The 50,689-nt window shown below is 75.0% G+C and carries 46 protein-coding genes; 34 read left to right on the top strand and 12 right to left on the bottom strand.

Translation table 11 applies throughout. The features are described 5' to 3' along the window. The coding region (locus tag DMH08_RS14855) for a BTAD domain-containing putative transcriptional regulator (RefSeq protein ID WP_199747799.1) at window positions 1-1,316 on the bottom strand (1,316 nt) is incomplete at its 3' end. 56 nt (window positions 1,317-1,372) lie between these two features. On the opposite strand from DMH08_RS14855, the gene DMH08_RS14850 reads away from it, so the two are divergent. Further along, window positions 1,373-2,245: an alpha/beta fold hydrolase gene (locus DMH08_RS14850; RefSeq protein ID WP_026401631.1), complete on the top strand. Its 873-nt coding sequence runs from the start codon at window positions 1,373-1,375 to the stop codon at window positions 2,243-2,245. A gap of 52 nt (window positions 2,246-2,297) precedes the next feature. Here DMH08_RS14850 and DMH08_RS14845 read toward each other — a convergent pair whose 3' ends face one another. Further along, window positions 2,298-4,007 carry a BCCT family transporter gene (locus DMH08_RS14845; protein WP_199747798.1) on the bottom strand — a complete coding sequence of 570 codons (1,710 nt, stop codon included), beginning with the start codon at window positions 4,005-4,007 and terminating at the stop codon, window positions 2,298-2,300. A gap of 255 nt (window positions 4,008-4,262) precedes the next feature. Between DMH08_RS14845 and DMH08_RS14840 the strand changes: the two genes are divergently transcribed. The 5 genes from DMH08_RS14840 to DMH08_RS14820 all read left to right on the top strand — a co-directional run bounded on the left by DMH08_RS14840 (window position 4,263) and on the right by DMH08_RS14820 (window position 10,091). Beyond that, a complete protein-coding gene (locus DMH08_RS14840; protein ID WP_125614769.1) occupies window positions 4,263-5,252 on the top strand; it encodes an SMI1/KNR4 family protein in 990 nt (329 codons plus the stop codon). 62 nt (window positions 5,253-5,314) lie between these two features. Next, a complete protein-coding gene (locus tag DMH08_RS14835; RefSeq protein ID WP_125614766.1) occupies window positions 5,315-5,971 on the top strand; it encodes an HAD family hydrolase in 657 nt (218 codons plus the stop codon). 9 nt (window positions 5,972-5,980) lie between these two features. Next, window positions 5,981-6,289: a hypothetical protein gene (locus tag DMH08_RS14830; RefSeq protein ID WP_125614764.1), complete on the top strand. Its 309-nt coding sequence runs from the start codon at window positions 5,981-5,983 to the stop codon at window positions 6,287-6,289. Window positions 6,290-6,348: 59 nt separating this feature from the next. Continuing rightward, window positions 6,349-9,141, top strand: a complete 2,793-nt coding sequence (locus DMH08_RS40135) for a hypothetical protein (RefSeq protein ID WP_158642308.1) — start codon at window positions 6,349-6,351, stop codon at window positions 9,139-9,141. Between the two features lie 29 nt (window positions 9,142-9,170). Beyond that, a complete protein-coding gene (locus tag DMH08_RS14820; RefSeq protein WP_026401634.1) occupies window positions 9,171-10,091 on the top strand; it encodes an NADP-dependent oxidoreductase in 921 nt (306 codons plus the stop codon). 25 nt (window positions 10,092-10,116) lie between these two features. Here the strand turns inward: DMH08_RS14820 and DMH08_RS14815 are convergent, their stop codons facing one another. Both DMH08_RS14815 and DMH08_RS14810 read right to left on the bottom strand, forming a co-directional pair. Then, complete coding sequence (locus DMH08_RS14815; RefSeq protein WP_199747797.1) at window positions 10,117-11,175, bottom strand: PP2C family protein-serine/threonine phosphatase; 1,059 nt, start codon at window positions 11,173-11,175, stop codon at window positions 10,117-10,119. A gap of 74 nt (window positions 11,176-11,249) precedes the next feature. Then, window positions 11,250-11,930, bottom strand: coding sequence for a TetR/AcrR family transcriptional regulator (locus tag DMH08_RS14810; protein ID WP_125614761.1), 681 nt, complete (start codon window positions 11,928-11,930; stop codon window positions 11,250-11,252). Window positions 11,931-12,034: 104 nt separating this feature from the next. Between DMH08_RS14810 and DMH08_RS14805 the strand changes: the two genes are divergently transcribed. The 13 genes from DMH08_RS14805 to DMH08_RS14745 all read left to right on the top strand — a co-directional run bounded on the left by DMH08_RS14805 (window position 12,035) and on the right by DMH08_RS14745 (window position 25,650). Further along, entirely contained in the window at window positions 12,035-13,207 is a 1,173-nt protein-coding gene (locus tag DMH08_RS14805) for an acyl-CoA dehydrogenase (RefSeq protein WP_026401637.1), read from the top strand. Beyond that, a complete protein-coding gene (locus tag DMH08_RS14800) occupies window positions 13,204-14,124 on the top strand; it encodes a VOC family protein (RefSeq protein WP_199747796.1) in 921 nt (306 codons plus the stop codon). The genes DMH08_RS14805 and DMH08_RS14800 overlap by 4 nt, the downstream gene beginning before the upstream one ends. Then, window positions 14,124-14,975, top strand: coding sequence for an alpha/beta fold hydrolase (locus DMH08_RS14795; protein ID WP_034517064.1), 852 nt, complete (start codon window positions 14,124-14,126; stop codon window positions 14,973-14,975). The genes DMH08_RS14800 and DMH08_RS14795 overlap by 1 nt, the downstream gene beginning before the upstream one ends. 58 nt (window positions 14,976-15,033) lie before the next feature. Next, a complete protein-coding gene (locus tag DMH08_RS14790) occupies window positions 15,034-15,660 on the top strand; it encodes a flavin reductase family protein (RefSeq protein ID WP_233617599.1) in 627 nt (208 codons plus the stop codon). Between the two features lie 133 nt (window positions 15,661-15,793). Further along, complete coding sequence (locus DMH08_RS14785) at window positions 15,794-16,966, top strand: acyl-CoA dehydrogenase (RefSeq protein ID WP_125614757.1); 1,173 nt, start codon at window positions 15,794-15,796, stop codon at window positions 16,964-16,966. 67 nt (window positions 16,967-17,033) lie between these two features. Further along, window positions 17,034-17,933 carry an isocitrate lyase/PEP mutase family protein gene (locus tag DMH08_RS14780; RefSeq protein ID WP_125614754.1) on the top strand — a complete coding sequence of 300 codons (900 nt, stop codon included), beginning with the start codon at window positions 17,034-17,036 and terminating at the stop codon, window positions 17,931-17,933. Next, window positions 17,930-19,300 carry an FAD-dependent oxidoreductase gene (locus tag DMH08_RS14775; RefSeq protein ID WP_125614751.1) on the top strand — a complete coding sequence of 457 codons (1,371 nt, stop codon included), beginning with the start codon at window positions 17,930-17,932 and terminating at the stop codon, window positions 19,298-19,300. The genes DMH08_RS14780 and DMH08_RS14775 overlap by 4 nt, the downstream gene beginning before the upstream one ends. Further along, on the top strand, window positions 19,297-20,076 hold the full coding sequence (locus tag DMH08_RS14770; RefSeq protein ID WP_026401643.1) for an SDR family oxidoreductase: 780 nt from the start codon (window positions 19,297-19,299) through the stop codon (window positions 20,074-20,076). The genes DMH08_RS14775 and DMH08_RS14770 overlap by 4 nt, the downstream gene beginning before the upstream one ends. Window positions 20,077-20,101: 25 nt before the next feature. Then, window positions 20,102-20,692 (top strand): cysteine hydrolase family protein, encoded by a 591-nt coding sequence (locus DMH08_RS14765; protein ID WP_125614748.1) that lies wholly within the window; start codon window positions 20,102-20,104, stop codon window positions 20,690-20,692. A 68-nt stretch (window positions 20,693-20,760) separates the two neighbouring features. After that, window positions 20,761-22,194 (top strand): FAD-dependent tricarballylate dehydrogenase TcuA, encoded by a 1,434-nt coding sequence (tcuA, locus tag DMH08_RS14760; protein WP_026401645.1) that lies wholly within the window; start codon window positions 20,761-20,763, stop codon window positions 22,192-22,194. Further along, entirely contained in the window at window positions 22,191-22,988 is a 798-nt protein-coding gene (locus tag DMH08_RS14755) for an aspartate/glutamate racemase family protein (RefSeq protein ID WP_125614743.1), read from the top strand. Before tcuA ends, DMH08_RS14755 begins: the two co-directional genes overlap by 4 nt. Continuing rightward, a complete protein-coding gene (locus tag DMH08_RS14750; protein ID WP_125614739.1) occupies window positions 22,985-24,409 on the top strand; it encodes an FAD-dependent oxidoreductase in 1,425 nt (474 codons plus the stop codon). The genes DMH08_RS14755 and DMH08_RS14750 overlap by 4 nt, the downstream gene beginning before the upstream one ends. Before the next feature lie 56 nt (window positions 24,410-24,465). Then, the gene (locus DMH08_RS14745) at window positions 24,466-25,650 is read left to right on the top strand and encodes an MBL fold metallo-hydrolase (RefSeq protein ID WP_125614736.1); all 1,185 of its coding nucleotides are present in this window, start codon (window positions 24,466-24,468) and stop codon (window positions 25,648-25,650) included. Between the two features lie 65 nt (window positions 25,651-25,715). On the opposite strand, the gene dmpG is transcribed toward DMH08_RS14745, so the two are convergent. From dmpG to DMH08_RS14730, 3 genes are read right to left on the bottom strand one after another with little or no spacing between them, the layout of a single operon-like run. Beyond that, on the bottom strand, window positions 25,716-26,768 hold the full coding sequence (dmpG, locus tag DMH08_RS14740; protein ID WP_125614734.1) for a 4-hydroxy-2-oxovalerate aldolase: 1,053 nt from the start codon (window positions 26,766-26,768) through the stop codon (window positions 25,716-25,718). Beyond that, window positions 26,765-27,661, bottom strand: a complete 897-nt coding sequence (locus tag DMH08_RS14735) for an acetaldehyde dehydrogenase (acetylating) (RefSeq protein WP_125614731.1) — start codon at window positions 27,659-27,661, stop codon at window positions 26,765-26,767. The genes dmpG and DMH08_RS14735 overlap by 4 nt, the downstream gene beginning before the upstream one ends. Next, entirely contained in the window at window positions 27,658-28,452 is a 795-nt protein-coding gene (locus DMH08_RS14730) for a 2-keto-4-pentenoate hydratase (protein ID WP_125614728.1), read from the bottom strand. The genes DMH08_RS14735 and DMH08_RS14730 overlap by 4 nt, the downstream gene beginning before the upstream one ends. A gap of 104 nt (window positions 28,453-28,556) precedes the next feature. Between DMH08_RS14730 and DMH08_RS14725 the strand changes: the two genes are divergently transcribed. Then, window positions 28,557-29,309, top strand: coding sequence for an IclR family transcriptional regulator (locus tag DMH08_RS14725; protein ID WP_125614725.1), 753 nt, complete (start codon window positions 28,557-28,559; stop codon window positions 29,307-29,309). A gap of 48 nt (window positions 29,310-29,357) precedes the next feature. Here the strand turns inward: DMH08_RS14725 and DMH08_RS14720 are convergent, their stop codons facing one another. From DMH08_RS14720 to DMH08_RS14710, 3 genes are all read right to left on the bottom strand, one after another. Next, a complete protein-coding gene (locus tag DMH08_RS14720; RefSeq protein WP_233617600.1) occupies window positions 29,358-32,138 on the bottom strand; it encodes an FAD-binding and (Fe-S)-binding domain-containing protein in 2,781 nt (926 codons plus the stop codon). Between the two features lie 294 nt (window positions 32,139-32,432). Continuing rightward, the gene (locus DMH08_RS14715; protein WP_325052924.1) at window positions 32,433-33,635 is read right to left on the bottom strand and encodes a globin domain-containing protein; all 1,203 of its coding nucleotides are present in this window, start codon (window positions 33,633-33,635) and stop codon (window positions 32,433-32,435) included. Beyond that, the gene (locus tag DMH08_RS14710; RefSeq protein ID WP_026401654.1) at window positions 33,635-34,105 is read right to left on the bottom strand and encodes an RrF2 family transcriptional regulator; all 471 of its coding nucleotides are present in this window, start codon (window positions 34,103-34,105) and stop codon (window positions 33,635-33,637) included. Before DMH08_RS14710 ends, DMH08_RS14715 begins: the two co-directional genes overlap by 1 nt. Window positions 34,106-34,282: 177 nt before the next feature. Between DMH08_RS14710 and DMH08_RS14705 the strand changes: the two genes are divergently transcribed. The 14 genes from DMH08_RS14705 (at window position 34,283) to DMH08_RS14645 (ending at window position 48,801) form a co-directional block, all read left to right on the top strand. Beyond that, entirely contained in the window at window positions 34,283-34,672 is a 390-nt protein-coding gene (locus DMH08_RS14705; protein WP_026401655.1) for a hypothetical protein, read from the top strand. 104 nt (window positions 34,673-34,776) lie between these two features. Continuing rightward, entirely contained in the window at window positions 34,777-35,565 is a 789-nt protein-coding gene (locus tag DMH08_RS14700) for a DeoR/GlpR family DNA-binding transcription regulator (RefSeq protein ID WP_125614719.1), read from the top strand. A 270-nt stretch (window positions 35,566-35,835) separates the two neighbouring features. After that, on the top strand, window positions 35,836-36,909 hold the full coding sequence (locus tag DMH08_RS14695) for a substrate-binding domain-containing protein (protein WP_034517069.1): 1,074 nt from the start codon (window positions 35,836-35,838) through the stop codon (window positions 36,907-36,909). Between the two features lie 27 nt (window positions 36,910-36,936). Further along, window positions 36,937-37,812 (top strand): ATP-binding cassette domain-containing protein, encoded by an 876-nt coding sequence (locus DMH08_RS14690; protein ID WP_125614716.1) that lies wholly within the window; start codon window positions 36,937-36,939, stop codon window positions 37,810-37,812. Continuing rightward, on the top strand, window positions 37,805-39,064 hold the full coding sequence (locus DMH08_RS14685; RefSeq protein ID WP_026401658.1) for a sugar ABC transporter permease: 1,260 nt from the start codon (window positions 37,805-37,807) through the stop codon (window positions 39,062-39,064). Before DMH08_RS14690 ends, DMH08_RS14685 begins: the two co-directional genes overlap by 8 nt. A 12-nt stretch (window positions 39,065-39,076) precedes the next feature. Continuing rightward, window positions 39,077-40,582 carry an FGGY-family carbohydrate kinase gene (locus DMH08_RS40985; RefSeq protein WP_199747795.1) on the top strand — a complete coding sequence of 502 codons (1,506 nt, stop codon included), beginning with the start codon at window positions 39,077-39,079 and terminating at the stop codon, window positions 40,580-40,582. Beyond that, complete coding sequence (locus DMH08_RS40980; protein ID WP_199747794.1) at window positions 40,579-42,075, top strand: FGGY-family carbohydrate kinase; 1,497 nt, start codon at window positions 40,579-40,581, stop codon at window positions 42,073-42,075. Before DMH08_RS40985 ends, DMH08_RS40980 begins: the two co-directional genes overlap by 4 nt. Beyond that, entirely contained in the window at window positions 42,072-42,704 is a 633-nt protein-coding gene (locus DMH08_RS14675; protein ID WP_026401660.1) for a histidine phosphatase family protein, read from the top strand. Before DMH08_RS40980 ends, DMH08_RS14675 begins: the two co-directional genes overlap by 4 nt. Beyond that, window positions 42,701-43,777 carry a 2-hydroxyacid dehydrogenase gene (locus tag DMH08_RS14670; RefSeq protein ID WP_026401661.1) on the top strand — a complete coding sequence of 359 codons (1,077 nt, stop codon included), beginning with the start codon at window positions 42,701-42,703 and terminating at the stop codon, window positions 43,775-43,777. Before DMH08_RS14675 ends, DMH08_RS14670 begins: the two co-directional genes overlap by 4 nt. A gap of 270 nt (window positions 43,778-44,047) precedes the next feature. Further along, a complete protein-coding gene (locus DMH08_RS14665; RefSeq protein ID WP_125614713.1) occupies window positions 44,048-44,749 on the top strand; it encodes a hypothetical protein in 702 nt (233 codons plus the stop codon). 257 nt (window positions 44,750-45,006) lie between these two features. Next, complete coding sequence (locus tag DMH08_RS14660; RefSeq protein ID WP_125614710.1) at window positions 45,007-45,498, top strand: metallophosphoesterase family protein; 492 nt, start codon at window positions 45,007-45,009, stop codon at window positions 45,496-45,498. A 23-nt stretch (window positions 45,499-45,521) separates the two neighbouring features. Further along, the gene (locus tag DMH08_RS14655; protein WP_125614706.1) at window positions 45,522-46,451 is read left to right on the top strand and encodes an aminoglycoside phosphotransferase family protein; all 930 of its coding nucleotides are present in this window, start codon (window positions 45,522-45,524) and stop codon (window positions 46,449-46,451) included. Between the two features lie 34 nt (window positions 46,452-46,485). Continuing rightward, window positions 46,486-47,301, top strand: a complete 816-nt coding sequence (locus tag DMH08_RS14650) for a crotonase/enoyl-CoA hydratase family protein (RefSeq protein ID WP_026401664.1) — start codon at window positions 46,486-46,488, stop codon at window positions 47,299-47,301. Between the two features lie 141 nt (window positions 47,302-47,442). Then, window positions 47,443-48,801 carry a nucleobase:cation symporter-2 family protein gene (locus tag DMH08_RS14645; protein ID WP_051300433.1) on the top strand — a complete coding sequence of 453 codons (1,359 nt, stop codon included), beginning with the start codon at window positions 47,443-47,445 and terminating at the stop codon, window positions 48,799-48,801. Between the two features lie 394 nt (window positions 48,802-49,195). Here the strand turns inward: DMH08_RS14645 and DMH08_RS14640 are convergent, their stop codons facing one another. Next, window positions 49,196-49,675 (bottom strand): DUF2752 domain-containing protein, encoded by a 480-nt coding sequence (locus tag DMH08_RS14640; RefSeq protein WP_051300434.1) that lies wholly within the window; start codon window positions 49,673-49,675, stop codon window positions 49,196-49,198. 3 nt (window positions 49,676-49,678) lie between these two features. Further along, window positions 49,679-49,987 carry a CD225/dispanin family protein gene (locus DMH08_RS14635; RefSeq protein WP_034517076.1) on the bottom strand — a complete coding sequence of 103 codons (309 nt, stop codon included), beginning with the start codon at window positions 49,985-49,987 and terminating at the stop codon, window positions 49,679-49,681. Between the last annotated feature and the right edge of the window lie 702 nt (window positions 49,988-50,689).

The raw sequence follows: 50,689 nt of genomic DNA, 5'->3' as shown, positions 1-50,689 counted from the left end.
GCACGTCCACGGCTCGCCCTCGCTCGGCCAGGTGAAGGACGTCGCGGCCGGGCTGCGCTAGCACCGCCGGCCGGACCCGACCCGAAGACCGGCGGGCGGGCCCCGGCGCCCCCCCCCCCCCCCCCGCCCCCCCCCCCCCCCCGCCCCCCCCCCCCCCCCCCCCCCCCGCCCCCCCCCCGCCGCTCGAGCCCGACCGTCGCCAGCAGCCGCGCCCGCGTCGCGTCCCGCCCGCCCGGCAGCGCCGCCAGGGTGCGCTCGGCGGCCGCGACGACCCGGGCGGCCTGGGCCGGATCGTCCACGCGCGTCCAGATCGCCGGGACGTCGTAGAGGCCGATCACCCGCGCGGTCAGCTCGGGATCGCCCAGCTCCTCCGCCGCGCGGACCGCGTCCACCCGATGCCGCCGCGCCGCGAGCAGCCCCTCCCCGCCGGTCACGGCGAGGTCCCGCAGCAGCCCCACCGTGGACTCCAGCCGCGCCCGCGCGGTGACCGTCCGGTCGTAGGCGGCCGCCGCCTCCGCCCACACCCGCTCCGCGGCGCCCGCCGGGTCCAGCCGGTCCGCCTGCCGGAGGATGTCCTCCTCCAGCCCCCGCAGGCCGGGACCGGGGTCGATGCCGAGCTGCTCGACCAGCAGCCCCCGCGCCCGCCGCAGCACCGCGAGCGCGTCGCCCTGCCGTCCCGTCCGGTACAGCGCCAGCGCCAGCAGCCGCCAGGCGTCCTCCCGCCACGGGTGCGCCGCCGCGTGCGCGTCGAGGTCGGGCACCGCCTCCGCCGCGCGCCCCGCCTCGAGCAGCGCCTCCGCCCGCCGCTCGACCGCCTGCAGCCGCAGCTCCGTCAGCCGGCCCCGCTCCGCCCGCGCCCAGTCCTCGTCCGCGAAGTCGGCGTACGCGGGGCCGCGCCACAGCCCCAGCGCCGCGTCCAGCAGCCCGATCCGCTCCCCGGCGGGCGCGGCCGACGCCTCGCCGACCGTCCGCTCCAGCCGCCACGCGTCGACGTCCTCGGCCCGCAGCGCGTACCCGGGCCCCTCCGTCACCAGCAGCCGCGCGGGCGCCCGCGGCGGCCGGTCCGGCTCCAGCGCCCGCCGCAGCGCCGCCACGAACGTCCGCACGGCGCCGACCGCGTCCGGCGGCGGATCGTCCCACAGGTCGTCGACCAGCACCCCGACCGGCACCACCCGCCGCCGCGCCACGATCAGCCGCGCCAGCACCGCCCGGTGCCGCGGCCCCCGCAGCCCGACCGCGTCGCCGGCGTCGTCCCAGGCCGCCACGGGCCCCAGTACCCCGAACCGCACCCCTCGGTTATAGCCGCCCGCGCTCATCGATCGCTCATCGGCGCCGCCCACTCTGGAGGCACACCGAACGAGGGAGACCGAACGTGAAGATCGAAGGCTTCGACTACCACCGGATCGCCGTCGCCGACGGCGTCCACCTCAACACCGCCGTCGCGGGCACCGGCGCCCCCGTCGTCCTCCTGCACGGCTTCCCGCAGACGCACCTGATGTGGCGGCACGTCGCCGCCGACCTCGCCGCCGACCACACGGTCATCGTCCCCGACCTGCGCGGCTACGGCGACAGCGACAAGCCCGCCGAGACGTCCCCCGACACCTACTCCAAGCGCACCATGGCCGCCGACGCGGTCGCGGTCGCCCGCGCCCTCGGCCACGAGCGCTTCGCGCTCGCCGGCCACGACCGCGGCGCGCTCGTCGCGTTCCGCGCCGGCCTCGACCACCCCGGCACCGTCACGCACCTCGCGACCCTGGACGTCCTGCCCACGCTCGACATGTGGGACGCGATGCACGGCGCCTCCGCCGCGGTCGGCTTCCACCTCTTCCTGATGGCCCAGCCGCCCGGTCTCCCCGAACGGCTGATCGCCGGCGCCCCCGACGCGTTCTTCGGCCACTTCCTCGACCTGTGGGCCGGTTCCCCGGACGCGATCCCCGCCGACGTCCGCGCCGCCTACCTGGCCGCCTGCCGCGCCGCGGTCCCCTCGATCGTCGCCGACTACCGCGCGTCCGCGAACATCGACATCGCCCACGACCGGGCCGACCGGGACGCGGGCAACCGCCTCGCGATGCCCGTCACCGTCCTCCAGCAGGACTGGGGCGCGGCCCTCGGCTACGACGCCGAGGCCCTCTGGCGCCCGTGGGCGTCCGACCTCGTCCACGCGACCGTCCCGTGGGGCCACTTCATGGCCGAGGAAGCCCCCGCCGAGGTGACCAAGACCCTCCGCGACCTGCTGACCCGCTGACGAAGGACGACGGGCCCGCCCCGGAAGCGACATCGGGGGCGGGCCCGGTCCGTCAGGACTTCTGCACGGCCTTCTCGGGCGGCGCCGGTCCGTCTCCGGCCTGGGCGCGGCGCTGCAGTTCCCTGAACTGCGCGGCGTAGGCCGCGTGCGACTCCTGTTTCAGCCCCTTGGCGAGGCTGACGAGCATGAGGCAGGCCAGGATGAAGATCGGTAGTCCGATCACCGTGATGACCTGCTGCAAGGCTTCCAGCGCGGCGTCGCCGCCGAGGACGATGAGCGAGGCGGCCAGGGTCCCCTCGGCGATGCCCCAGAACAGCCGCTGCCGCACCGGCCCGGGGTCTTCGGAACCGGAGCAGAGCATGTCGACGACCAGCGACGCCGAGTCGGAGGACGTCGCGAAGAACAGTGCGACGACGACGACCGCGATGCCCTTGATCAGGGTCTCCGCCGGGAAGTTCGAGAAGAACTCGAACATCGCGAGCGGGACCTGCTCGTCCTTGACGACCTTCTGGGTCAGGGAGCCGCCGTCCCCGCCGATGCCGTCGATCCGCATCGCCGACCAGCCGAAGATGGCGAACCAGACCACCGTGAAGACCGCCGGCGCGAACAGCACGCCGCCGACGAACTGGCGGATGGTGCGGCCCTTGGAGATGCGGGCCAGGAAGACGCCCATGAACGGCGCCCAGGTGACGGTCCAGGCCCAGTAGAAGACGGTCCAGCCGCCCTGCCAGCCCCAGCCGCCTTCCTTGGTGAAGCCGGCCATCGCGTCGTTCCACAGCGAGAGCCCGACGATGCTCTCCATGTAGCGGCCCGTGCTCTCGAAGATCTGCCGGAACAGGAACACCGTCTCGCCGAAGAGGAGCACGAAGACCATCAGCCCGACGGCCATCAGGATGTTGATGTTCGAGAGCCGCTTCACGCCCTTGTCGAGGCCGGCCACGATCGAGCTCACGGCGACGGCGGTGAGCACGGTGATCACCAGCACCCGGGTGCCCACGTTGTCCGGCAGCGGGGTCAGCACCTCGAGGCCCGCCGCGATCTGCGAGGTCCCCAGGCCGAGCGACACCGCCAGGCCGAAGAGGGTGCCGAGGACGGCGAAGATGTCGATGGTCCGGCCGATCGGGCCGTGGATCCGCTCCTTGAGGAACGGGTAGAACACCGAGCTGACCCGCAGCGGCAGGTTGTACCGGTAGATGAAGAAGCCGAACGCGAGCCCGGGCAGGGTGAAGATCGCCCAGGTGTGCAGGCTCAGGTGGTACAGCGAGAAGTTCATCGCCTCGCGCGAGGCGTCGACCGAGTACGGGGCCACGTCGGCCATCGGCGGGTTCGCGAAGTGCGAGATCGGCTCGGCGACGCCCCAGAACATCAGGACGGTGCCGATGCCGCCGGCGAAGAGCATCGCGAACCAGGAGAGGTTCCCGTACTCGGGCCGCGAGTCGTCTCCGCCGAGCCGGAGGTTGCCGTACCGGCTCAGCGCGACCCACACCAGGAAGACCAGCCAGGCGGTCACCCCGAGGATGAAGAACCACCCCAGATTGGTGACGATCCAGTCCCGGCCGGAGGTGAAGAGGTCGTTGATCGGGTCGGGGAGCGCCAGCACCAGGACCAGGAAGGCGATCATCAGCCCGGCCGAGACGAAGAAGATGATCGGGTCCGTGTGGAGGCCGAGCCTGCGGGCCGCCGCGCTCAGCGGCCCCTCGCCCGTACCGGGCGGACCGGCATCGCTCTTGGTGCCGGCCTCGCCGCCGACGGGTTCATCCATGAATCGACCCTTTCCTGTCGTCTGATGGGCAGTCGACGATGATGCACAGGCCGAGTGCCGCCAGCTACCCCCGATGCTCCGGGGACGCCGCAGCGGAGCCGGATCGTTACAGCGAAGAAGCGGGATCGGAATAGGCGAACCGGTTTCGGCGAAGCGCCATCAGGAAACCGGCGACGCCTTCCGAGCGTCCGCCGGTCGGCGCCGGCACCGCCCGTCCGCTCGAGGAACGTCGCACCCGCGTGCCAGAGTGTCCGCATGAAAGGCGATCTTCAGAGCGCGGGCCGGGCGTTCGCCTCGTCCATCCGCGTCGACGAGCCCGGCGCGTGGCGGGGGCCCGTCCCCGGCGCCCCCGACGACTACGCCGCGCTGATCACCGCGATCGGCCCCGGGACCCTCGCCGGCGTCCTCCGCCTGCTCGTCCCCGGGGACGCCGAAGAAGAGCGGCATCGCACCCCGGACATCCCCGCCGAGGCGCGGCTGTGGGGCGTCTTCGCGACGGGTGAGACCTGCTGGTGGCTCCCTGTCCGCCCCGACCCGGCCGACTGGCTGATCGTCCTCGTCGGCCGGGGGCACCAGCAGCTCAACATCTCCACCGGCGAGTTCCTCACCCGGTGGCTCGACGGCGGCCTGGACCTCCCGGTCCTCTCGCTCCCGCCCGTCCGCCGCGAACGCGTCCTGACCCGGGCCGCGCCCGCGCCCGTCCCGGACCCGGAGGTCCGCCGCGACCCGCTCGCCCAGCTCAAGACCATCGTCGGCCCCGGCCGACCGCAGGTCCACGACTGGGACGCGATCGAGGGCGAGTTGGGAACGCGGCTCCCGACCGACTACAAGAGGCTCCAGGAGTCCTTCCCCGCCACCGTGTGGAACGGCTTCTTCGTCGTCGCTCCGAAGGACACGGCGTCCCACCACGAGATGCACCGCGACCTGCTCGAGGACTGGTGCGCCGACGACCGCCCCGAGGACGCCGATCCCGACGAGTACTTCTACGTCTTCCCCGAGCCGGGCGGCCTTCTCTTCTGCGCGAGCACCGAGGGCCGCGACGTCCTCTGCTGGGACACCCGCGATCCGGACCCCGACCGGTGGCCCGTCGTCCGCCTCGACTTCGGCGGCCCCGTCGACTACGGGTGCACGATCACCGAACTGCTCGTCGACGTCCTCACCGGGTGCAGCGGGATGACGTCCAAGGAGATCGGCGACCCGGCCACCTGGGCCTGGCCCATCTGGGGCCCCGACCCGGTCACCTGACACCCGTCGAGCCCGAGCCGCGCGGGCCGAGTGGGGGCCGGGACGGCGGGTAGGGCCGGGGCATGGTTGAGGCTGTGCTGTTCGATGTGGACGGGACGCTCGTCGACACCACGTTCCTGCATGCGGTCACGTGGTGGGAGGCGTTCCGGCAGCAGGGGCACGCGGTGGCGATGGCGGAGGTCCACCGGGCGGTCGGGATGGGGTCGGACAAGCTGCTCGACCAGGTGCTGCCGGACGGGCGCGACCGGGGCGCCGACGACGCGATGCGGGACGCGCACACGGCCCTGTACGCCCAGTATTGGGGCCGGTTGCAGGCGTTCGACGGCGCGGCGGAGCTGCTGCGGGCGTGCAAGGCGCGGGGGAAGCGGGTGGTGCTCGCGAGTTCGGCGGCCGAGCCGGAGATGCAGGCGCTGCGGGCGGCGCTGGACGCGGAGGACGCGATCGACGAGGCGACGTCGGCGTCGGAGGTCGGGCAGAGCAAACCCGCGCCGGACCTCGTGGAGCTGGCGCTCGAACGGGCGGGTGCGCCGGCGGGACGCGCGGTGTTCGTGGGGGACACCGCGTGGGACGTCGAGGCGGCGGGGCGGGTCGGCGTGCCGTGTGTCGGGGTGCTCACCGGCGGGTGGGCGCGCGGCGAACTGGAGGCCGCGGGCGCCGTCGCCGTCTATGACGATCCGCGGGCGCTGCTCGCGAATCTGGACGAGAGCCCGCTGCATTAGCATCGCGGCATGAATTCGTCGCGTGCGCAGTCTTTCTTCGCCGGGATGCTGGTCGCCAACAGCGCGCCGCACATCGCCACCGCCGTCAGCGGGCGCCGGCACATGACGCCGCTGGCCGGGCGGGAGTCGGGCCCGGTGGCGAACGGCGTGTGGGCCGGGCTCAACCTGGCGGGCGGCGCCGTGCTGCTGCGTTTCGCGCGAAAGGGAAAGGAAGGGGCGCGCTGGGACCGCGATCTCGTCGCGTTCGAGACGGGATATCTGGCGTTCGCGTCGTGGATGGCCTTGTCGGAGCGTTTCTTTCCGATGAATTCCGAGTGAGGGCCTGACGGGAAAAACCGTTTGGGCGGGCGCCGGGGCCGGGCGCATGATGGCGTGCGATGAACATCCGGTTGGCGGGCGGCGTGGTGGACGCGCGGCGGTCCGCGTGGATCGCGGGGCCGTCCGGGCCCGTGCGGGCGGACGGGGCGGGCGCGGAGCCCGGCACCCCGGTGGCGCTCGGCCCGGAGGACGCGCCGGACGGCGACGTGCGGCGGGCGGTCGCGGCGCTGCGGGTGCTGGTGGCGGGCGGCGGCGACGTCGCGGCGGGCGCGGGGGTCGATCTCGGGGCGAGGTTCCGGTCCGGGCGGCTGGAGGGCGCGCGCGGGGACCGGCGCGACGCCGTCCTGGCCGCGCTGCGGGCCGTCGGCGTGCGGGACGCGCGGCGGCTCGGCGACCGGGCCGCGGTCATGGTCGCGCTGTTCGGGCCCTCGGCCACCAAGCGGGTCGGGGCCGCGGCGGCGCGGGCCGCCGAGGAGGGCCGGTGGGACGCGCTGCACGTGGCGTCGGCGGCGAGCGACGTCCTGGGCCCGGAGCAGCTGGAGCGGGTGCTGGAGCTCGCCGCGCCGGAGCCGGTGGTCCCCGGCGGTTCGCCGTCGGCGCTGGGCGCCGACCTGCGGCGGGTGCTCGCGCCGGTGCCGCGGCCGCGCAGGCCGGACCTCGTCCTGGACCTGTGGCGGCGGGTGGCGGAGCACCGGGTCGAGGAGGCGCGCCGGGAGCGCCGCCGGGCGACGCAGTCGCGCCGCGACCGGGTGGCGGACCTGCACGCGCGCCGGCGGCACTCCGAGGACGAGCGGGTCCTGCAGTGGGCGAGGGGGGACCTCGGGGCGGACGCGTCGTTCGCGGACTACGCGCGGTGGGTGCCGCCGGACGCCTACTGGCACATCGCGCTGTGCGGGCTGTACCGGGACGCGCTCGCCGCGACGGCGCTGCTCCGCACGGCCGTCGCGGTCGCCGATCACGGTGTGCGCGAGGGGCTGGCACGGTCCGCGGACCTTCTGGACGCGGCCGTGGAGCAGGCGCGCGACGACGCGGCGGTGTACGACGCGCGGCGGGTGCCGGGGCTCACGGGCCTGCCGCCCCGTCCCGGCGCCTACGTGCGGGACCTGCGCCGCAAGGTGGGCGAGCCGGAGGACGCGAGGCTCGCCGGGTACGTCCGCCCGCGCCTGGCCTGCGCCCGGGACTTCGCCCTCGTGGTGGTGCAGGACATCGTGCGCGCCCTCGACGAGGTCGACACGCGCGTGCCCGAGACCGCGCTGCGCGGCTGGGCCGAGGTCCCGGTGGGCGGCTGGCGGAGGGGCGCGGGGTACGGCGTGCGGCCGCCGGAGGAGTGGGACGGCATCGGACCGTGGGCCGCGCGGATGCTCGACCGCGCGCCGCTGCCGGCCCGCGTCGCCGAGGCCGGCGGGGACGCCGCCGGCGCCGAGGTGATCGGGGACTTCCTCTGGTACGTGGACCTGATCGACGCGCTGGCGCAGGTGCACGGCCGCGAGCGGGCGCAGGCCGAGCCCGGCACCGGTGAACCCTGGTTCTCGCACGATGCCGAGCCCGAGCCGGACGACCGTCCCGGGTACGCGTCGGTCACGCAGGCGGTGGCGGGCACCGCGCGGCTCGTCGCCTTCGGCGGGGTGCCGCCCGGGAACGCCCGGACGTGGCCCGCGCTCGTGGAGTCGCTGCTGACCGGGACCGCCGTGACCGAGGCCCTCACCGGCGAGTTCGCGGTGCCGGCGCCGCTCGCCGCGCTGGACGGCGCCGAGGTGGGCGGCCACCGCGCCAAAGTGGCGCGCACCGCTCGCGACCTGGCCGAATGGGCCGGTTACATGGGCAACTGCATCGCGGCGTACTTCCCGGAGGGCGAGTCGGGGAAGTCCGTCCTGGTGGGTTTGTACGGCGCCTCCGGGCGCCTGGTCGCCAACGCGGAGGTGGTGCGGCTCAGGCCCGCCGCCCGCGGATGGTGCGTGGCCCAGATCGAGGGGCGGTTCAACCAGGAGGCGCCCCGGGAGCTCGCCGCCGCCTTCCGCGCCCGCGTCGAGGCGCTCCCGGGCGACGCGCCCGCCGCCGAGGAGGGCGGCGCTCCGGACGCCGGCGGGCCGCCCGCGCGTCCCGCCCGGCGCGGCGCGGGGGACCGCCTGCTCGCGGAGGCGGGCCCGGCGCTCCGGGAGCTGGTCCGGGTGGACGGCGCGGCGCTCGGCGTGCTCGCCGCCGTCGCCGCGACCGCGCCGGACGCGGCGGCGGTGCGGATCGGCCGGTCGGATCTCGACCGGCTCGCGCGGGACTGCGCCCGCGCGCTGGACGGGCGCGCCGCCGACCTGGCCGGACTGTGGGAGGCGACGGCGCACCGCCCGCTGCGCGACGCGGTCGAGGCGCTGGACCCGGCCGCCCGCGACCGGCTCGCGCCGCTGTCCGGCGAGCCGCCGCTGCCGAAGTCGCTGCGCCGCCTGGTCCGGCTGCCGGGGATCGCGGACGCCCACGCGATCGAGCTCGCCGCGCGCCGCGTCCGCCGCGCCGTCGGGCTGCTGGCCGTCCGGGACGACCCGGCCCTCGCCCGCGCGGTCCGCCGCCGTCCCGCCGCGGGGCCGCTGTGCGCGCTGGCCGTCCACGTCACCTGCGCGCGTCCCGGGATCGCGCTGGCGGAGGTCGCGGCGCCGCGCCGCGCGACCGTCCCCGGGTTCCCCGCGGCCTCCCTCGCCGACGAGGACGGTCCGTGGCGGCGGGCGTTCCCCGTTGTGCGGGAGCTCGGGGCGGACACCGGCGCGTTCTGGGACGAGGCGGCCGAGCACGGGCTGCGGGTCCCGGCCTCGTGGCTCGGGTCGGGCGGCTGGCCCGCGCTGTGGGCCCGCGCACATCGCGGTTAGTTCCGTTTCTGCTGGTTATGTGTGTGGTCATGCGCGCTGTGACTTATGCGGCCTTCGCGGAGGACAACTCGCGGCTGGAGATCGGGGACGTCCCGGATCCGCGGGTGGGCCCCGGGCAGGTGCTGATCGAGGTGTGGGCGGCCGGAGTGAACCCGGTCGACTGGAAGGTGATGGCGGGCGGTCTGGAAGGGATGATGGAGGCGCTGTTCCCCGTCATCCCCGGCTGGGACGTCGCCGGGGTGGTGCGGGCCGTCGGGCCGGACACGCCCGAGTTCGCCGTCGGGGACGAGGTGATGTCCTACGCCCGCAAGGACGTGGTGCGGGCGGGCACGTTCGCCGAGTACGTGGCGGTGTCGGCCTGGGCGGTGTCCCGCAAGCCGACGACGCTGGACTGGCGGCAGGCGGGCGGGCTGCCGCTGGCCGGGATGACCGCGCAGCGCACCCTGGACCGGCTCGAGGTCGGCCCCGGCGACACGCTGCTGATCCACGGCGCGTCCGGCGGCGTCGGCGACCTCGCCGTGCAGATGGCCCGGGCGCGGGGCGCGTCCGTGATCGGGACGGCGTCCGAGCGCAACCACCCGCACCTGCGGGGGCGCGGCGCCGAACCCCTCGTGTACGGGGAGGGGCTCGTCGAGCGGGTGCGGGAGGCCGCGCCGGACGGGGTCACGGCGGTCGCCGACTTCGCGGGCGGGCAGCTCGACACGACGCTGGCCGTGCTCGCGCCCGGGGGGCGGCACGCGTCGGTCGCCGACCCCTCCGCCGCCGAGCACGGCGGGCACTGGATCTGGGTGCGGCCGGACGGCGCGAAGCTCGCCGAGCTCGCGGACATGGCGGAGCGCGGGGCGCTCACCGTGGACGTCGCCGCGACGTACAAGCTCGACCGGGTCGGGGAGGCGTTCGACGCGAGCCGCGAGGGGCACACGCGCGGCAAGCTGGTCATCGAACCGTAGCCGCCGAGGAGCCCGCCGCCCCGGGTCAGACGCGGCGGCGCAGCAGCAGCATCGCGGCGTCGTCGTCGAGCGGCGCGCCGACGTAGGAGAGCAGGTCGGACTGCAGGCCGTCGAGGGCGTCCTCGGGGTCGTCCGCGGCCAGCACGCCGACCCGCTCGGTGAGCGGGTAGAAGACCCCGTCGGCGTCGCGGGCCTCGATGACGCCGTCGGTGTAGAGCAGCATCTGGTCGCCGGGGAAGAGGTCGACGCGGGTGCTCGGGGCGGGTTCCTCGACCAGGACGGAGAGGCCGAGCGGCGGCGCGGGCTCGGGCGGGTCGAGCGTCGCGGTCGAGGCGTCGGAGCGGATTAGCAGCGGCGGCGGGTGCCCGCGGTTCAGCAGCGTGACGCCGTCGTCCTCGTGGACCTCGGCGAGCAGGGCCGTGACGAACTGCTCGCTGCCGAGCTGCCGGGCGAGCGCCCGCTCGATGCGCCCGGCGACGCCGTGCAGGTCCGCCTCGTCGTAGGCGGCCTCGCGGAAGGCGCCGAGGACGACCGCGGCGGTCTCGACGGCGTCCAGGCCCTTGCCCTGCACGTCGCCGACGATGACGCGCACGCCCCGCGCGGTCTGCACCACCTCGTAGAGGTCGCCGCCGATCCGCGCCCCCGCCGCGGCGGAGATGTACCGGACGGTCGCGCGCACCGGCCCGACGCGCCGCGGCATCGGGCGCAGCAGCACCCGCTGGGCGACCTCGGCGATGTTGCGCACGTCGGCGAGCTCGCGCTCGCGGCGCTGCCGGTAGACCGCGGCGATCGTCCCGGCGACGGTGACGCCGCCGATGGAGACGAACGTCAGGTTCGTCCGGAAGGTGCCGAGGACGTCGCTGTAGGCGCCGAGCAGCGTGCAGAGGACGATCGCGAGCACGCCCACGAACAGGGTGCGCAGGACGCCGCCGAAGAGGCTGGCGAACGCGGGGCCGAGCGCGAGCAGCGGCAGGTATCCGACGGTGGGGCCGGCGGAGAAGTCGACGACGGAGATGACCGCCAGCGCCGCGAACGGCAGCACCCGCAGGGGGAGCGGCCCGTCGCGGCGCGTGCCGAGCTCCACCTGTGACGCCCCCCGGACGGCCGACTGCCTGAAGCAGCAGCTTAGCGCCACGGACGGCCGCCCGGCCCGCGGTTTCAGACGCCGCCGGAGCCCCCGGCCCCGCCCGCCCCGGCGTCCCCGGCGGCCTCGCGGGCGATGCGGTCGGCGACGGAGTCGAGGGCGGTCGCGAGCAGGTCCTGGAGGGCGTTCATGTCGATCGAGGGGTCCCCGGCGGACATCGCGTAGAGGCCGTCGGACGCCGCCATGTTCAGCTGCGCGAGCAGCCCGGGCAGGTCGGGGCGCCGCTCGACGACCTCGCCGGGCAGCACGGCGCCCCACCAGTCGGCCATCGCGGTGAGCATCTCCGCGCGGATCTGCTGGAAGCGGGCGCGGGCGGCGGGCTCCTCGGCGCGGCGCTCCAGCAGCAGCATCAGCCCGAGGCGCATGAACACCGGGCGGTCGGCGAAGCTCTGCCCGGCCTCGCGGAGCCAGTTGCGCAGGTACTCGATGCGGTCCGTGCCGGGCTCGGGCGGCGCCCAGCGGGGGCGGGCGGGCAGCCACTCGGTGTAGCTGTGCTCGATCACCGCGGCGAGCAGGTCGTCCTTGCTGCCGAAGTGCCAGTAGACGGAGCTGGCCGGGAGCCCGGAGCGCTTGGTGACCAGGGCGACGCTCGTCCCGTCGTAGCCGCGCTCGGCCGCGATCTCGGCGGCGGCGCGCAGGATGCGGCGGCGCGTCTCGCCGCTGTGCTGGGTGCGTCGATCTGTTTTGGGGGCCACGGACCTCTTGCTATCACACGCCGGCGAGGCGTAGGTTGCCGCACAACATCCTGTAACGCTTACTACAGGGAAGAATGTTCACTACAGACGACAGGGGGTCGTCCATGACGATCGCTGAACGGGTGCGGGCGGCCGCCCCCGGCCTCGCCGAGCAGGAGCGCGTCGCCGTCCGCGACCGCTCGCTCACCGCCGAGACCTGGCGGCTGCTGCTCGAGACGGGCGTCCTGCGGGCCCTGCAGCCCGCCCGCTGGGGCGGCGGCGAGGCGCCGCTCGCCGACTTCCTGGACGGCGTGTTCGAGGTGGCGCGGGTCGCGCCGTCCGCGGGCTGGGTCGCCGGCGTCGTCGGCTCCCACCCGTGGCAGAGCGCCCTGTTCCCCGAGGAGACGCAGAAGGAGCTCTGGGGCGAGGACGCGTCCCGCATGCTGTCGTCGTCGTACGCGCCGACCGGCAAGGTCGTCCCCGTGGACGGGGGCTACCGGGTGAGCGGCCGCTGGTCGTTCTCCTCCGGCTGCGACCACGGCCACGGCGTCATCCTCGGCGGCATCGCCGGGGAGGCGGACGCCGGCGGCGCGCGCGTCCCCGACTACGGGTCGCTCATCCTGCTGCGCGGCGAGTACCGCATCGACGACAACTGGCACACCTCCGGGCTCAAGGGCACCGGCAGCAAGGACATCGTCGTCGAGGACGTCGTCGTCCCCGCGCGCCGGTTCCTGTCCCACGTCCGCTACGAGTACCTGCCGGGCGTCCTCGCCCCCGGCCAGGAGACCAACCCCGGCCCGCGCTACCGGCTGCCGTGGGCGACGCTGTTCAACCTCGTCCTCGTCGCGCCGACCCTCGGCATGGCGCAGGGGTTCCTGGACGAGTGGACGAGGACCACCCGCGAGCGGCGGGCGAACTGGGGCGGGAAGGTCGGCGAGGACCCGCTCGTCCAGAAGCACCTGGCCGACGCGTACTGGACGCTCGACGCCGCCGTCGCGAAGATGCGCAACGCCGCCGTGACGATCACCGAGGCGGGGGAGTCGGGCCGGTACGTCGAGAAGGAGGAGCGGGCCCGGCTGCGCTGGGACGTCAACCGCGGCTGCGAGCTGGCCGGGGACGCGGTCGCCGACCTCTACCGGATCTCCTCCGGCCGCGTCGCCTACCTCGACCACCCGCTGCACGGCCGGTTCCAGGACATCGTCGCCGCCCTCGGCCACGCGTTCCTCGCCACCGACAACGTCGCCCTCGCCTACGCCGCCCGCGTCCTGGGCGCCACGCCGCCGGAGGTACAGCTGTGATCCAGTCGCTCGACTACATCGGTTTCTCCTCGCCCGCCTACGAGGAGTGGCTGGCGTTCGGCCCGGAGGTGCTCGGGATGGAGGTCGCCGGGCGCGGCGGCGACGGCGCCGTGCGCCTGCGCGTCGACGACGCCGACTACCGCCTCGTGATCCACCCCGGCGGGGAGCACGCGCACGAGTACCTCGGCTGGGGCGTCCGCACCCCCGACGCGATGGCGGAGCTCGCCGCGCGCCTGCGCGACCGCGGCATCGAGGTGCGGGAGGAGGACGCCGGGCTCGCCGCCGAACGCGGCGTCGCCGCGCTCGTCTCGTTCACCGACCCGTTCGGCAACCGGCACGAGCTGTCGTGGGGCCAGCGGCGGCATCCGGGCGGGTTCCGGCCGGGACGGGCGATGTCGGGCGGGTTCGTCACCGGCCCGCAGGGGCTCGGGCACGCGGTCCTCGTCGTCCCGGACATGGCCGAGGCCAACGCGTTCTTCACCGAGGTCCTCGGCTTCAAGCTGTCCGACCGCATCGTCGACCCGCCGCTGAACGCGCAGTTCTACCACGTCAACGGACGCCACCACTCGCTCGCGATCGCCGAGATCCCGGGCACGAGCGGCTTCCAGCACCTCATGGTCGAGGTCGAGTCGCTGGACGACGTCGGCATCGCCTACGACCTCTGCGAGGAGCGCGACGTCCCGATCGTGCTGACCCTCGGCCGCCACACCAACGACCGCGCGACGTCCTTCTACCTTTACACGCCGGCCGGCTTCAACCTCGAGTACGGCCAGGGCGGCGTGGTCGTGGACGACGCGCTGTGGGAGCCCGCCACCTACACCAGCACCAAGATCTGGGGCCACCGCGGCACCGAGCACCGCGAGAAGCTCCCGTTCGCCCTGTTCAACAAGCCCGCCGCCACGGAGGAGAGCGCCTGATGCCCGCGGAGATCACCACCACCGACGTCCAGGCCGGGGAGCACCGGCTGCGGGTCAGCACGTCCGGCGACCCGTCCGCCGAGCCGCTGCTGTTCCTGCACGGCTCCGGGCCGGGCGTCAGCGGGCTGTCGAACTGGGAGCGGCTGATCGGCGACCTCGGCGACCGCTACCACTGCATCGCGCCCGACACGCTCGGCTTCGGCGACTCCGACCACCCGAACCCGCCGCCGCGCGGCATGGCCGCCTTCACCGAGCTGCGCGTCGCCGCGACCTGGAAGCTGCTCGACGCCCTCGGCATCGACCGCGTCACGCTCGTCGGCAACTCCTACGGCGGGCAGATGTCCCTGGCCATGACCCTGGAGCGGCCGGAGCGGGTCGGGAAGGTGATCCTCATGGGCAGCGGCGGCATGCCCGACCTGAAGCCGCTGCCGGGGCTGGCGAAGCTGATCGGCTTCTACGACGACCCGACCGAGGAGGCGATGGCCGAGCTGCTCACGCTGTTCGTCCACGACCCGTCCGCGTTCGGACCCCGCCTCGGGGAGATCGCCGCCGGGCGGATGCCGCGCGCGCTGCGCGAGGACGTGCGCCGCTCGCACCTCGCGACGTTCGACTTCAGCGCGGGCGGCCGCATCGGCTGGCGGCCCGAGGAACTGGCGAAGATCGACAAGGACGTGCTGGTCGTCGCGGCCCGCGAGGACAAGATCGTCCCGCCCGAGGTGAGCCACTACCTGGCCCGGCACATCCCGAACGCGCGGCTGCACATCGTGCCGAACTGCGGGCACTGGAGCCAGATCGAGCACCCCGAGACCTTCGCGAACCTCGTCGACGGGTTCGTCCGGGGCGCGTTCTGACACGTCCGTGAGGGGGCGCCGCGCCCGTCCGCGCGGCGCCCCGGCGAAAGGAGGACCGATGACCATCCGAGACACCGGCCGGGACACGGCGCACCGGACGGCCGGGGCGGCCGGGGCGGCCGGCACGGCGCCGCACGCCCATGACGCGATGCCGGCCGCGGCCCCGGAGAGCGTGCCGCGGGCCCCCGACATCGCGCCGGACGCGCTGCGGCGCGTCCTGTCCCACTACCCGACGGGCGTCGTGGCCGTCACGGCGATGCACGGCCCGCCGGGGGAGGAGGAGCCGGTCGGCATGGCGGTCGGCTCGTTCACCTCGGTGTCGCTGCGCCCGGCGCTGGTCGGCTTCTTCCCCGACGCCGGGTCCACGACGTGGCCGCGCATCCGCGAGGCGGGCCGCTTCTGCGTGAACGTCCTGGGCGAGGAGCACCAGGACGTCTGCCGCCGGTTCGCCACGCGCGGCGCCGACAAGTTCGCGTCGCTCGGCTGGACCCCGGGGCCGACCGGCTCGCCCGTCCTGGACGACTCGCTCACCTGGATCGACTGCCGCCTGGAGCGGGTCACCGAGGCCGGGGACCACTTCCTCGCGCTCGGCCGCGTCGTCGACATGGGCGTGCGCGGGACCGGCGGGCCGCTCATCTTCTACCGGGGCGGCTACGGCGGCTACCGGGAGCCGCTCGCCTCCTGACGGCCCGCCTCGACCCGGCGACCCGCTTCCCGGAGCCCTCGTCTCCGCATCCGCCCGGGCCGCTGCACGCCCATTTCCCTGTAGTAAGTGCTACATGACATCAGCGCCACACGACATCAGAGGGGGCCACCCCATGTCCATCGTCGACGCCGTGCGCGCCGCCGCACCCGTCCTCGCCGCGGAGGACGCGGCGGGCGCGCGGCAGCGCAGGCTGACCGACCTCGCCTGGAAGCACCTCCAGGACACCGGCGTGCTCCGCGCCCTGCAGCCCGCCCGCTGGGGCGGCGCCGAGACGCCCCTCGCCGAGTTCCTCGACGCGGTCGTCGAGGCGGGCCGGGCCGCTCCCGCCGCCGGATGGGTCACCGCCGTGGTCGGCGTCCACCCCTGGCAGGTCGCGCTGTTCCCCGAGGAGGCGCAGCGGGAGATCTGGGGCGACGACCCCGCCCGCACGCTCGCGTCGTCCTACACGCCCACCGGCAAGGTCGAGCGCGCGGACGGCGGCTACCGGGTGTCGGGCCGCTGGTCGTTCTCGTCCGGCTGCCTGCACACCGACGGCGTCATCCTCGGCGGCATCGCGGGCGAGCGCGACTGGAACGGTGCGCCCGTCGCCGACTTCGTCAGCGTGATCCTCGACCGCGACCAGTACGCGATCGAGGACACCTGGCACACCGCCGGGCTCGCCGGGACGGGCAGCAACGACATCGTGGTCGACGGCGCGTTCGTCCCCGCGCACCGCGCCCAGTCGCACGTCGACTACACCTACGGCCTCGGCACGCCGCTGCCCGGCCGCGAGGTCAACCCCGGCGCCCTCTACCGGCTGCCCTGGGCCGTCGTGTTCAACGCGATCATCGCGGCCGGGGCGCTCGGCGCCGCCCGCGGGTTCGTGGACGCCTGGACCGCCGCGACCCGCGACCGCCGCACCGCCGCCGGCCCCGTCCGCGAGGACCACCTCGTCCAGCGGCACCTCGCCGAGAACGCCTACGCCGTCGACGCCGGCATCACCGGCCTCCGCGCGGTCGCCGCCGAGCTCACCGCGACCGCCGAGGCGGGGGAGTGGCCGTCCCGCGAGACCCGCGCCCGGCACCGCTACGCGCTGGCCCGCTCCGCGCAGGACGCGGGCGCCGCCGTCACCCGGCTCATGCGCGCCTCCAGCGGCCGCACCGCCTACACCGACCACCCGCTGCACCGCCGCTTCCAGGACGTGACCGCCGCGATCGGGCACGCGTTCCTGCTGGCCGACCCCCTCGGCCGCGCGCACGGCGCCCTCGCGCTCGGCGCCGACGACGTCCCGGCGGTGCACCTGTGACCCCTGGGGCCCGTCCGGAGGCGCCGGACGCCGGGTGCCCCGGCATGCGCGAGGCGGCGGTGCGGCGATGACCCACGCCATCCTGCCCGGGAAGACGGCCGCGCGGCGGCGCGCCGAACTGCGGTCGCTGCTCGCGTCCGACCGGGTCGTCATCGCGCCCGGCGTCACGGACGCCGCCGGGCTGCGCCTGGTCGAGGAAGCCGGGTTCGAGACCGCGTACCTGACCGGCGCCGGGCTCGCCAACGCCCAGTACGGCGTCCCCGACATCGGGCTGATCTCCCAGCGGGAGGTCGCCGACCACGTGCAGCGGCTCGCCGGCGCCACCGACCTGCCGGTGATCGTGGACGCCGACACCGGCTACGGCGGCCCGCTCGCGGTGATGCGCACGATGCGGATGCTCGACGCGGCGGGCGCGGCGGCCGTCCAGCTCGAGGACCAGGTCCTCGACAAGCGGTGCGGCCACTTCGACGACCACCGGCTCGTCTCCGCCGACGCGATGGTCGCCAAGATCCGGGCGGCGCTGGACGCCCGCGGCGACGGCGGCCCGGTGCTCGTCGCCCGGACGGACGCGCGCGGCGTCCACGGCCTGGACGAGGCGATCCGGCGGGCCCGCGCGTACGCCGCCGCCGGAGCCGAGGTGATCTTCGTGGAGGCGCCGCGCGGCGTCGGCGAGATGCGGACGATCGGCCGCGAGCTGGCCGGGGTCCCGCTGATCGCCAACATCGTCGAGGGCGGCAAGACCCCCGAGCTGGACACGGCCGAACTCGGCGAGCTGGGCTTCCGCGTCGCGCTGTTCGCCAACTACCTGATGCGCAGCATGATGCACGCCGGGCGGGAGGCCCTCGCGCACCTGCGCGCCGAGGGCGGGACCCGCGGCCGCGGCGACCGGCTGCTGCCGTGGGCGGACCGGCAGCGCCTCTTCGGACTGCCCGCGTACACCGAGGCCGACGGGCGGTACGGCCGGTGACCGCGCGGTACGACGTGGTGGTCGCGGGCGGCGGGCTCGCGGGCGCCGCCGCGGCGGCCGCCGCGACCGAGCGGGGCGCGTCGGTGCTGCTGCTGGAGAAGACGGCCGCCCCCGGCGGCAGCACCGTCCTCAGCTCCGGCCTCAACGCCTACGCCGGGACGGACGAGCAGGCCGCGGCGGGCGTCGAGGACGGCCCGGACCTGCTGCGCCGCGACCTGCTGGAGACCGGACGGCACCGCAACGACCCGGCCCTCGTGGACGCCTACTGCCGCGAGCAGCTCGGGACGTACCGGTGGCTGCGCTCCCTCGGCGTCGGGTTCGGCGCGCCGCGCGCCGCCTCCGGGCAGTCGGTGCCGCGCTCGCACCCGGTCGACACGGCGGCGGCGATCGAGACGCTGCTGCGGCTCGCCCGCTCGCGCGGCGCGCACGTCCGGCTCGGCTGCGCCGCCGAGCGGCCCGCCGTCGCGGACGGCCGGGTCGCCGGGGTGCGGGTCCGGTCCCGGGACGGCGCGGAGCACGTCGGGGCCGGCGCGGTGGTGCTGGCCACGGGCGGCTTCTCCCGCGCCCCGGCGCTGCTGTCCCGGTTCGCCCCCGGCATGGAGCGGGCGGTCAAGGCGGGCGGCGCCGGCAGCAACGGCGACGGGCTGAAGATGGCCTGCTCGCTCGGCGCCGGGCTCGCCGACCTGCCGCACATCAAGGCGACGTTCGGCGTCTTCCCCTGGCCGTCGTCCGCCGAGGAGGGCCACGGGCTGCTCGCGGTGTACAAGGGCGCCATCGCGGTGAACGGCCTCGGCGAGCGGTTCACCGACGAGTCGCTGCCGTACAAGGAGATCGGGGACGCCTGCCTGGCCCAGCCGGAGGGCGTCGCGTTCCAGATCTTCGACGCGCCCGTGCTGGAGCGGGCCGACGCCGAAGTGCCGATCTACGACTTCCGGCCGCGGCTGCGGGCGGGCCAGATCCGGCGGGCGGACACGCTGCGCGACCTGGCCGACGGGCTGGGGATCCCGGGCGACCGGCTGCGGGAGACGGTCGACGCCTACAACGCCGCGATCGCCGCCGGGGCGCCGGACCCGTTCGGCCGCCGGACGCTGTCGGGCGACGTCGGCGCGCCCCGTCCGATCGACACGCCGCCGTTCTACGGCTACCCCAGCACCGCCGTGATGCTCGCGACCTACGGCGGGATCACCGTCGACGCCGACACGCGGGTGCTGGACGTCTACGGCGACCCGATCCCGGGCCTGTTCGCCGCCGGGGAGGTCACCGGCGGGTTCCACGGCGCGGGCTACGTCACCGGCACGTCCCTCGGCAAGGCGGCGGTCTTCGGCCGCGTCGCCGGGACGGCCGCGAGCGAGGAGGCCCTCCGATGACCGGAATGTTCGACCTGACCGGGCGGCGGGCGCTCGTCACGGGCGCCGCCCGGGGCGGCCTCGGCGCGCACGCCGCGCTCGCGCTCGCCCGGGCGGGCGCCGAGGTGGTCGTCGCGGACCTGCCGTCGCGCGGCGCCGACCTCGACGCGACGCTCGGGACGCTCCTCGCCGAGAACCGGCCGGCGCGCGCGCTGCGCTTCGACGCCACCCGCGAGGACCAGGTGGAGGCGCTCGTCGCGCACGCCGCCGACCCCGACGGGCGCCTGGACATCCTGGTGAACGCGGCCGGGGTGATGCTCCGCAAGGACGTCCAGGAGACGACGCTCGAGGAGTGGCGGCGCGTCCTGGACGTCAACCTCACCGGCACCTGGCTGCTCGACCGGGCCGCCGGGCGCCGCATGACCGCGCGCGGCCGCGGCGCGATCGTGAACTTCTCGACGGTCTACGCCGAGCGCGTCGGGCCGGTCCCGGAGTCGGCGTACTACGCGTCCAAGGCCGGGGTCGGCAACCTGACGCGGTCGATGGCCGCCGAGTTCGGCCGGCACGGCGTGACCGTCAACTGCCTCGCGCCCGCCGTGTTCTACCCCACCGAGATGACCGCGCCGCTCGGCGACGACCCCGAGCGGCTCCGCTGGATGACCGAGCGCACCATGCTCGGCCGGCTCGGCGAGCCCGGCGCCGACCTCGACGGCCCGCTGCTGCTCCTCGCCTCCGACGCCGGCCGCTACATGACCGGCCAGATCGTCTACGTCGACGGCGGCTGGTCGGCGTGGTGACCCCCGTGAACCGAAAGGAACCCCGATGACCGACCGTACGGCCCTGCTGATGCTCGACTACCAGGTCGCGCTGTGCGAGCGGGGCGAGCACATGCGCATGCCCCCGCTGGTGGACCAGGTCGAGCGGCGCGGCGTCCTCGCCGCCGCCGAGAAGACCCTCACCGCGGCGCGGGACGCCGGCCTGTACGTGGTCCACGTGCGGCTCGCGTTCGACCCGTCCTACGAACTGCGCACCAACCGGTCGGCGCGGTTCGACGCGTACCCGCGCGAGCGCGCCATGCTGCGGGACGCGCCGGGCGCCCGCATCGTGAGCGCCCTGGCGCCGCTGCCGGGCGAGCCGGTCGTCGACAAGGGCGGCGTCGGCGCGTTCGCCGGGACGCCGCTGCTGGAGATGCTGCTCGGCACCGGCGTCCGGCACGTCGTGCTCGGCGGCGTCGCGACGAACCTCGTGGTGGAGTCGACCGCCCGCACGGCCGTCGACAGCGGCCTCGCCGTCACCGTCGTCGAGGACATGTGCGCCTCGTTCGACCCGGAGCTGCACGACGTCGCCGTCCGGAAGATCCTGCCGATGTTCGGTGACGTGCGCTCCTCCGCCGACGTCATCGCCGGGCTGTGAGGGGAGCCATGACCCGAACGGACGTGACTCAATTCGACGTGACCGAATCCGACGTGACTCAGTCCGACGTGACTCGATCCGACGTGACCGACTTCGACGTGGTCGTCGTCGGCGCGGGCGTCGCCGGGCTGACGGCGGCGGTGGCGGCCGCCGAGGCCGGGGCGCGGGTCGCGGTGGCCGAGCGCGCGCCGCGCGGGGACGCGGGCGGCAACACCCGCCACACCGAGGCGTTCCTGCGGATGAAGTCGATCGACGAGGTGTCCGACGACTTCGAGGAGAAGCTGCTCGGCGACTTCCAGGGGCACCCCGATCCCGGGCTGCTGGTCGAGTCGCTGCGCGACCCGGCGTCCTGGTCGGCGCCGCTGCGGTCGCTGAGCGTCGCCGACCAGCGGGTCGTCGCGACGCTGACCGAGCGGGCCGGGCCGACGCTGCGCTGGATCGCCGGGCACGGCGTCCGGTTCGAACGGCTCGCCACCGCGTTCCTCACCACCTCGACGACCCGGCTCATGCCGGTCGGCGGCGGCCTCGCCCTGGTCGACGCGCTGACGGCGGCGGCCGAACGGCTCGGCGTCGCGTTCCGCCACCAGACCACGGCGCGGGGACTGCTGCGCGCGGACGGCCGGGTCGCCGGCGTCCGCACCTCGCGCGGCGAGCTGCGCGGCCGGGTCGTCCTGGCCTGCGGCGGGTACGAGGGCAGCGCGGAGCTGATGGCCCGCTACCACGGGCGCGGCGGGCGCCTCACCCGCCCGGTCGCCCGCGGCGGCCACTACAACAAGGGCGAGGGGCTGCTGATGGCCCTCGACGCGGGCGCCGCCACCGCGGGCGACTTCGCGTACTTCCACGCCGAGCCCGTCGACCCCCGCTCGGGCGCCGCCGAGGCCGCGGTCTTCTCGTTCCCGTACGGCATCCTCGTCAACCGGGACGGCCGCCGGTTCGCCGACGAGGCGCCCGGACCGGTGGACGCCTGGTACGAGCGGGTCGCGCGGCGGATCCACGCGCAGCCGGACGGCATCGGCTACGCGGTCTTCGACGCGGGCTGCGCGGACGTCCCGAACCTGTCGGCCGCCGTGCGCACCGACCGGCCGCCCGTCGCCGCGGACACCCTGGAGGAGCTCGCGGCCCGGCTCGGCATCCCCGCGGACGCCCTCGCCGAGACGGTCGCGGAGTTCAACCGGGCGTGCCCGGACGGGGAGTTCCGCCCCCTCGAACCGGACGGGCTGGCGACCGCCGGGCTCGTCCCGCCGAAGTCGAACTGGGCGCGCCCGATCGAGCGGGCGCCGTTCCACGCCTACCCGGTCATCGCCTCGAACGTCTTCACGTTCGGCGGCCTGAAGACGAACGACCGCGCGGAGGTCCTCGACACCGACGGCGACCCGATCCCCGGCCTGTACGCGGCGGGCGAGCTGACCGGGATGTACTACACGAACTACACCGGTTCGACGTCGGTCCTGCGCGGCGCGGTGTTCGGCCGCATCGCCGGAGCGGAGGCGGCGCGCCGATGAGGATCTGGCACCAGAGCTTCACCGTCCTGGACGACGTCCCGCACTACCGCGACGCGCTGCGGCGGCACCTGGCGTCCGCCGCCCGCCCCGGCACCACCGTCGAGCTGCACGGGATGGCCCCCGGCACCTACCCCGGCTCGTATCCGGGCGTGCACATCGGGCACCTGTACCTGACGAACCTGCACCGGGAGCAGTTCGTCCGGGCCGCGCTGCGCGCCGAGGAGGAGGGCTACGACGCGTTCCTCATCGCCACGATCCCCGACACCGGGTTCGAGGAGATCCGGACCCTCGTCGACATCCCCGTGGTGGCGTTCGGCAACGCGTCCGTCGCGTACGCGGCGACGGTCGGGTCGCGCGTCGGGATCGTCAACTTCATCGCCGAGCTGGAGCCGCAGCTCCGCCGCACCATGGACGCCTACGGATTCGGGCCGCTGGTCGGGCCGATCGTCCAGGTCGAGAAGGGCTTCACCGACGTGATGGCCGCCTACGCCGACCCCGGCCCGCTGCTGGAGGCGTTCCGGACGGCCGCGCGCCGGGCCGCCGCCGCGGGCGCGGACGTCATCGTGCCGGGGGAGGGGCCGCTCAACGTGTTCCTCGCCGACCAGGGCGTGTCCCGCGTGGACGGCGTCCCGGTGATCGACTCGCTGGGCACGGCGCTCGCGCTCGCCGAGACGCGGGCCGTCCAGTACCGCCGCGACGGCCTCCGCCCGCCCCGCACCGGGCTGTACTTCTCCAAGCCCGACCCGGAGATGGTCGCGGCGGCCCGCCGGTTCTACGGGCTGGACCGCCCATGACGTCCGACGCCCCCTGCGACGCCCCCTGCGACGCCCCCTTCGACGGCCGCTACGACGACGAGGTGGACGTCGCGGTGATCGGCGGCGGGGCCTGCGGCCTCGTCGCCGCGCTCCGCGCCGCCCGCGCCCGCGACCTGGTCGTCGCCGTCTACGAGAAGAGCACCCGCGACGGCTGCAACACCCGCTTCTCCAGCGGCAGCCTCGCCGCCGGCGGCACCCGCTTCCAGCGCGCCGCCGGCGTCGACGACTCCCCGGAGCGGCACGCCCGCGACATCCTCGCCGCCAGCGGCGACGCCGCGTCGGCACCGGTCGTGCACGCCCTCTGCCGGGCCGCGCCCCGCTACGTCGAATGGCTCGCCGACGACCTCGGGCACCCGGTCGAGCTCGGCCTGGACATGGCCCGCGCGGGGCAGAGCGTCCCGCGCCTGCACACCGACGCGGGCCGCGCCGGGGGAGCGCTGCTCGTCCGGACGCTCCGCGACGCGGTGGCCGCCGCGCCCGGCATCGCGTTCGTCGACGAGACGCCCGGCGTCGGGCTCATCGCGGCGGGCGGCCGGGTGACCGGCGTCGAGGTGCTGGAGAACGGCGCCCGCCGCCGCGTCCGCGCCCGCGCGGTCGTGCTGGCCGCCGACGGGTTCGCCGCCAACGCCGCGATGATGGCCGAGCACTGCCCGGACGCCCGCGGCGCCTTCTACGGCGGCGTCTCCACCAGCACCGGGGACGCGATCGGCTGGGGGACCGGCCTGGGCGCGGCCGTCCGCAACATGGGCGCCTACCTCGGGCACGGCATGGTCGTGCCCGGCCACGGCACCCGCCTCAACCCCGTCCTGCCGTTCCTCGGCGCGCTGCTCGTCGGGACGGACGGGCGCCGGTTCGCCGACGAGAAGGCGCAGGGCTACTCGAAGCTCGGCCGGCTCGTCGCCGCGCGCCCCGACGGCCGGGCCGTCCTCATCTGGGACGAGCGCATGCACGGGATCGCGATGCGCTCCGAGCTGATGCGCGAGTCGGCGGCGGCCGGCGCCTTCTCCCGCCACGACTCGGCGGCGGACCTGGCGGCGTCCCTCGGCCTCCCGCCGGACGCCCTCGCCGCGACCCTCGCCTCCTTCCGCGCCGTCTCCGTCGAGGACGACCCGCGCGGCGCCGACCACGGCCCGCTCCGGTTCCCGCTCTACGCCGGCCGGATCACGCACGGCGTCCTCACCACGCAGGGCGGCCTGCTCGTGGACGAGCAGGGGCGCGTCCTGCACCGCGACGGCGGCACCATCGGCGGCCTCTCCGCGGGCGGCGGCTCGGCGTGCGGGATCTCCGGGCCGTCCACCGAGGGCTACATGTCCGGGAACGGCCTGCTCGCCGCCCTCGGCTTCGGGTGGATCATCGGGAACCGCCTCGCCGCGACCCTCGGCCCGCCCGGCGCGGCGTGACCACCGCCCCGCCACGCCGCTTCCCCGCCTCACTCGTCGACCTGAAAGGGCCTGACATGTGCGAAGAATCCCGGTCCCTGCCGTCCCGGCGCGGCCTGCTGCGCTCGGCCGGCCTCGCGGCGGGCGCGCTCGGCGCGTCCGGACTGCCGGGCGCCGCGCCCGCCGCCGCCTCCCCGGGCCCGGCGCCGTCCCCGTCCGCGCGGGGGTACCGGACGCGGGTGGTGCTGGTCGGCACGTCCGGCGGGCCGATCTGGTGGGAGGGCGGCTCCGGCCGCGCCGGCATCTGCTCGGCCGTCGTCGTCGGCGACGCCCTCTACCTGGTCGACCTCGGCTCCGCGGCCCTGCACAACCTGCGCCCGGCCGGGCTGCTCGGGCCCGGCGAGGGCATGAACGACCTCCGGCACCTCCGCGCCGTCTTCCTGACGCACCTGCACTCCGACCACATCGCCGACTACCCGGCGCTGCTGCTGCACGGGACGTCCGGCGGCGGCCTCGGCCTCCCCGACCGCCCGGTGCGGGTCCACGGGCCGGGGGACCGCGGCCGGCTTCCCGAGGTGTTCCCGGCGGGACGGCCGGTGCCCCGCCCGGTCAACCCGGACGCCCCCACGCCCGGGACGGAGGCCATGACCCGGTCCCTCGTCGCCGCGTTCGCCACCGACTTCAACGACCGCCTGTTCGACACCGGCGCGCCGGACGTCACGACCCGCGTGCGGGCCCACGACATCGCCCTGCCGGACGGCGCCGCGCCCGGCGGGCCGGTCCCGCGCCTGCGGGCGCCCCTGCCCGTCTACGAGGACGACCGGGTCCGCGTCACGGCGACGCTCGTCGACCACGGCCAGATGGCCCCGTCCTTCGGGTACCGGTTCGACACCGACGACGGCTCGGTCGTGTTCTCCGGCGACACCACCGTGTCGCCGAACCTCGTCGACCTGGCCGCCGGCTGCGACGTCCTCGTCCACGAGGTGATCGACCGGGCGTGGGTGGAGGAGAGCATCGCGGGGCTCCCGGTCCCGGACGAGACCAAGGAGGGCTACGTCAACCACATGATCGGCGCCCACACCACGAGCGAGCAGGTCGGGCGGGTGGCGCGGGACGCCGGGGCGCGGCGGCTCGTGCTCCACCACTTCGTGCCCGGCGGGCTTCCCGACGGCCGGTGGCGTCGGGCGGGCCGCGGCTTCGACGGCGCCCTCACCGTCGGCCGCGACCTCATGGAGATCGGCGTCGGCCGCCGGAGGCGCTGACGCGCCGCACGCGCGGAGAGGGGCGGGGAGCCGTGCTCCCCGCCCCTCTCCCGTCGTGCCCGGTGTCAGGCGGACGCCTGCTCCCGCTCGGCGGCGAGCTGGAGGGCCACGTCGATGATCATGTCCTCCTGGCCGCCGACGTACCCGGCCTCGCCGACCCGCTGCAGGATCTCGTGCGCCGGCACGTCGTAGCGCTCCGCCGCCCGCTCCGCGTGCAGCAGGAAGCTCGAGTACACGCCCGCGTAGCCCTGCGTGATCGCGCCCCGGTCGGCGAACGGCAGCCGGTGCAGGAACGGCTTGACGACGTCGTCCGCCGCGGCCATCACGCCCTGCACGTCCACGCCCGTCGGGACGCCGAGCCGCTCGAACGTCGGGACCAGCACCTCGGTGGGGGAGTTGCCCGCGCCCGCGCCCAGCGCGCACAGCGCGCCGTCGATCTGCAGGGCGCCGTTCTGCTGCGCCAGCACCGAGTTCGCGACGCCCAGCGACAGGTTCTGGTGGCCGTGGAAGCCGACCTGCGCCTCGCGCCCGATCTCCTTGACCAGCGCGCTGATCCGCTCCTGCGCGTCGCCGAGGACGAGCGCGCCCGCCGAGTCGACGACGTACACGCACTGGGCGCCGCCGTCCACCATGATGCGGGCCTGCTTCGCGAGCTCGTCCGGCCCGACCCGGTGCGACAGCATCAGGAACCCGACGGTCTCCATGCCGAGGTCGCGGGCGGCGGCGAAGTGCTGCAGGGACACGTCCGCCTCGGTGCAGTGCGTGGCGATCCGGGCGACGGACGCGCCCGCGCCGTGCGCCTTGCGCAGGTCCTCGACGGTGCCGAGGCCCGGCAGCATCAGCACCGCGATCTTCGCGCGGGTCGCCTCGTCCACGGCGGCCGCGACGAGCTTGATGTCGTCCTCGAGCGAGAAGCCGTAGTTGAACGACGAGCCGCCGAGGCCGTCGCCGTGCGTCACCTCGATGACCTCGACGCCCGCGCCGTCCAGTGCGTGGACGACGCCGCGGACCTGCTCCTCGGTGAAGCGGTGCGCCATCGCGTGGCTGCCGTCCCGCAGCGTCGAGTCGGTGATCCGGATCTTCTGCGGCGCCTCGGCCGGGGTCTCCGGAGTCGTCATGATGCCACCTTCCTGCGCGCGAGCTGCTCGCCGACCCGGGCGGCGGCCGCGGTCATGATGTCGAGGTTGCCGGCCCAGGGCGGCAGGTAGTCGCCGTTGCCCTTGACCTCGAGGAACACCGCGACGCGGGCCATCCCGTTCCAGATGTCGCGGGGCTCGTCGAACTGCGGTTCGGCCCGCAGCGTGTAGCCGGGCACGTACTCGGCGACGTGCGCGACCATCTTCTCGACGGACGCCGCGATCGCCGCGGTGTCGGCGTCCGCGGGGATCGCGCAGAACACCGTGTCCCGCATGATCATCGGCGGGTCCACCGGGTTCAGGATGATGATCGCCTTGCCGCGCTCGGCGCCGCCGACCCGCTCGATCGCGCCGGCCGTCGTCTGCGTGAACTCGTCGATGTTCGCGCGCGTCCCCGGCCCCGCCGAGCGGGACGCGATGGACGCGACGATCTCCGCGTACGGCACCGGCACGACCGACGACACCGCGTGCACGATCGGGATCGTCGCCTGCCCGCCGCACGTGATCATGTTGAGGTTCGGGACGTCCGCCAGCGAGTCCAGGTTGACCGGCGGGCACACGTACGGGCCCGCCGCGGCCGGCGTCAGGTCGATCGCGGTGATCCCGGCCTGTTCGTAGCGCGGCGCGTTCGCCAGGTGCGCCTTCGCGGACGTCGCCTCGAACACCAGGTCGGGGAGCGTCGGCTGCTTCAGCAGCCAGTCCACGCCCTCCGCCGACGCCGGGACGCCCAGCTTGCGGGCGCGCTCCAGGCCGTCGGACTCCGGGTCCACCCCGATCATCGAGTGGACCTCGATCAGGTCGCTGCGCAGCAGCTTGACGAGCAGGTCGGTGCCGATGTTGCCCGGCCCGACGATCGCGGCGCTGAGCTTGCTCACGCGTCCTCCTCTGCGAAGCGGGCCGTGACGGACCCGACTCCGGCGAACGTGGCGGTCATGGTGTCGCCGGGCGCGACCGGGACCATCGCGGTGATGGAGCCGGGCAGCACGACGTGGCCGGGCTCCAGCGCCTGGCCGCTCTCGCCGAGCACGTTCGCCAGCCACACCAGCGCGTTGATCGGCGAGCCCAGCACGGCGCCGCCCGCCCCCGTGTCGATCAGGTTTCCGTTGCGGTGCAGCAGGCAGCCCATCAGCGCGAGGTCGAGGCCGTCCAGCCGGACGGGCCGCGTGCCGAGCACGACGCCGCCGCTGGAGGCGTTGTCGGCGATCGTGTCCGGCAGCTTGATCTTCCAGTCTGCGATGCGGGAGTCGATGACCTCCAGCGCGGGCAGCACGTACTCGACGGCGCCGACGGCGTCCGCCGCGGTGACCCCGGGCCCGGCCAGGCGGCGGCCGAGGACGAACGCGACCTCCGGCTCCACGCGCGGCTGCAGGAACCGCGCGCGCTCGATGGCGTCGTTCTCCGGCAGGAACATCGAGTCCAGCAGGACGCCGGAGTCGGGGTAGTTCACGCCGAGCTGCCGCTGCATCGCCGCCGAGGTCAGCCCGACCTTGTGGCCCTTGACGCGCGCCCCCGCGTCCGTCCACGTCTTCACCTGCACCGCCTGGACGGCGTAGGCGTCGGCGATGGACATGTCGGGGTAGTCCGTCGTCAGGGGGGAGATGGGGGTGCCGGTGGCGTACGCGTCCAGCAGCGCGCCCGCGGCCTTCTCCACCGAACCGGGGTCCATGGCCGTCCTTTCGTCGTTATGGCGGTTCCGAGCCTGCCCGCGGGGGCGGCCGTGCGGCAACGCGCGCGTCCCGCACGGTGGGACGCTTCTCCTAAAGTGGGGTCATGTCGTCCGATGACAGTTTTCTCCGGCGCGTCGTCGCGGTGCTGACCGCGTTCCGCGCGGACGACGACGGACTCGGCGCCGCGGAGCTGGCCCGCCGCAGCGGCCTGCCCAAGTCGACGGCGCACCGCATCGCCCTCGACCTGGTCGAGGCCGGGCTGCTCGAACGGCAGGGCTCCCGGGTGCGGCTCGGGCTGCGGCTGTTCGAGATCGGGCAGCGGGTGCCGCGCCAGCGGGTGCTGCGCGACGCCGCCGTCCCGTACATGTCGGACCTGCGGGAGGCGACCCGGCAGACCGTCCACCTCGCGGTGCTGGAGGGCGCGGAGGTCGTCTACGTGGAGATCCTCGGCTCCCCGGGCGGCCCGCCGATGCCGTCCCAGGTCGGCGGCCGGCTCCCCGCGCACGTCACCGGGGTCGGCAAGGCGATCCTGGCGTTCTCCCCGCCGGAGGTCGTCCGGACGGTCATGGACGCCGGGCTGGTCCGCGCCACCGGACGCAGCGTCACGGCGCCCGGCCTGCTCGCCCGGGAGCTCGAGACGATCCGCGCGGAGGGCGTCGCCTACGACCGCGAGGAGTCCGGCAACGGCATCGTGTGCGCCGCCAGCCCGGTCCTCGGCCCGGACGGCGAGGCGCTCGGCGCCCTGTCGGTGTCCGGCTGGTCCACCGGGATGCGGCTCGCCGCCGTCGCCCCGGCCGTCCACACCGCCGCGCTCACCCTCTCCCGCACCCTGGGCCGGCCCCGGACCCGCCGCTGAACGCCCGCCCGGCCGGCGGCGGGGCCCGGGCCGCCCGCGCGCCCTCCGCTAGTCCGGCAGGTGGCGGGCGAGGAGCTGGGCGAGGTGCTCGCCCGTCCGCCCGGCGAGGAAGTCGAGCTGGGTGCGGCAGCTGAACCCGTCGGCGAGGACGACGTCGCCGTCCGCCGCGTCGCGGACGGCGGGCAGCAGCCGGTGCTCGGCGACGGCGACCGACACGTCGTGGTGGCCCTTCTCGACGCCGAAGTTCCCGGCGAGCCCGCAGCAGCCGCCGATCCCGCGCACGTCGGCGCCCGCGTCCCGCAGCAGCGCCGCGTCCGGCCGCCAGCCCATGACGGCGTGGTGGTGGCAGTGCGGCTGCGCGATGCCGGACACGCCCGACAGGTCGGGCGGCGTCCAGCCGTCGGTCTCGGCGAGCAGTTCGGCGAGGGTGCGGGTCGCGGCGGCCACCTCCCGGGCGGCGGCCGCGTCCACCCCGGCCAGCAGCTCCTCGGCGTCCGCGCGGAGCACGCCGGTGCACGACGGCTCCATCCCGACGACCTTCGCGCCGCGCCGGACGTGCGGCAGCAGCGCGCGGACGGTGCGGCGCGCCCGGGCGCGCGCCCCGTCGAGCTGCCCGGTGGAGATCCACGTGATGCCGCAGCACACCGGCCGCTCGGTCACGGTGACGCGGTACCCGGCGTCCTCCAGCACCCGCACGGTCGCCTTCCCGACGTCGGGCGAGAACGCGTCGGTGAAGGTGTCCACGAACAGGACGACGTCGCCGCGGCGGCCCTCCGGGGAGGTGTGCGAGGAGAACCAGCGGCGGAACGTGACCGGGGCGAACTCCGGCAGCGACCGGCGCCGGTCGATCCCGGCGGCCCACGCGACGAGGGGCCGCAGCGCCCTCGACCGCATCGCGGCGTTCGCGGGACGGATCGCCGCGGGGGCGCGCGCGGCCAGGCGCGTCCACCGCGGCAGCCACCCGAGCGCGTAGTGCGCGCGCGGGCGGATCCTGCGGCGGTACCGCTGGTGCAGGGCCTCCGCCTTGTAGGAGGCCATGTCGATCCCGGTCGGGCAGTCGGACGCGCACCCCTTGCAGGACAGGCACAGGTCCAGAACCTCGTGCAGTGCCTCGGAGCGCCACCCGTCCGGCCCGAGCTTCCCGGACACGACCTCCTGCAGCACCCGCGCCCGCGCCCGCGTGGAGTCCTTCTCCTCCCGGGTCGCGACATAGGAGGGGCACATCACACCGCCCGCGCCCGTGTTGTCGGCCCTGCACTTGCCGATGCCGGTGCAGCGGTGGACGGCCCGCGACAGGTCGCCGCGGTCGTCCCGGTAGGCCAGCCCGAGCGGCAGCTCCCGCCGCGTCGCCCGCGGCACCCGCGCGGCCCGCAGGTCGGCGTCGACCGGCGCGGGGCGCACGATGATCCCCGGGTTGAGGACGCCGTCCGGGTCGAACAGGTCCTTGACGTCCGCGCACAGCGCCAGGGCGTCGCCCGAGTACATGTGGGGGAGCAGTTCGCCGCGCGCCCGCCCGTCCCCGTGCTCCCCGGACATCGTGCCGCCGTGCCGGGCGGCCAGCGCGGCGGCGTCGTGCAGGAAGTCGCGGAACACCCGCGTCCCGCCGGACCGGCCGAACGGGAAGTCGATGCGCACGTGCACGCAGCCGTCGCCGAAGTGCCCGTACGGCACGCCCGCCAGCCCGTGCTCGCCGAGCAGCGCCTCGAACTCCCGCAGGTAGGCGCCCAGCCGCTCCGGCGGGACGGCCGCGTCCTCCCAGCCCGCGTGCGCCTGCTCCCCGTCCGGCGTGCGGGCGACCAGCCCCGAGCCGTCCTCGCGGATCCGCCACAGGGCGTCCGCCAGCGCCATGTCCTCGACCGCCATCGAGCCGGTGCAGGCGGCGTCGGCGACGACCCGCGCCGCCGTGTCCCGCAGGGCGCCCGCGTCCGGCCCGGCGAGCTCCACCAGCAGCCACCCCGAGCCCTTCGGCAGCTCGGGGACGGCGCCGGGCCCGCGCCGCTCCGCCACCACGCCCGTGATCCGCGAGTCCAGGCCCTCGCACGCGACCGGCCCGTGCGGCAGGATCCCCGGGACGGCGTCGGCGGCCTCGGCCATCGACCCGTACCCCAGCACGACCAGCAGCCGGTGCGCCGGCTCCCGCACCATCCGCAGCCGCGCCGCCAGGGTCAGCGCGAGGGTCCCCTCGCTGCCGACCAGGGCGCGCGCCACGTCGAACCGCCGCTCCGGCAGCAGATGCTCCAGCGAGTACGCCGACACCTGCCGCCCGAACCGCCCGAACTCCGTCCGGATCAGCGCCAGGCGGTCGGCGGTGAGGGACCGCAGCCGCTCCAGCAGCGGGCTCCGCAGGTCCCCGGCCGCCGCGCCGCCCGGCACGTCGCCGATCCGCAGCCGCTCGCCGGTCCCCGCCACGACGTCGAGCCCGAGCACGTTGTCGCTGGTGCGGCCGTAGCCCAGCGCGCGCGACCCGCACGCGTTATTGCCGATCATCCCGCCCAGCGTCGCCCGCGTCCGCGTCGACGGGTCCGGCCCGAACCGCAGCCCGTGCGCGCCCGCGATCTCGTGCAGCCGCGCCTGGACGATGCCGGGTTCGACCAGCGCCGTCCCCGCGTCCGGGTCGACCTCCAGCACCCGGTTCAGATGCCGGGAGACGTCCGCGACGACGCCCGGCCCGACCGCGTTGCCCGCGATCGACGTGCCGCCGCCGCGCATCGTCAGCGGCACCCCGAACTCCCGGCACACCGCCAGCGCCGCAGGCAGCTCGCCGGTCTCGCGGGGGGTCACCACCACCTGCGGCGGCACCCGGTACAGGGACGCGTCGGACGAGTACATCGCGCGGGCGAGCGCCGAGTCGTCCACCCCGGACACCCCGGCCCGCCGCAACGCCGCCGCCAGGTCACGCTGAGCAGTCAATGTCGGTCCCGCCTCCCGTTCCGGGTCGCCCCGTGCCTGCACGTCCTGCGGAAACGGTATCGCCGCGGGGGGCGGTCGTTTCCAGCCGCGCCGGGAAGATCTTCCTTCGTTCCGGGGGCGGGCCCGGGCGGCCCCGGTGCGGGGACGGCCCGCTCCCGCGACGGGGGGCGCTCCCACCCCGCCGGGGATGGGAGCGCAAGGTGCCGATCCGGCTCAGCGGATCCAGAGGTCGGGACCGAACACCTCGTAGTGGACGCGCTCGTCCGAGACGCCCGCGTCCAGCAGGCCGCGCCGCGTCTCCCGCAGGAACGGCAGCGGCCCGCACATGAACACCCGGGCCTTCGGCGGCAGGTCGAGCGCGGCGACGTCGAGCAGCCCCTCCCGGACGTCGGCGTCGGCGGCGGCGTCGCCGGGCTCCTCGTACCAGGTGACCTGCCGGAACCCGGGGATCCTGCGGCCCGCGTCCGCGATCTGCGCGCGCAGCGCGTGCGCGCCGGGGGAGCGGTCGGCGTGGACGGCCAGCACGGGCCGGCCGGTGCCGGCGTCCGCGAGCCGGTCGATCATCGCGGCGGCGGGGGTGATGCCGATGCCCGCGCTGATCAGGACGAGCGGGTCCTGCTCGTCCGGCAGGACGACGTCGCCGAACGGCGCCGACACCTCCAGCTCGGTCCCCGGCACCGCGTGCTCGAACAGGTGCGTCGACACGGCGCCGTCGGGGGCGCCGTCCGTCCCGCGCACCCGGCGGAGCGTGATCTGCGCGGTGCCGTCGGCGGTCGCGCGCGAGAGCGTGTACTGGCGCGGCTGCCGCAGCCCGTCCGGCAGGGTGACGGCGACGCTCACGTACTGGCCCGGCAGGTGGGCGGGGGCGGGGCCGCCGTCGGCGGGCGCCAGCACGAGCGAGATCACGTCCCGCGCCTCGTCCCGCCGCTCCACGACCCGCCACGTCCGGTACGGCGCCGCCGGGTCGCAGGCCGCCTCCTGGTAGAGCCGCGCCTCCTCGGCGATCAGCAGCGTCGCGAACAGCCAGTACACCTCCGACCAGGCCGCGTGCACCTCCGGTGTGACCGCGTCGCCGAGCACCTCCGCCACCGCCTCGAGCAGGTGGCGCCCGACGATCGTGTACTGCTCCGGCCGGATGCCCAGCGAGGCGTGCTTGTGCGCGATGCGCGACATGATCTGCTGGAAGGGGATGCCGGAGTCGGGCGTCACCAGGTGCTCGGCGAACGCGGCCACCGAGCCCGCGAGCGCCTGCCGCTGCTCGCCGTTGGCCTGGTTGCCCTGGTTGAACAGGTTCCGCAGCTCCGGATGCGCGGCGAACATCGCGTCGTAGAACGTGCCGGTGATCTCGACACCGTGGGCGGCGACCGCGGGCAGCGTGGCCCGGACCGTCTCGGCGTGGTCGGACGACAGCATCATCAGCCTTCCTCTGGGGGCGGTCCCGCCGCGTCCGGGACGGGCGGGGCGGGAGGCGCCAGTGACAACAGGACGGGTTCGGCCGGATCGGCCACCAGGTCGCGCAGGCGGACGCCGTCCAGCGACGCCAGGAACGCCTCCTGCGCCGCCCGCAGCACGCCGCGCAGCCGGCAGCCCCCGCGCAGCGGGCACGGCGGGCTGTCGCAGTCGACGACCTCGCCGGGGCCCTCCAGAGCCCGGACGATCGCGCCGACCGTCGCCTCGCGGGCACCGGGCGCGAGCACGACGCCGCCGCCGCGCCCCCGGGCCGTCTCGACGAACCCGTGCCGTCGCAGCCGCTGCACGATCTTCGCCATGTGCTGCGGCGGCACGCTCAGCCGGTCGGCCAGCTCGGCGGCGGACCGGCGGTCGGTCCCCGCGCCGAGCGACATGAGGACGCGCAGGCCCAGGTCGGTCGACTGAGTCAGGTGCATGGTCAAGAGCCTAGAGTCAAATAGGAATTGAAAAGTCCGATTTATCCTGTGCGCCTCGCCACACCCGGCCCCGGACGGGACGCCGCGCGGGCGGGCGGTAGCGTTCCCCGGAGAAAGATCGTCCAGGTCAACGGCCGCGCGGCACCCGGCGCGGCCGCCTCGCCCCGGGAGGCCCCTGTGCTCAGCGTCACGCTCGCCGACGTCCGGCTGTTCCTGCACGTGCTCGCCGCGACCGTGTGGGTCGGCGGGCAGATCGTGCTCGGCGCGCTCGTCCCCGCGCTGCGCGGCTTCGACGGCGTCACCAAGGTCGCCGCGCGCCGCTTCAACATGATCGCGTGGCCCGCGTTCGGCGTGCTCGTCCTCACCGGGATCTGGAACATGACGTCCGGCGAGATGAGCGACGAGGCGCAGATGACCCTGAACGTCAAGATGGCGTTCGTCCTGCTGTCGGGCGTCGCGGCGTTCCTGCACGCGCGGGCGACGTCCAAGGCGGGTCTCGCGGTGTGGGGCGCCCTAGGCGCGGTGGGCGCGCTCGTCGCGCTGTTCTTCGGCGTCCAGCTGGGCTGACGCCCTCCGAGACGGGTCTTGAGTAGTTAACACTCGTAGTGTTAACTACTCCCCTGTCATCCGAGGCCGCGGAGCACCTCCCGGCGTCCGGACGGAGGAGCGGCATGAGCGAACGCACCCGGCGGGGCCCCTCCCAGCGGCAGGACGCCATCGCCGAGACCGTGCTCGCGCAGGGCTCGGCCACCGCCGCGGAGTTCGCCGAGCGGTTCGGGGTCAGCCTGATGACGATCCACCGCGACCTCGACGAACTCGAGCGGCAGGGGATCGTCCGCAAGTTCCGCGGCGGCGTCACCGCCCAGCGCTCCGGAGTCTTCGAGAGCAGCGTCGGGTACCGGGGCCGGGCGCAGCGCGACGAGAAGGAGGCCGTCGCCGACCGGGCGATGGATCTCGTCGAACCCGGCATGGCGATCATGCTGGACGACTCCACCACGGCCCTCGCCGTGGCGCGGCGGCTCCAGGACGCCGGACCGCTCACGGTCGTCACGAACTTCCTGGACGCGCTGAACCTGCTGGCGCCCGTGCAGGACCTCAAGCTCATCGCGCTCGGCGGCGACTACGACCCCCTGCACAACTCGTTCATGGGCGTCTCGTGCGTCGAGGCGATCGAGGCGCTGCAGGTGGACCTGTGCTTCGTGTCGACCTCGGCGATCTCCAACGGCAACGCCTGCCACCAGGAGCAGCACGTGGTGGTGGTGAAGCGCGCGATGCTGCGCAGCGCCGTCCGCACCGTCCTGCTGGTGGACCACACGAAGCTGGGACGGACCGCGCTGCACCGGGTCGCGCCGCTCGGCGGCTTCGAGCGGGTCATCGTCGACGACGGCGCGTCCGCGGAGGCGCTCGACGAGCTCGACCGGCACAACGTGCGCTACGAGGTGGCGGCGCGCCGCCGGTGACCGCCGCCGGCCGGCGGTGTGAACACCGCCCCGCGGCGGGCTCGCCCGCCGCTGTCTTCGCGTGACCGGTATGGAGCTGTGACCTGCGCCTTTGCGACGGTCCGCCGCAAAATTCACGTAGGCGAGTGTTAATTAACATTCTGGTATTGACACTTCTAACGTTGTTGATGTTACGTTCTCCTCGCGGCGGCCCGATCGTTCCGGCCGGACGGCCGCCGCACCCGGCTCAGTCGCCCTTCATCACGGGCGTGGCACCGAGGAGAACCCCCAGTGAAGACCACCCCCCGCAGGACGGCCGCCGCGATCGGCGCGGCGCTGGCCGTGCTCGCCCCCGCCGCCGGCTGCGCGTCGCAGAACTCCGGATCCGGCGGCGGCGGAGACGACGCGAAGATCGCGTTCCTCATGCCGGACCTCGCCTCGACCCGCTACGAGCTGTACGACGCGCCGCTGTTCAAGGCGAAGATGAAGGAGCTGTGCGGCGGCTGCTCCGTGCTCTACCAGAACGCCGACTCCGACGCGGCGAAGCAGCAGCAGCAGGCCACCTCCGCGCTCGCCCAGGGCGTCTCGGTGATCGTCATCGACCCCGTCGACTCGGCCGCCGCCGCGTCGATCGTCCGGATGGCGCAGTCCCGCGACGTCGAGGTGATCGCCTACGACCGCCCGATCCCGAAGGCGAAGTCCGACTACTACGTCTCGTTCGACAATGAGAAGATCGGCGCGATGATCGGCAAGTCGCTCGTCGACCACCTCGAGGCCGAGGACGCCGAGGGCGGAATCCTCCAGGTGAACGGCTCGCCGACCGACGCCGCCGCGGGCCTCATCAAGAAGGGCATCCACGGCTCGGTCGACGGCGCCGGGTTCGAGCCGCTCGCCGAGTACGACACGCCCGGCTGGCAGCCCAGCAAGGCCCAGGAGTGGGTCAGCGGGCAGATCAGCAAGTTCCGCGGGAAGATCGCGGGCGTCGTCGCCGCCAACGACGGGACGGCCGGCGGCACCATCGCCGCGTTCAAGGCCGCGGGCGAGGACGTGCCCCCGGTGACCGGGAACGACGCCGAGCTCGCCGCCGCGCAGCGGATCATCAAGGGCGACCAGTACAACACCATCTCCAAGCCGATCAAGACGGTGGCCGAGGCCGCCGCGGTCGCCGCGCACACGTTCGTCCAGGGCAAGACGCCCGAGGGCAACACCACCCTCTTCGACACCCCCTCGGAGCTGTTCACCCCGACCGTCGTCACGCGGGAGAACATCAAGGAGGTCCTCTTCGGCCCGGGCGGGCCGCTGAAGGCCGCCGAGGCGTGCACCGCCGAGTACAAGGCCGAGTGCGCCGAACTCGGCATCCAGTAGGCCGCCGCTCCCGTTCGAAGGTTCGCCATGTCACCAACGCCCATCCCCGCCGCCGGCGCGGCGGGCCCCCTGCTGTCGCTGCGCGGGATCAGCAAGTCGTTCGGCGCGGTCGCCGCGCTCACCGACGTCTCCCTGGACGTCTCCGCCGGCGAGGTCGTCGCCCTGGTCGGCGACAACGGCGCCGGGAAGTCCACGCTCGTGAAGGTCCTGTCCGGGGTGCACCGCCCGGACGCGGGCACGATCACGTTCGAGTCGCGGGAGGTGACCGTCCCCACCCCCGCCGCCGCGCAGCAGCTCGGCATCGCCACCGTGTTCCAGGACCTGGCGCTGTGCGAGAACCTCAACGTCATCGAGAACCTGTTCCTCGGCCGCGAGCTGCGCGCGCTCCGCCTCGACGACGTCCGGATGGAGGTCCGGGCCCGGGAACTGCTGGCGCAGCTGTCCGCGAAGATCCCGGCGGTGGAGGTGCCGGTCGCCGCGCTGTCGGGCGGCCAGCGGCAGACCGTCGCGATCGCCCGCTCGCTGCTCGGCGACCCGAAGATCATCATCCTGGACGAGCCGACCGCCGCGCTCGGCGTCGCGCAGACCGCCGAGGTGCTGAACCTCATCGAGCGGCTCCGCGAGCGCGGGCACGGCGTCATCATGATCAGCCACAACATGGCCGACGTGCGGGCCGTCGCCGACACCGTCGCGGTGCTGCGCCTCGGCCGCAACAACGGCGTGTTCGACGCCCGGACCGCGTCCGGCGAGGAGCTCGTCGCCGCGATCACCGGCGCCGGCGACAACGTGGTGGCGCGCCGCACCGCCGCCCGCGCCGCCGCCGCGGGGAAGGGCGACGGGGATACGGGCGACGGGGGTACGGGCAACGCGGGGACGGGAGACGAGGGGACCGACGATGAGTGACACCACCACCCGCGGCGCCGCCGCGGCCCCGCCCGCGAAGGCGCCCGCACCGGCCGGGCCGCCCGGCGGCGGCCCGCGCGCCCGGCTCGCCGCCGCGGGCGCCCGGCTGCGCGGCGGCGACCTCGGCGTCGCGCCGGTCGTCGCCGGGCTCGTCGTCATCTGGACGGTGATGCAGATCCTCAACCCGATCTTCCTGTCCAGCGCGAACCTCGTGAACCTGCTGCTGGAGTGCGTGCCCGTCGGGGTGATCGCGCTCGGCGTCGTGTTCATGCTGCTGGTCGGGCAGATCGACCTGTCGGTCGGATCGATCAGCGGGCTCGCCGCCGCCGTCACCGCCGTCCTGTTCGTCGACCGGGGCATGCCCGCGTGGGTCGCGATCCTCGCCGCCGTCGCGCTCGGCGCCGCCGTCGGCTGGTGCTACGCGCAGGTCTACAACCGGCTCGGCGTGCCCAGCTTCGTCATCTCGCTCGCCGGGCTGCTCGGCTTCCTCGGCCTGCAACTGTGGATCCTCGGCCCCAACGGCTCGATCAACCTGCCGTTCGACTCCTGGCCGGTCACGTTCGCGCAGCTCGCGTTCGTCCCGCCGTGGCTGGCGTACGCGCTGGTCGCCGCGGGCGCCGCCGCCCTCTACTGGACGGGGCGCCTCCGCGCGGCCGAGCGGCGGCGGGCGGACCTGCCCGCGACCGGGGAGCGGACGCTGATCCTGCGGAGCGTCGCGCTGCTCGCCGGGCTCGGGCTCGCCGTCTGGTACCTCAACCGGGACCGCGGCGTCGGCTGGATGTTCGTCCTCTTCCTCGGCCTCGTGCTGGCCGCGCACTACGCCCTGTCCCGCACCAAGTACGGCAAGTCGCTGTACGCGGTCGGCGGCAACGTCGAGGCGGCCCGCCGCGCGGGCATCGACGTCCAGCGGATCTACACGTCGGCGTTCGTGCTGTGCACGTCGCTCGCCGCGCTCGGCGGCGTCCTGGCGGCGTCGCGGCTCGCCGCCGCCAACCAGAGCAGCGGCACCGGCGACGTCAACCTGAACGCGATCGCCGCCGCCGTCATCGGCGGGACGAGCCTGTTCGGCGGGCGCGGCGGCGCGTTCGCCGCGCTGCTCGGCATCGTCGTCATCCAGTCGATCTCGAACGGGCTGACGCTGCTGAACCTCGACTCGTCCTACCGGTTCATGGTCACCGGCGCGGTGCTGATGCTGGCGGTCGCGCTGGACTCGGCCGCCCGCCGGTCCCGCCGCTCGCACGGCCGGGCCTGAGGGAGGAACGCGATGGCCGTCGTCTGCGTCGACGCTGGCACCACGATGATCAAAGCGGTCGGGTACGCCGCCGACGGCACCGAACTGGCCGTCGCCCGGCGCCCCGCCGAGGTGAGCCGCCCCCGCCCGGGGCACGCCGAACAGGACATGGAATCGGTGTGGCGGGCGGTCGCGGACGCCGTCCGCGAGATCCTCCCGCGGCTGCCGGGCGCGGTCGACTACCTCGCGCTGACCGCGCAGGGCGACGGCTGCTGGCCGGTCGACCGCGCGGGCGACCCGGCCGGCCCTGCGATCCTGTGGAACGACGGCCGCGCCGCCCCGGTCGTCGCCGCATGGGCGCGGGCCGGGGTGCTGGAGGACGCGTTCCGCGTCAACGGGTCGCTGACCTTCGCGGGCCTGCCGAACGCGATCCTGGCCTGGCTGCGCGAACACGACCCCGACCGGCTCGCCCGCACGGCCGCCGTCCTCACCTGCGGCGGATGGATCTTCTCCCGGCTCACCGGCGAGATCGCGATGGACGCCTCGGACGCGTCCGCCCCGTTCATGGACGTCCGCACCCGGCGCCCGTCGGACGACCTCCTGCGCCGCTACGGCATGGAGTGGGCGCGGCCGCTGCTGCCGGACCCGCGCGACGACGGCGACCGCGCCGCGCCCCTCGCCCCGGACGCCGCCGCCGCGCTCGGCCTGCCCGCCGGGCTCCCCGTCGTCCTCGCCCCCTACGACATCGCGTCCACCGCCATCGGGACCGGCGCGGTCGAGACGGGACGGGCGTGCACCATCCTCGGGACGACGCTGTGCACCGAGACGGTCGTCGAGGAGCCCGACCTGACCGGCGAACCGTCCGGGCTGACCGTCGCGATGGGCCTGCCCGGCCGGTTCCTGCGGGCGTTCCCCACGCTCGCCGGCGGCCAGGTCGTCGACTGGGCGTGCCGTCTGCTCGGCCTCGGCGCCCCCCGCGAACTCGCCGAACTGGCCGCCGCCGCACCGCCCGGCGCGCACGGGCTGGTCTTCCTGCCGTACCTGTCGCCGGCGGGGGAGCGCGCCCCGTTCCTCGACCCGGCGGCGCGCGGCGGCCTGCACGGCCTGACCGTCGACCACACCGCCGCGGACATCGCCCGCGCCGTCCTCGAGGGCCTCAGCCTGGTCGTCCGCGACTGCCTGGCCGCCGCCGGGACGCGCCCGACCGAGCTGCGGGTGAGCGGCGGCGGGTCCGCCAGCCCGGTGTGGCTGGCGATGCTCGCCGACGCCACCGGCGTGCCCGTCGTCCGGTCCGCCGACACGGAGGCGGGCGCCCGCGGAGCGTTCCTCGTGGGCCTGCTCGCCACCGGGCGGGCCGCCGACGCGGGCGCGGCGGCCGCCGCCCACGTCCGTCCGGGCGACGTCCACGAACCCGACCCCGCCCGTGCCGCGCACTACGCCGCCGCCTACCGCGACTTCCTCGACGTCCGGGCCGCGACGGCGTCCGCGTGGCCCACCCTCGCGTCCGCGCGGGCGCGCACCGCAGAAAGGAACTCGTGAACGACGACGTCTGGCTCGGGATCGACCTGGGCACGCAGGGCGCGCGCGCCCTCGCCGTCACCGCCGCCGGGGCCGTCATCGGCGCCGGCGGCGCCGAGCTGACCGGGCGCCGCGACGGGCCCCGCCACGAGCAGGACCCCGAGCACTGGTGGGACGCCGTCGCCGCCGCGTGCGCGCAGGCGCTCCGGGACGTCCCGTCCGGCGCCGTCCGCGCCGTCGCGGTCGACGCGACGTCCGGGACGATCCTGCTCACCGACCGCGACGGGAACCCGCTGACCCCGGCCCTCATGTACGACGACACGCGCGCCGCCGCGCACGTCGACCGCGTCAACGAGGCGGGCGCCGACCTGTGGCGGAGCCTCGGGTACCAGCGGATGCAGCCCGCCTGGGCGCTCCCGAAGCTGCTGTGGCTGCTGGAGCACACGCCCCGCCCGCCGGACGGCGCCCGCCTCGCCCACCAGGCCGACTTCGTCAACCGGCGCCTCACCGGCCGCCCCGTCGCCGCCGACCTGTCCAACGCGCTGAAGACCGGCGCCGACCTGATCGCCGAGCGCTGGCCCGGGGACGTCCTCGACGCGCTCGGCGTCCCGGACGGCCTGCTGCCGCCGCTGGAACGGTCCGGCACGCCCCTCGGCACCGTCTGCGCCGCGGCGGCCGCCGCCACCGGCATCCCCGAGGGCGTCCCGGTCGTCGCCGGCGCCACCGACGGGTGCGCCGCCCAGCTCGGCACCGGCCGCCTCACCCCCGGCTCCTGGAACTCCGTCCTCGGCACCACGCTCGTCCTCAAGGGCGTCACCGACCACCCCGTCCACGACCCGTTCGGCGCCGTCTACTCGCACAAGGCCCCCGACGGCCGGTGGCTGCCCGGCGGCGCGTCCAGCACCGGCGCCGGCGCCCTCACCCGCGACTTCGCCGGCCGCGACCTCGCCGGCCTCGACCGCCGCGCCGCGGACCGCGAACCCGCCGCGGCGCTCGCCTACCCGCTCGTCCCCGCCGGGGAGCGCTTCCCGTTCCTCGCGCCGGACGCGCGCGGCTTCCGGCTCGGCGGCACCGGCGACGAGGCCGACGACTACGCCGCCGTCCTGCAGGGCGTCGCCTACATCGAACGGCTGTGCTTCGACCACCTCGACCTGCTCGGCGCCCCCACCGGCGGCGACCTCACCCTCACCGGGGGAGCGGCCCGCAGCCCCTACTGGGTGCAGCTGCGCGCCGACGTGCTCGGACGGCCCGTCGTGCTGCCCCGCCGGTCCGAGTCGGCCCTCGGCGCCGCCGTCCTCGCCGCGTCCCCGGGCCGCCCGGTCGCCGAGGTCGCCGCCCGCATGGTCGCCGTCCGCACCGTCGTCGACCCCCGCCCCGACCGCGCCGGCCGCTTCGACGACGCCTACCTGCGGCTCGTCGGCGAACTCGAACGCCGCGGCTGGCTGCCGGCGGCCACCGCCGACCGCGCTCGGGAAAGAACCGGCATGACCGGCATGAAAGGTGCACGCCGATGACCCGCATCGTCCTCGTCCGCCACGGCGAGACCGAATGGCACGCGGAGAACCGCTACGCCGGGAGCAGCGACGTCGCGCTGACCGCCCGGGGCCGCGACCAGGCCCGGCTGCTCGCCGCGTGGGCGCTCCTCGCGCGGCCCGACGCCGTGTGGTCGTCCGACCTGTCCCGCGCCCGGCTGACCGCCGCCGCCTCCGCGGCCGCGCTCGGCACGGACGTCCGGGTGGACGCCCGGCTCCGCGAGCTCGACTTCGGCGAGGGCGAGGGCCTCACCCGCGACGACATGGACCGCAAGTTCCCCGACGCCCTGCGCGCCTTCCTCGCCGACCCCGTCGCCGGGCACCTGCCCGGCGGGGAGGACCCGGCCCGCGCCGCGGCCCGCTTCACCGCCGCCCTGCACGACGCCGCGTCCGCCCACACCGGCGGCCGCGTCCTCGTCGTCGCGCACTCGACGGCGATCCGGCTCGCGCTCTGCGCGCTGCTGGGCGTCCCCCTCAAGGACTACCGGCGGCGGTTCCCGTCGCTGGGCAACTGCGCCCTGACCGAGATACGGCTCCGGGACGGCGACGCCGCCCTCCTGGAGTTCAACACCGCGATCGAACGATCGCTCGTTCCCTGGAGCAAGCAATGACGACCCGCGTCCTCGCGGCCGGTGACCACTTCGTCCTCAACCGCCTCCTCGTCGACGCGCTCCGCGCCGAGACGGCGGACGGCCCCGGCGGCGGGCCCGCCGCGGACCTCGAGTTCGCCGAGCTGACCCTGCCGTGGCCCGTCGAGCCGTTCGGCCGGGTCGCCGAGGTCGACGAGGCGTCCGGTACCGAGGACCAGCTCATCGAGGCGCTGCGCGGCGCCGAGGTCTGCGTCACCCAGATGGCCCCGCTCACCCGCCGGATCCTCGAGAACGCCCCCGACCTGCGGCTGTTCTGCATCACCCGGGGCGGGCCCGTCAACGCCAACCTGGACGCCGCCACCGAGCACGGCGTCGCCGTCTGCTACGCGCCCGGACGCAACGCCGACGCGACCGCCGAGCACACCCTCGCGCTGATCCTCGCCGCCGTCCGCCGCATCCCGCAGACCCACGTCGACCTGACCGGCGGCCGGTGGCGCGGCGACTACTACCGCTACGACGACGTCGGCATCGAGCTGCTCGGCAGCACCGTCGGCCTCGTCGGCTGCGGCGCCGTCGGACGCCGCGTCGCCCGGGCGCTCGCCGCGCTCGGCGCCCGCGTCCTCGTCCACGACCCGTACCTGGACGGCCTGGACGACCTCGCCGGCATCGCGGAGCTCGTCACCCTCGAGGAACTGCTGGCGCGCGCGCAGATCCTCTCCCTGCACGCCCGCGCGACCCCGCAGACCACCGGGATGATCGGCGCCCGGGAGATCGCCGCGATGGCCCCCGGCTCCATCATCGTCAACTGCGCGCGCGGCTCCCTCCTCGACTACGAGGCCGTCTGCGACGCCGTCGAGTCCGGCCACCTGTTCGCCGCCGCGTTCGACGTCTTCCCCGAGGAGCCCGTCCCCGCCGGCTCCCGCCTGCTGACCACCCCGAACATCATCGTCACCCCGCACCTGGCGGGCGCCAGCAAGCAGACCGCCGCCAACGCCGCCCGCATCGTCGCCCGGGACGTCGCCCGCCACCTGCGCGGCGAACCCCTCGTCCACTGCGCGAACCCCGACGTCCGGGGCGTCCCGCAGCGCCGCTGACGGCGGCCCCGCCGACGCGAGGCCGGGGAGCCGGGCAGGTGCATTGGAACGCTTTATCCACCGTCAATTGAGTGATCATTAACAGGCATTTATCAATGGAATGCAGAATGTCAAAATAAATGTCCGACGCTCTTTTCAGCACGGGATCACCGAGGTAGAAACGATCTGTAATCCGCGCGGCCACGGCGCCCCCCGTGCCGCGCGAGGGGGCCGCGCACGGCGCCGCGCCGTGCGCGGAAGCAGAACGCCTCACCGAGGAGTGACCACCCCGTGAAAGCTCTCGGCAGAATCACCGCTCCCCTGATCGCGGCGTCCGCCGCCGCGGTCCTCGCGGCCGGCCCCGCGGCCGCCGCCACCACCACCGTCCGCGCCGGCACCGCCACCGGCGCGCCCTATTCGGGCGCCTTCCAGGTGTCCACCGTCGGGCCGCTCGAATTCTCCGTCGTGTTCCTCGGCGTCACCGTCACCGGCACCTGCGACGGCGCCGAACTGCGCGGCACCGTCGAAGCCGCGGGCGCCGGCGCGCTGACGTCCGCGTCCATCGGCGCGTGCACGACGTCCAACGGCCTCAGCTCCCCGCCCACCGACATCGGCGAAATCCCCGCGAACAGCGGCCGAGTCGCCCACGACCCCGTCCCCGGCGGACGCGACGGCACCCTCGCCATCGACGGCGACCTGACCTTCAGCCTCCAGGGCGAGTTCCTCGGCCGCGTCCGCACCTGCAACTACGGCTTCCAGACCGGCGGCGAGGACGGCCTGTCCTTCGACGTCTACAACCGCGACAACCCCAACCGCCCGCTCCCCGGCGTCGACGACGCCCAAGGCGAGGCGACCGACATCACCCTCGTGAAGAAGCCCGGCAGCGACTTCCTCTGCCCGTCCGACGGCACCGGCACCGGCACCGCCGTCGCCCGCGGCGAGAGCGCCCCCGGCTCCGGCGTCTTCGACCAGAAGCTCTACCTCACCGAATAGCGCGGGGCGGGCGGCCGGGCGCCGGGCCGGTGCAAGGGAGTGACTTTCCGCCCGCGGCGCCCGGCCGCCCCGATCCTCGCGCACCGGGTCGCCGCGGGCCGGCCGGGGGCGATCGGCCGCCCCGGCGAGCGCGAGGACCACGAGCCTAACCCCGCAGGTCAGCGCACCGTAATGACATCGCGCTTACAGTTCTTTCCCACCGCGGTCCGGACCGCCCCGGCGCAAAATCACCGAGCCCCCGGTGACACAATGGAACCGTGCGAGCGGTCGTGGTCTCCGACACCCACGCGCCCCGGTACTGGAAGTCGTGCCCGCCGCGGGTCGCCGAGCACCTGCGGGGCGCCGACGTCATCCTGCACGCGGGCGACGTCTGCATCGCGCCCGTCCTCGACGAACTCGCGCAGTACGCGCCCGTCCACGCCGTCCTCGGCAACAACGACCGGCCGGACGTCGCCGCCTGGGGCGCCCCGGAACGGCTCGAACTCGACCTCGGCGGACTCGCCGTCGCGATGGTCCACGACAGCGGCCAGAAACGCGGCCGCACCGCCCGCATGCGCCGCTGGTTCCCCGGCGCCGACCTCGTCGTCTTCGGCCACTCCCACATCCCGCTCGACGAGACCGGCGACGGCGTCCGCATCTTCAACCCCGGCTCGCCCACCGACCGGCGCCGCCAGCCCCACGGCACCCTCGGCATCCTCGACATCCGCGACGGACGGCTCGCCCGCGCCGAAATCGTCCCCGTCACCTGACCGCCGCGCGACACAATGCCGTCATGACCCGCCTGCCCTGGGAGAAGACGCCCGACCACGTCCGCGCCGACGTCGAAACCCTGCTCGGCGCCCGCGTCGCCGAGGCGACCACGCAGCCCGGCGGATACTCGCCCGGCGTCGCCGCCCGCCTCCGGCTCGACGACGGACGCCGCGCGTTCGTCAAGTCCGTCGGCGCCGAACTCAACCCCGACTCGCCCGGCATCCACCGCGCGGAGGCCCGGGTCGCCGCCGCGCTGCCCCGGTCCGCGCCCGCCCCGCGGCTGCTCGGCTCCTTCGACCGGGACGGCTGGGTCACCCTCGTCTTCGAGGACATCGACGGCGCCCCGCCCCGCGAACCCTGGGACGACACCGAACTCGCCCGCGTCCTCGCCGCCCTCGGCGACCTCGCCGCCGCGATGACGCCCGCGCCCATCGACGCGCCCACCGTCGCCGAGCGCTTCGGCCCGGCCTTCCGGGGCTGGCGGCTCCTCGCCGCCGGGCCCGCCGGCGCCGGCGGGCCCGACGGGCTCGACCCGTGGGCCCGCGCCCGCCTCCCCGAACTCGCCGAACTCGAGGAGTCCTGGGAGGCGGCCGCCGCCGGCGACACCCTCGCGCACGCCGACGTCCGCGCCGACAACATCCTGCTCACCCCCGGCCGGGTGGTCGTCGTCGACTGGCCCTGGGCGTGCCTGTCCGCCCCCTGGTTCGACCTCCTCGCGATGCTGCCGAGCGTCCGCCTCCAAGGCGGCCCGCCGCCCGCGGACGCCTTCGCCGCCCACCCGCTCGCCGCGTCCGCCGACGACCGCGCCGTCACCGCCGTCCTCGCCGCGGTCGCCGGGTTCTTCGTGCACGGCGGCCTCCAGCCGCCGCCGCCCGGCCTGCCCGCCCTCCGCGCCTTCCAGCGCGCCCAGGGCGAGGTCGCCCTCGCCTGGCTCCGCGACCGCCTGGAATGATCTCCGGAGACGTCTCGCAGGAGGGATGAACGGCATGACCGAACGCGTCACCGTGAAAGTCCACGACGGGGTCGCCGACGTGCGGCTCAACCGCCCCGACAAGCTCAACGCCCTCGACCTGCCCACCTTCGAGGCGCTCGCCGCGACCGGCGACGCCCTGGCCGCCGACCCGTCCGTCCGGGCCGTGGTCCTGTCCGGCGAGGGCCGCGCCTTCTGCGCCGGCCTCGACTTCGCCGCGTTCGCCGCGATGGCCGAGCGCGCGTCCGCCGGCTCCGCCCGATCGTCCGACATCACCGACCGCGCGCCCGGCCGCATCACCAACCTCGGCCAGCAGGCCGTCCACACCTGGCGGGAACTGCCCCAGCCCGTCATCGCCGCCGTCCACGGCCACGCGCTCGGCGGCGGACTCCAGATCGCGCTGGGCGCCGACCTGCGCATCGTCGCCCCCGACACGAAGATGTCCGTCCTGGAGATCCGCTGGGGACTGGTGCCCGACATGACCGGCACCGCCGCGCTCATCCGGCTCGTCGGCGAGGACACCGCCAAGGAGCTCACCTTCACCGGCCGCACGGTCAGCGGGACGGACGCCGTCCGCATCGGCCTCGCCACCCGCACCGCCGACGACCCGCACGCCGCCGCCACCGACCTCGCCCGCGAGATCGCCGCGAACAGCCCCGACGCCGTCCGCGCCGCGAAACGGCTGCTCAACCGCGCCGCCGACCGCGACCTCGCCGGCCAGTTCCTCGAGGAGTCCCGCGAACTCGGCGCCCTGCGCGGAACGCCGAACCAGGCCGAGGCCGTCCGGGCCTACTTCGAGAAGCGCCCGCCCGCCTTCACCGACCCCGCCTGACGCGCGCACCGCCCCCGGCGCCCACCGGGGGCGGTTACGGGACGAACCGGTCCGGGCCGGTATGTTCGGCCGTCGGAATCGGCGCATCCGCACAGGTCACCGCGGGCGCCCACCTCACCGACCCCGGAAGGCGACACACGCATGTCCGAAGCAGGACCGCGCAGGCATCCCGTCGACGAGGTTCTCCCCGTCCCCAAGCTCGCCCTCTACGGGTTCCAGCACGTCCTCGCCTTCTACGCCGGCGCGGTCATCGTCCCCATCCTCGTCGCCGGGCAGATCGGACTGTCCGACGAGCAGCTCGTCTACCTCATCAACGCCGACCTGTTCACCTGCGGCATCGCCTCGATCATCCAGGCGCTCGGCTTCTGGCGCGTCGGCGTCCGGCTGCCCATCGTGCAGGGCGTCACCTTCACCGCCGTCGCCCCCATGATCGCCATCGGGCAGGGCGCGGAGAACGCCACCGCCGGGCTCCTCGCCATCTACGGCGCCACCATCACCGCCGGCCTCGTCACGCTGATCGCCGCGCCGTTCCTCGGCCGCCTCCTGCGGTTCTTCCCGCCCCTCGTCACCGGCACCGTCCTGACGATCATGGGCCTGATCCTGCTGCCGAACGCGCTGAAGGACGCCGCGGGCGGCGCGGGCGCCGACGACTTCGGCAGCTGGAAGCACCTCATGTACGCGGGCGGCACCCTGCTGTTCATCCTCGCCGTCTACCGGATGCACCGACCGTTCCTCAGCAGCATCGCGGTCCTGCTCGGCCTCGTCGGCGGCACCCTCGTCTCCTGGGCGCTCGGCGACACCACCTTCGACCAGGTCGGCCAGGCCGACTGGGTCGGCGTCACCACCCCCTTCCACTACGGGATGCCCACCTTCCACATCGGCGCGATCATCGCGATGCTGCTGGTGATGATGGTCACCGTCGTGGAGACCGTCGGCGACGCCAAGGCCACCGGCGAGATCGTCGGCAAGGAGGTCGGCGACGAGGACATCACCCGCGCGCTCCGCGCCGACGGCGTGTCCACCTTCCTCGGCGGCGTCCTGAACGCCTTCCCCTACACCTGCTTCGCGCAGAACGTCGGCCTCGTGCGCCTCACCGGCGTCCGCAGCCGCTTCGTGGTCGTCGCCGCCGGCCTGATCATGATGGTGCTCGGACTGTTCCCGAAGGCCGCCGGCTACGTCGCGTCCATCCCGCCGGACGTCCTCGGCGGCGCGGCCGTCGCGATGTTCGGCATGGTCGGCGTCGTCGGCATCCAGACCCTCTCCAAGGTCGACCTGCGGCAGGAGCGCAACGCCCTCGTCGTCGCCGTCAGCATCGCGCTCGCCCTGCTCCCCGCCGCCGCGCCCGAGGTCTTCGCGCAGATGCCCCGCGAGGTCTCCGCGATCCTCAACAGCGGCATCACCCTCGGCGCGATCTCCGCGATCGTCCTCAACCTCGTGTTCAACGTGTTCGCCCGCACGTCCCCGCCCGAGAACGGCGCGGAGAAGGCCCCCGCGAGCTGACCCGGCCGCTCCGGCCCGCGGCGCCCGCCGCGGGCCGGACACCGAGGCCGGAAGTCCGCCCGCCCGCCCGCGCGCCGGGCGGCGGGACGGCGGCCGCACGGACCCGCAGGGCCTATTCCCAGAACGCCGCGAGCGTCCGCCCCTGCGCGCCCCGCCTCGGCGGACGGAGTCCGCGACGACGAGCTCAGCGGGTCCGCCCCGAACGCCGCGAGAGACGCCTCGTCGGAACGCGCCACCTCGCCCTTCCCCGACATCCCGGCGACCCGCTCGTCCAGCGTGCCGCCGTCCATCGAGGCCGGCGCCGGCACGCGGCCGCACGCCTCCGCCAGGGACGCCCGACGGCGTTGCCTCCCGGTTCTGCAGGCCGCGTCCGCCTGCCGCGCGAACAGCTCTGTCAGGCGGCGAGCGCGGCGCCGAACGGGAGGTTGCGCACCACCCAGAAGACCATGACGACGGCGAAGAAAGCCCAGATCAGCCGCGGGTCCGCCGCCTTCGTCCGGGTGGGGCGGTCCCGGGCCCGCGCGACGGCCCAGCGCACCCAGAAGAACAGCAGGACGGGCAGCATCGTCACCGTGAACACGTTCAGCGCGACGGCCTCGCCGAGCTGCCCGTGCGCCACGGCGTGCACCGTGCGCAGCGCCCCGCAGCCGGGGCACTGGTAGCCGGTCAGCGCCAGGAACGGGCATGTCGGGTAGTGCCCCTGCTCGTTCGGGTCGACCGCGGCGACGTACCCGGTCGCCGCGACGGCCAGTACCGCGACGCCCAGGGGGGAGAGCAGACGGCGCGCCGCCGCGGTCAGGCCGCGGGACGCGCCGTCGCGATCGGGCGAGGGCCCGCCCCGCCGAGGCGGGGCGAGCCGATGCTCCCGGGTCATCCGTCAGTACGTCGTGCTGCTGCTGGCGAGCGCGACGCTGAAGATGAAGTAGATGACGCCGACGACCACGCCCACGATCGCCGACACGATCGCCCACGTCTTGGCGTTCTTGGAAGCCGCGATGGCACCCGCGTGGTCACCGCTGTTCCACTTGCCGTTGACCTGCGCGGCGAACACGATCGACACGACTCCGGCCGGGAGGCAGCAGAACAGCGTCGTCAGGATGGCCCACACCAGGTGGTTCGGCGGCGGCGCCGGCGGGACGCCGTACGAACCGGGACCACCGGGGGCGGGTGGCGGGTAGTAGCTCATGTGGTTCCTTCCCTGTGGGCTGGGTTTCCATCAAGTAGATGGTCAACAAGCATGCCTGGTTCCCCTTCAGCAGGTAAACGCCCCCCTCAACACAGTTCAGGCACGGTCGGCCCGGCCCGGCGGAGCCCCGCGCGCCGATTTGACGCCGCCGACCCGACCGCGTAAGTTAACCCCTCGTCCCCTTACGGATGCAGGACGCCCGAGCGGCGGCCGGCCGACCGGGGAAACCACCATCAGACTCCGCCGGAGCGGCTTCGCCGTGCCCGGGGTCCGTCGGTGGGTCGGAAACAGCCGATTTTGACAAACCGGCCGGATCTGATGAAATAGCACCACCGCCCGGAAGGAACCGCGCAAGCGGAACCTGAAAGGCATCGGGAAAAGCCGGAAATTGACAAGCCGGCCGGAACCGATAAAGTAAGAACAGTCGCCCCGGGGCGAGACCAGCGAAAGCCGGTCGAGCGCGGTGGGTGTCCGTTTCTTGAGAACTCAACAGCGTGTTAAAAGCCAGTGCCTTTAACGATTCGGCCGGCAGGCCGGATCACCCCCGAGGCCCTGCACCCCCGTCAGGGGATGTAAGGCTGGGGATTTCTTTGAGGCAAGCACCCGAGTGGTGCATTGCCGGGATTGTTTCCAAGGTTTGGCTCTTCGGGTTCGCCCCCGAAGGGTCGGTAAGACCTTAATGGAGAGTTTGATCCTGGCTCA

This window comes from Actinomadura sp. WAC 06369 (genome assembly GCF_003947565.1).
Classification (GTDB): Bacteria; Actinomycetota; Actinomycetes; order Streptosporangiales; family Streptosporangiaceae; genus Spirillospora; species Spirillospora rifamycini.
Note: the sequence above shows the minus strand (reverse complement) of the source record. Positions and strands in the feature narration are given on the sequence as shown.

Excerpts from the sequence above, each read along its gene's own strand:
- DMH08_RS14845 (WP_199747798.1), bottom strand. The coding sequence starts at position 4,007 with ATGGATGAACCCGTCGGCGGCGAGGCCGGCACCAAGAGCGATGCCGGT.
- DMH08_RS14840 (WP_125614769.1), top strand. The coding sequence starts at position 4,263 with ATGAAAGGCGATCTTCAGAGCGCGGGCCGGGCGTTCGCCTCGTCCATC.
- DMH08_RS14835 (WP_125614766.1), top strand. The coding sequence starts at position 5,315 with ATGGTTGAGGCTGTGCTGTTCGATGTGGACGGGACGCTCGTCGACACC.
- DMH08_RS14830 (WP_125614764.1), top strand. The coding sequence starts at position 5,981 with ATGAATTCGTCGCGTGCGCAGTCTTTCTTCGCCGGGATGCTGGTCGCC.
- DMH08_RS40135 (WP_158642308.1), top strand. The coding sequence starts at position 6,349 with ATGAACATCCGGTTGGCGGGCGGCGTGGTGGACGCGCGGCGGTCCGCG.
- DMH08_RS14820 (WP_026401634.1), top strand. The coding sequence starts at position 9,171 with ATGCGCGCTGTGACTTATGCGGCCTTCGCGGAGGACAACTCGCGGCTG.
- DMH08_RS14805 (WP_026401637.1), top strand. The coding sequence starts at position 12,035 with ATGACGATCGCTGAACGGGTGCGGGCGGCCGCCCCCGGCCTCGCCGAG.
- DMH08_RS14795 (WP_034517064.1), top strand. The coding sequence starts at position 14,124 with ATGCCCGCGGAGATCACCACCACCGACGTCCAGGCCGGGGAGCACCGG.
- DMH08_RS14790 (WP_233617599.1), top strand. The coding sequence starts at position 15,034 with ATGACCATCCGAGACACCGGCCGGGACACGGCGCACCGGACGGCCGGG.
- DMH08_RS14785 (WP_125614757.1), top strand. The coding sequence starts at position 15,794 with ATGTCCATCGTCGACGCCGTGCGCGCCGCCGCACCCGTCCTCGCCGCG.
- DMH08_RS14780 (WP_125614754.1), top strand. The coding sequence starts at position 17,034 with ATGACCCACGCCATCCTGCCCGGGAAGACGGCCGCGCGGCGGCGCGCC.
- DMH08_RS14770 (WP_026401643.1), top strand. The coding sequence starts at position 19,297 with ATGACCGGAATGTTCGACCTGACCGGGCGGCGGGCGCTCGTCACGGGC.
- DMH08_RS14765 (WP_125614748.1), top strand. The coding sequence starts at position 20,102 with ATGACCGACCGTACGGCCCTGCTGATGCTCGACTACCAGGTCGCGCTG.
- DMH08_RS14755 (WP_125614743.1), top strand. The coding sequence starts at position 22,191 with ATGAGGATCTGGCACCAGAGCTTCACCGTCCTGGACGACGTCCCGCAC.
- DMH08_RS14750 (WP_125614739.1), top strand. The coding sequence starts at position 22,985 with ATGACGTCCGACGCCCCCTGCGACGCCCCCTGCGACGCCCCCTTCGAC.
- DMH08_RS14745 (WP_125614736.1), top strand. The coding sequence starts at position 24,466 with ATGTGCGAAGAATCCCGGTCCCTGCCGTCCCGGCGCGGCCTGCTGCGC.
- dmpG (WP_125614734.1), bottom strand. The coding sequence starts at position 26,768 with ATGACGACTCCGGAGACCCCGGCCGAGGCGCCGCAGAAGATCCGGATC.
- DMH08_RS14730 (WP_125614728.1), bottom strand. The coding sequence starts at position 28,452 with ATGGACCCCGGTTCGGTGGAGAAGGCCGCGGGCGCGCTGCTGGACGCG.
- DMH08_RS14725 (WP_125614725.1), top strand. The coding sequence starts at position 28,557 with ATGTCGTCCGATGACAGTTTTCTCCGGCGCGTCGTCGCGGTGCTGACC.
- DMH08_RS14720 (WP_233617600.1), bottom strand. The coding sequence starts at position 32,138 with ATGTACTCGTCCGACGCGTCCCTGTACCGGGTGCCGCCGCAGGTGGTG.
- DMH08_RS14715 (WP_325052924.1), bottom strand. The coding sequence starts at position 33,635 with ATGATGCTGTCGTCCGACCACGCCGAGACGGTCCGGGCCACGCTGCCC.
- DMH08_RS14710 (WP_026401654.1), bottom strand. The coding sequence starts at position 34,105 with ATGCACCTGACTCAGTCGACCGACCTGGGCCTGCGCGTCCTCATGTCG.
- DMH08_RS14700 (WP_125614719.1), top strand. The coding sequence starts at position 34,777 with ATGAGCGAACGCACCCGGCGGGGCCCCTCCCAGCGGCAGGACGCCATC.
- DMH08_RS14690 (WP_125614716.1), top strand. The coding sequence starts at position 36,937 with ATGTCACCAACGCCCATCCCCGCCGCCGGCGCGGCGGGCCCCCTGCTG.
- DMH08_RS14685 (WP_026401658.1), top strand. The coding sequence starts at position 37,805 with ATGAGTGACACCACCACCCGCGGCGCCGCCGCGGCCCCGCCCGCGAAG.
- DMH08_RS40985 (WP_199747795.1), top strand. The coding sequence starts at position 39,077 with ATGGCCGTCGTCTGCGTCGACGCTGGCACCACGATGATCAAAGCGGTC.
- DMH08_RS14675 (WP_026401660.1), top strand. The coding sequence starts at position 42,072 with ATGACCCGCATCGTCCTCGTCCGCCACGGCGAGACCGAATGGCACGCG.
- DMH08_RS14670 (WP_026401661.1), top strand. The coding sequence starts at position 42,701 with ATGACGACCCGCGTCCTCGCGGCCGGTGACCACTTCGTCCTCAACCGC.
- DMH08_RS14655 (WP_125614706.1), top strand. The coding sequence starts at position 45,522 with ATGACCCGCCTGCCCTGGGAGAAGACGCCCGACCACGTCCGCGCCGAC.
- DMH08_RS14650 (WP_026401664.1), top strand. The coding sequence starts at position 46,486 with ATGACCGAACGCGTCACCGTGAAAGTCCACGACGGGGTCGCCGACGTG.
- DMH08_RS14645 (WP_051300433.1), top strand. The coding sequence starts at position 47,443 with ATGTCCGAAGCAGGACCGCGCAGGCATCCCGTCGACGAGGTTCTCCCC.
- DMH08_RS14640 (WP_051300434.1), bottom strand. The coding sequence starts at position 49,675 with ATGACCCGGGAGCATCGGCTCGCCCCGCCTCGGCGGGGCGGGCCCTCG.
- DMH08_RS14635 (WP_034517076.1), bottom strand. The coding sequence starts at position 49,987 with ATGAGCTACTACCCGCCACCCGCCCCCGGTGGTCCCGGTTCGTACGGC.